Genomic DNA, 57,671 nt, shown 5'->3' on the forward strand with positions numbered 1-57,671 from the left:
AGAGCCAAATTTCGCTATCCCATGTCAGTGCCTGCTGCTCCAAATAGCTTAGCGCACTGAGTTTACCGCCTTGATCAATCACCCGTAGGTAGAAGTTCTCGACATCGGTTTTCAGGGCCTGCTGGCGTGCCGCAATTTCTTCATCCTGCAATAAAGCACTAAAGTTGGCGCTTTGCGTGTCTAATAGCGTGACTGGCGTATGTCGCGGCAGTGCCCGCACTAATTCGGCCAGCGTTTGTCGCTCGCTGGCGTTATCCAACGCAATGGCGGCGTGTGGCTTGATACTCGCAGCCTGATTAAACAGTGTTGGCACCTCACTGCGATTGGGATAATCGGCCGGTTGGTATTTCGGGTGCTGGCGTAAAAAGGCCGCCATATTGGCAATTAACAGGGAGCGCGATTGTTGCTGGCGGAATTTGGCCAGCAGCTCAACCAGCCGCTTTTGCACCTCTAATAAGCTGCTATGGTGCGAGCTTAGCTGGCTTTGCAGCTGGCTTACCAGCAACTTACGCAGATGGTTATTACCTTCAGATAGCTCAATTAACTCGGTAAAGTCGAGTAAATCCAAGCCATCCAGTAAGCGGCGTAATTGCTTTTGCGCCCGTTCGTTTTCCCGAATTTTATCATCCAGACTGCTAACAAAACCAAAGTCGCTGTTCAGGCGGTGCCAGAGGCTGTCGATGGCTTCTTCAAACTGGCCGCTTAAATCATGCACATGCTCGGTCAGGCGTTGCAGCTGTAGCTCGGCCACGCTGTAATCGCCCTTATACTGGGCATCACGATAGGCTTGTACCCGGTTACGAATTTGCTCCAGCTTTTCCGCCACGTCAGCGTTAATCTGCCGGCGGTTTTCATCGGCCACCATACTGGCAATCAGCTCGCTGACTAACGGGCGCAGCGCCAAAGGCTGTTGTTCGTCTGGGCGCCATAAAATACGGGCAGCAATCAGTTTTTTTAACGCCCCTTCGCTAAAGGCACTTTCATCAATAAAGCCATCTAAATAGCCTTGCATCAGCTGCTTATGGTGTTTACCTAATAACGCTAAGCGCTCGGCACCAATGCTAAACAGGTTAGAGGAGGTATTGGCAGAATCTAACGGTGCCATTAGAGCAGCGCCTCCTGCGTCGGGGTATCCTCAACCGGCAGATGCTCCTCATCGCGGATAAAGCGAATCACATCAATTAAATAATCAATTTTACCGGTAACGATGTAGTACTGGCGCTCGGCATGCGGTTGCAGCAAATAACCGTGCTCTTTTAAGCGGCGGAAAATTTGCTTCACTTGGCTATCGAGCTGCTCACTTTGGCTATTAAAAAAGCGATCGCTGGCCAGCTGGCTTAAGCGCTGGCGCAAGCTTTGGTTATCTTCGGTGCGTAGCACAAATTCTTGCAATTTAATGGTGTCGCCAGCGGTTAAGGCGCTATCGCGGCCCATGGTTTCTTGCACCAGTTGCAACCATTCCAGCAAGGGCAATAAGGATTGTACTGTTAGGGCAAACTGGCTACTAAGTTGCTCGCGGGCGTCTTTATTCAGTTCGTGATAACCCAAAAAATACACGCTATGATCATCATTACTGACTAAACGCCGATTCAGCGGCCTTAAGTAATGGTTAATATCCTGCTGGGTTTGCTCCAAACTTAAATGCCGGTAAGCATCTTCGTCGGTAATCTTACAAATAAAGTCACCGGCCAGCAGGCGCTCGAGTAAAGGTCCGTGTTGTAACATTAGCTTGCCTCCTGCTGTTTCTGGGCTAAGCGCTCGGCTAAGCGACTGACTTTAGGTTGAATGCGTTTGAGCTGGCGCTTGGTAGGATCTTGCTGGCTTGGCTCGATTAAATAGCGATGCTGGAACAGCATTAACACATCTGACTCTGGGTTCGGGAAGGCACCGACAATCACAATCTGATTGCTGCTACAGGCCGTAAACAGCTTTTCCACGTTGTGATAGGCGAGGGTGCCAATTTCATCGATGGGCCAGTGAATAGTCACCTTGGCGTCGCCACGCAGTAAGCGGGTAAAGGCCAGTAAGTACTTACATAAAATCAGGTAAGCCATACCGTGGCTGGACGATTCTAACAACTGGCGATCGTTTTTAATCACTAGCTCTGAGCCGCCTTCGCTTAAATGCAGCTCTAAGCGCAGCAGCGATTCAATAGTGTATTGCTCATCGGCGCGCAATAATTCGACCACATCGGCCAGCGCATTCAGGTATTGCTCTGAGGGCAGGGCTTTACCCGAAGCGCCCCAATCATCATACAGCTTGGCGAAATGCTTAAGCGGCTGCCAAAAGCCCAGCTCATCGATAGTGGATAAGATGCGTACTTCCGATTTGCTAATGCCTTCCAGCACTAAGTCGTCGGCCACCGCTTCACTTAAACGGCGGCTTTGCAGCGCAATACGGCGGTTAATATCGCTAAAGACCGTAAAGAATTTCTTCAGATCGCCGCCGATATTCTCGCCCATTTCCAGCAATTGCTGCTGGGCATCTTTTAAAATTTGCAGCAAGTTTTGCAAAATAGGCAGTTGCTGGCGTTTACCGGCATAGTCTGGCAATTTGCGTTTTTCGTGCTCTAACCGATCTAAAAACTCGGGGCCGGCATCTTTACTCAGCCCGCTTTCAAATTGCTCTAACGCCAGTTTGAGGGCGCTATCCAGTTTACTACGCTGCTCTAAGGCTTCGTTGGCACGCGATAGCCGTTCAATGCTATCGGCCGAGCTTTGCAAGGTGGCGGGGGCAACGCTGGCCAGATGCAGCTCCAGCAGTTTAGCGAGCACCGGTTTTAATTGCAGCAGCAATTGTTCGGCTTGGGTCATTAGCTCTTGCTGCTGACGTTTTTGCTCTTCCAGTTTTTTCTGCTGGTTGCTGTAATCGGTTTTTAATTGCTCCAGCGCCTGCTTAATGCTGCGTTGCTGTTGCTTCAGCTCGGTTTCCTGTGCCAGCAATTGTGGCCGCAGTTGTTGCCAGTCCAGCGAGATAAACTTCTGCCAGGCCGTCAGTTCGTCTTGGCGGTTTTCGGTGGCTTTAATCTCGGTTTTTAACTGATCTTGCTTCTGTTTTAACTCGGTTAGGCGCCGTGGATCAATGCCTTTGGCTGATAACTCTTCGTTAAAGGCTTGCTGTAGCTCTTTAATCTGGTTTTTATTGTCTTCGCGCTTATGCTCTAACTGCCGCTCCAGCTCGTCAATTTGCTCGTCAAAGACTTGCAGCTCGGCTTGCCAGTCGGTTTTAAGCTCAATTTTCTGGCTGTTATGATCATCTTTTAACGCCTGCAAATCTTGCTGTTGCTGCTGTTTAAGCTTTTCCAGTTGCTGTTGCTGGCTGCTCAGTTCACTGCGCACGCTGCTCTGGCGCTGTTTAATTAGCTCGCGTTGCTGTGCCTGTAAGCGGTTACGCGCATCGCGGGCATACTCAATATTTTGCTCTGACTGGGTAAATTGCCACTCGGCTTGTTCTACCTGCGCCCGAATCAGCTCGGCTTGTTCAAAACGCTCTTTTAACAGCTTTTCTGCTTGCGCTTTGTTGGTGGTTGCTTGCTGTAATTGTTGCTCGGCAGCATGAATACGATGGCGAATCGCCGCTTCATCTTGCGCATAGTCCGGTGTATCAATGGCGCTAAGCTCTAGCGTTAACCCATAGACACTGTTGGTCAGATCTAACAGCTGGGGATGTAAATCTTGCCGCTCTAGTAAGCGCTCGTCTAGCACCTTGCCCAGCTTTTGCTCCCAGCCATTGTAGTGCAGGCGTAAATAGTGCCGTAGACTGCCTTGCTCAGGCGTAAGCTGGCGATGTAATTGCTGTAACTGTTGTTCGGCACTGTGTAAGGCTTTGCGGCTTAGCTCTAACTGTTGGTCGGCTTGCTCGCGCGCTTGCCGCGCTTGTTGATACTGCTGCTGCAATTGTTGTAACTGCCGCGCTTGTTGCTGCGCTTGTTGCTGCGCTTGCTCTAAACGCAGCTCTGCCGCGCGCAGCTCGTCATGTTCGGCCTCTGTTAGCGGCGAGCTGGTGAGCTGACTTTGCAATACCGCAATAGCGCTGCTTAGTTGCGTCAGTTGCTCTGAAAATTGCTGCTGCGCTTGCTGCAGGCGGCTTTGAAAGGCTTGCTCTAATAACGCCAGTTTGCCGTCTTGCTGCTCGCGGGTGGCGTCTTTTTGTTGCTGTAATTGCCTTGCTTTGGCGCGGTGTTGCTCGCTTAAGCGGTTAAAGGCTTCGGCCAGTTTGGCTTTACGCTGCTCTAGCTGGCGCTCTAAATCGCCATGTTGCTCTACCATCAGTTGGTACTGTTCCAACACTTCCTGCAAGGTTTCACGCCATAGCGGCAAGGCGTCAGTATCGCGCTGCAGTTTCGGCATATCTTTGGCGTCATAGTCGTCAAAGCGTTGCTGCAGTTGATCTAAGCGCGCGCTGGTTTCGTGTAAATCGGCTTCGGCTTTACTGAGTTTGCCGTTTTGCTCTAATTGCTGGGCGTTATACTGCTCTTTTAACGCCAATAACTGACCACGTAAAGTATTGACCTGCTGTTCGGCATCGGCTTTTTTCAGCTTTTGACTGCTTTCATCTTGCTGCAGCAAGGGGAGTAAGGCGGCCAATTGTGCTTCAGCGCCATCTAATTGCAGGGCTAATTGCTTTAAACGCTCAAAATCTTGCTGCAATTTATCCAGCCGCATCGACTGGCGCATTTGCTGGATCCACTCCCGCGCCTTGGTGTTTTTCACTTTAGTGGTGGGCAAGGTAACGCCATCTTCTTCAAAAATGGCGGCCAGCATGGCTTTAAGGGTGTCCATTTTGCCTTCTTTGGCATGGACGGCACTGACTAGCTTTTCAATATGTCGTAGTTTATGGCCGCTGCTGACTAAACTAAAGGTTGCGGCTAAGCGGCGTAGTTTGACGCTATCGGCATTATTGCCACGAAGTGCGGCGGCATCGTTTTGAATAATACTACGGTATTCACTGGTGGCACTGACTTTGGCAGAAACTTGCACATCGGGGCGGGCACGCATTGCCGCAGCCCAATCGCTATAGCTTAGGGCTTTTACGCCTTCACTACTTTGCGTTAAGTAAAAATCGCTTTGATAAGGCGCCGCCACAAAGCGGTAATCCACGCCACCTTCGCTCTTGCGCGTCAGCACGACCTGACAGACGTCACCACCTTCGCGCTGGTATTCGTAAATGAGGTAGCTGTTGGAAAACGGCAGATAAAATTCATCGAATTTCTTACGCGTTTTCGGGACGACGCGGTTGGGCTGTTCGCCATAAAATACAGGCACTAAACGTTGTAAGGTGGTTTTGCCCGAGGCATTGGTACCACAAATATTGGTATGCTGATCCAGCTGTAATTCGACCACACCCGGTAGGTGGGTATGGATCAGCACAATACGGAGTAATTGAGACATAGCGCATCCTGTCGGCGGCGCTTAGGGTGGCGCCGCTATCTTCGATTTTCTGGGCTTATTATCCATGGAATGACTAAAAATGCCAGTTGCAAATGTGGCATGTGCAACTGGCATTATTGGTTAGTACGGCAGTTTATTGATTAGTATGCAGCCCCTTCGCCTGATCGGGCTCTGGGCGTTTACTTAATCGCCGCCATAGCCATTCCATCGGACCTTGTTGGAAATACCGGGTGTAGAGTTGACTAAATAGCAGTTGGGCGCCAATCATTATTATAGCTATGCTGAGCAGCTGCAACCTATCTAACGTTGCGAACCACTCCGTTTTAACGACTCGGAACAGCAGTACCATGACAAGAGTTTGGCTTAAGTATAAGGTCAGAGCCAAACGACCACAGGGTGCCAGCCATTGCTGTAGCCAAGGTGAGTGCCGGAATTTAATCAACAGACTGGCAAAGCTTAACGCCATCATCACCTCAGCGACATAAGCCCAAGGCAGTATGCCTGCTAGCCCTAAAATATAACCGCTATGATTATCCAACCATACTACTGAGCCACTTAACATTAATGCAGTGGCAAACAATCCCGCTGTGTGTTTTGTGGAAAATCCGATTGCAAACCAATCTGTTTTATACAGAGCAATTCCTAATAACATTAGCGCAGTACTGTACCAAAGCATAAAGGTGATAAAGGCGCCAAACATAATTAGGCTTAGCGCTAAGTTTTCTTGTACCTGAGGCCAGAAAGGGCCTGTCCAAAGTTCAATTTGCTTGGTAACGGTTTCTGCGTTAGCCAGTTCTACCGCGGTGGCGCCATCAACGAAGAGATAGGTTAGACTGACAATGGTAGGGAATATCATGCTGATGGCAAAAAAGAGGATGACTTTTCGCCATAGTGCTGCAATGGCTAAATGAAAATAGCCCTGATACAAAACAAACAGCCCGGTAAGTGCATACCAAAGCAAAATGTCACCAAACCAGATCAACCAACCGTGCACGAGCCCAAAGAAAAGTAACCAATTGAGACGACGCTTAAGATAAGCTTCACCGTACTTTTCTGCAATTAAATATAAGCCTACACCAAATAAGATACTAAACAGGCTGACAAAACGGCCTTTAATAAAAAGCGTTTGAATATTGTAAAGCAAGGTGTCGGTGCTGCTAGGCGCAATTTCTGTCCATTGCAGGCTGTGTGCATAATCGGGTGGGAAGGCAAAGGCGAAGATATTCATGAGCAATAATGCCAATACGGCTAGGCCACGGATCATATCCAGTTGTTGCATCCGCTGCATTTTTACTCCTTATCAAATAGTGAAATTTTGTTATTTTGCAGCAATATTAACACACAGTTAACGCAAGCCAAGTGCTTTATCAGCAGCGGCTTTGAATATTCGTGAGCGGCCTTGATCAGATCAGGTTAACGCTGCGTTTTGGGATAACAGCGTTGAGTCATATCTGCTTAAGACAGCCATGTTTAACGCTTAGCGAATGATGGTGTCTTTACACAACAGCCACTTCAATACTACCGCCGCTACTATTTTGCAGTTGCTGGATAAAGCGTTCACTGTTTTCTATTGGCAGCAACACACTGAGCATCACCGCTTGCTGATACGTCACCGCGACGAGCTCACCGGCATGTTGAGCCAGTAATTGGCGGATCCGCGCCTCCAGTGCAAAGTCCGCCTTAAGTTCTAATAAAATCTTCGGGCTTATGGTCGTCAGCTGTGCCAGCTGCGCGGCTTGTGATACTGCGGCCGAATAAGCCCGCACTAAGCCGCCTGCGCCTAGTTTTACCCCGCCAAAATAGCGCACAACTACAGCCAAGCTATTGCCCAGCTCACGTTCGGTTAGCACATGCAGCATAGGTTTTCCGGCAGTGCCATTTGGCTCGCCATCATCACTAAAAGCTTGAGTTTGCGGTTGCCGGGTATTGCCAATAATATAGGCCCAGCAAACATGGGCGGCATCTTTATAACGCTCGCGATAATGCTGCACCCAGTGCATCGCCTGTTCGCGATCCGTTACCGGCTGCAAAAAGGTTAAAAACTCACTGTTTTTTTCAGTCAGGCTATGCTCGATCGGTGCGGAAAGCACGGTGTAGGAACTCATACCAGCGCCACTTTACATAAAGGGCGCTTAGTATAGCGAAAAAGCGCTCTGGCTGTCTTGGTAGAGCGGTTAATTGCTTGATAGTGAGTTGTGTGGTTTTCTCTTAAGTTAGCATGCCGGTCAGTTTGGCTGGATCTAATAACTGCGCCAGTTCTTCTCGGCTAATATCGGTTTGCTCGACGGCCACTTCTAAAATAGGCCGTTGTTGCTGATAAGCCAGCTTGGCGATCGCAGTGGCTTTGTCATAACCAATGCGACTATTCAGTGCGGTAACTAAAATAGGGTTTTGCGCCAAGCTTTTGGCAATATTTTGCTCGTTTACCGTAAAGCTGTTAATGGCCTGATTCGCTAAAGCCAGACAGCTGCCACTGAGTAAGCTGATGGCTTGCAGCAGGTTATCGGCGACTAAGGGCAGCATCACATTTAGCTCAAAATTCCCCGATTGCGCTGCAATACTTATAGCGGTATCGCAGCCAAACACTTGAGCGCAAGCCATGGCAACGGCTTCCGGTATTACCGGATTCACCTTGCCCGGCATAATCGAAGAGCCGGGCTGGAGTGCAGCTAAGCTAATTTCCGCTAACCCCGATAAGGGGCCTGAGTTCATCCAACGTAAGTCGTTGGCAATTTTTAGTAAGGCCGCCGCAAGCGTTTTTAAACTACCCGAGAGGGCTAAAGCGCCATCTTGTGAGCTTAGATTAAAGAAAAAATCTTTGCTGGGGCTTAGCGTTAAACCGGTCTGAACACTAAGTTGGGTGGCAAAGCGTTTGGCAAATTCGGCATGGGCGTTAATACCCGTGCCCACCGCAGTGCCACCCTGCGCTAACTGGCTTAACAGTGGAATTTGCAGGGAAATTTGCGTTTGCGCATGAGTAATTTGGCTACACCAGCCGCCAAGCACCTGCGCAAAAGTGACTGGCATTGCGTCCATTAAATGGGTGCGACCGGTTTTTACAATATGACCGATTTCGGCAGATTTAGCGCTAAGCGCCTGTTGTAGCGCCGTTAGCGCAGGCAGGAGTTGCTGCTCTAGCGCCAGTAAGCTGCTTAATTGAATAGCGGTTGGGATAGTATCGTTACTGCTTTGGCCTAAATTAACATGATCATTGGGATGCACCTTATGCCCACTAAGTTGACTGGCCAAGGTCGCCAACACTTCATTCACATTCATATTACTGCTGGTGCCAGAACCGGTTTGGTACACACTGACCGGAAACTGGCTATGATCGGTGTGAGCGAGTAACTGCTCGGCTGCTTGTGTGATGGCGTGTGCTTCGGCTTCAGGCAATAGCTGTAAGCTGGCATTAGTTAACGCCGCAGCCTTTTTTATCTGTAATAAGGCCTGAATAAACCCTACTGGCATGGGCTTGCTGCTAATTTGAAAATTCTGCACTGCGCGCTGTGTTTGAGCCTGATACAGTGCCTCTGCTGGTACCTTTAGCTCACCCATGGAATCACGTTCTATACGATAGTGCATACTTACTCCTGGCAGTAAAAAATTTGATTAAGATAGGGCGTGTTGACGTTTGCTGGTTGTTTTTGCAGCTGGGTGGCTGGTATTTATACAAGGCAGAGCTTGTGATGTGTAGTTATTCTACATGAACAAGCGATAACGCAGTAGAAATGCCAGCCACACGCTGCCCGAAGGGTTCATCTGGCGGCGCTTTGCTCTTTGTCACTCGTCGTTTATTTAGAATAACTAAACTACACTCCTCGTTTCGCGATCAAAGCGCCGCCAGAAGAACAAAATCTAACCAGCAAACGTCAACACGCCCAAGCCTGTAACGCAAGTTGCTGTTTTTGGCCGTTGCGCTGCGCAGTATAAAGCTGGTTTAACGCCAGCATCGGGCGATAGAGTTGGTCCAAACAGCATTGATAAACCGATAGCTGTGTTTTATGAAACATGGCGGCGCGTGCTAAGTTAAACAAGCCCTGCCGCAAGCACCATTCTTGTAACAACAGATTCTGGTCTTGTTGCAGTTCCGCGGCGACACGACAGCAACTGGCGGTGTAGTCGGAGATCAGGCGGTGATAATGTTGTTTTGGATCGTAGGGGGCAAATAACTGCCTTTCTAAGCGAAACAGCGTATGCCAAAGCGATGTGGTCATATAACCTCCGGAACATTATGCTAATGATAATGGTTATCATTAGCATAATGTCAAGTGTTAAACGCAATAGCTTTAGTGCTGGTCGAACATACAAAATTAACCAGTGAAGAGATAAAAGGCCGCTGTAAATGCTGGTTATTAAAAACAGATACGGGAGCAGCGCCCCCGTATGTATGTGTCAAGATTTAGAGATACAGCGTTACTCTGCAGTAGGGATAATATAGCTAATATGCTGATAAAACCGCACTAGTAGATCTTGGCGATCGCCAGGAATTTCTAATTGGCGCGCAAAGCTACGCAGCGCCTCTTCCACCTGATTCATAAAGCGACCATAGCCAAACTCGGTATTGTCGTCTTTATCGGCCACGATAATAAAATGCGCGCTCTCAACCAGTTTGTCTGCTTGCCAAAAACTCAGCAGTTGTGGCTCGCTGCAATCTGGATTAAAGCTGACCTTTTGCAGTTCGCGGTTGTTTTCGACTTTATCCCATTTACTGTTACGGACTACCGGCGTTAATCCATTGGCCACTAATGCCAATTTATCCAGTTTTTTACCGGCACAGGCCGCAGTAAAACGTTGCTCTAATTGCTGATACAGTAGACTGAAATCGGTGGCTCCGGCGGTTAAAAAGTGCTGTTTCAAACTGCGGGTCAGTGGCAGTGTTACCGTTACATAGGTAATTTCACTGTGTTCATCGGGCAAGGCGCATTGCCGAGCTTTGTACCGCGGGTAAAGGCCGCGAAGTTTATAACCATAGCTTTCTTTATGCCCTTTGGTTTTGGCAAATAAATCATAGGAGAGTTGCTGATGATCACGGAGTTTAATGGCTGGCTTACCTGGTAACTGTTGTTGCCAAGTCGTCAATAACTGTACCACTTTGCCATGAAATGCTGCCGCTTGTGCACGTAGCTCTTCGCCAGTAGCTAAAAAGACGATCCGAAGTTTACGTGCCTGATAGTCTGGCGTAATAAAGACACCTTGCCCTTCGTGATACTTAGGATTGTAGAAGAACAGAATTTGTTTTTCAGTTTGCAGGCTATATGCTTCTTCGTGATAACGTACTACCGGTAATTTATCATTGGCAATCAATTGCACATTGCGTAGTTCAACCTGTTCCATCAAAGCAAAGAGCTGCTGCGCAAGCTGTTGGTAGCATGCTGCAGTAGAAGCGAATCCAGCATAAAATGCCTCGTCCGTTTTAATTTCAGCTAATAAGTACTGATTAGAGCGAGCATTAGTAGGAATATAAACACGATGTGGATTGTGGCTAGCCATAAAACCTCCGATACAATTAATTACGCGCAGTCTACTGATAACTGCGCGGTCGTTTATTGTTCTAGATTAAAGTTTTGACCGATCTGGAATGAGGCTAGGGTTCGTTTAGTTCTTGATGGTGTTTACCAAAAACTGGAATAGTAATATGCCATTTTATTGCGGCTAAACGCAGGATTAATAAGCCCAACATGCCTGCAATCATCGCATAAAATTGCGGCACATTAAGCGCCAGTAATCCGGTGTAAATAATGCCACCAAAAATACAGGTGACGGCGTAAAGCTCACCACGAAATACCATGGGGATTTCGCGACATAGCACGTCACGGATCATACCGCCGCACACACCGCTCATCGTACCAAGCATAATGGCCACCATACTGGATGTGCCATGATCTAACGCTTTTTGCGTACCCATTATTACAAAGAATGCCAAACCAATAGCATCAGCAATTTGCAGGGTATTGTTTGGAATGGTAAGCCGATTACGTACCAGCAGAATCGTCACAATCGCGGCGATAAAAATAGCGTAGAAATAGGTGTTGTTGTTCATCCAGATCACAGGCACATCTAAGATCAAGTCGCGCAAAGTACCGCCACCAATAGCCGTAACACTCGCCAATACAATGACGCCAAAACCATCCATATGATTACGCCATGCTGCTAAGGTACCCGAGATAGCAAATACGGCGATACCTGCCAAATCAAACCAATGAAAATATTCCGACATGGCTAAATGCTTCCATGAGCAAAGTTAAGGTTTCTAGTTAGAACAATACCATTTTACGCCAACACGGAACACTGTGACGACTGTTTTTCTAGTAATCCGGATCAGACAGAATATTTTAATTGCATTTGCAAATGATAGTAATTATCATTCGCGTAATTGTTCGGGGTAAATTGTTTGCTCGTCGCTGCAACAGGCTGTTGATCTCATCTTCATAAAACCATCGAGACTTGTTGTCATTTTAACTATAGGGAGTTTTCATGTATTTTCGTCGTGCCGTTTTAGCATCAGCAATAAGTGCTGCCGTTACCGTTACTAGCCCGGTTTTTGCTAATGTAGAGGCTGCTGCAGATAGCAATATGGAAGTTATTGTTGTTACTGCTGCGGGTTTTGAGCAGCGTTTAATTGAGGCACCTGCCAGTATTAGTGTGGTTACTGCGGCGGAACTACAGCAAAAAAGTTTTACCAATATCGCAGAAGCATTGTCATCAATCCCAGGTGTTGATGTTCGCAATGGCGTGGGAAAAACCGGTGGGCTAAACATTCAAATTCGTGGTTTGCCGTCTGACTATACTTTAATTTTAATCGATGGCCGTCGCCAGAACACCTCGGGTAGCATTGGCCCAAATGGCTTTAATGAGTTCTCAACCAGTTTTCTACCGCCGTTATCAGCCATTGAGCGTATTGAAGTCATTCGTGGCCCTATGTCAACTTTATATGGATCTGATGCCATGGGCGGCGTAGTCAATATTATTACAAAGGCCGTTGCCACCGAGTGGGGCGGCAATCTAAGTGTTGATCATGTTTGGCAAGAAAATCGTGATGCGGCTGATGCCTCAACGTTTAATCTTGGGGTGAGTGGGCCATTAGCCGAAGGTGTAGGTTTGCAGCTTCGGGGGCGTTTTTTTGATCGCGGAAACTCTGAGCGAATGAATCCTGCAGGTACGGGGCGTGATCCGCGTCCAGCAGAAGGTAACAATTATGCGCTAGGTGGTAAGGTAACTTATCAACTAAACGAACAGCACCGGATCTGGGTTGATCTTGACACCGCCCGGCAAAAGTACAGTAATGCCGACGGCCGCTTAGGCACTCTCGATACCTATCGCGCTGACGGCACGCCGAATCGGATCGCTGGCTACGAACACGAATTACGTTTTTATCGAGATCAGCAAGTGATTGGTCACCGTGCCTTTTTAGCTACAGGCACTTGGGATACGTCGTTAAGTCGCGTTGTTTCTGAGCAAGAAGGGCGTACCTTACCTGCCGGAAATGCGCCAGCGTTTGGTTACAGCGCTATTGGTGGAGAGCCACGTACATTACAAAATACCGATATTGTGTTCGATACCCGTTTTGTTATGCCATTGGCAAATCACTTATTGTCAGTGGGGTTTGAGGTTAAAGATGCTGAGGTGATTGATGGTGCTGCGGGGCAAGGCAATGCCTTTAAGCAAGACTCGCGTTCGCTTTATGCTGAAGATGAGTGGGCACTGCGGGACGATTTACGTTTTACCCTAGGCGGCCGCTACGAGGATCATAGTGCTTTTGGTGGGCATTTTACGCCACGCGCTTATATTGTTTGGAATACCACGGAGCAATGGACTTTAAAAACCGGCGTAAGCACGGGCTATAAAGTACCCACGCCAAATCAATTGCATGATGGTGTGACCGGATTTACAGCACAAGGGGCGTCGGTTACCTTGGGTTCTCCTACTTTGCAGCCGGAAGAAACCATTAACTACGAAGTAAGTGTTAATTATACTGACTTAGATAAGCTAACACTCACCGCCACCGTCTTTTTAAACGAATTTAAAAATAAACTCGCTACAGGGCCAAGTACGCCGAATTGCTTGTATTCCGACGCCACCACTCCGTTAAATCGCCCGGGGTGTATCACGGTAGGTAATTTTAGAACCCAAAGCGATTTTAGTCAGCAAATTAACTTAGATAAGGCGGAAAGCCGCGGAGTTGAATTCACTACAAATTATGCCATGAGTGACAGCGTAACGGCGAAGGCGACTTATACTTGGATGGATACGGAAGTAAAAAGCGGTGCTGACGTGGGCACCTATTTGGTCAATAATCCGAAAAATCAATTAACCGCCAGTACGACTTGGCAACTCACCGATAAATTTAGTACCTGGGTAGAAGCCGAATATAAAAGTGATCGCAAACGTTTCGAGCCTTACCCAACATCTGGGCAAAATTTAGCCATTGCCAATGCCACCGACAATCAATTAAAGGGCTATAGCGTGTTGAATTTGGGAGCCAGTTATCGCCTGCAAGATAATCTGCGGCTAAATGCGGTGGTATATAACTTACAAGACAAAGATTTTTCTCAGAGTCGTGCGTATGTTTGGAATGGTAATACAGAGTATGCGTATCTTTACTCGCATACGACCAGTGCGATTGGGGGGACCTACATAGATGGACGAAGACTTTGGATATCGCTCTCTTATGATTTTTAACGCCATGTTTTACAGTATGTACCCCACTGAACGTTTATTTTAGCGTAATCAAGTAAAGGCGCAGTGCCTTACCTAATAAAGATGCATTAGATCGTATCCCTCGACCAAAACCTGCACATAAAATTGCAGGTTTTTTTATTTCCTCAGGAACTGTTATGCTTATTGGCTTTCAGAGTGTTTACTCAGGTTATGTGTTGATAGGATCGCCTTGCAACGCATAATACTAAATTTTCTTATTTTTAGGTTTTGTATGCAAAAAAAATGGCTGTTAGGCGCCGTAGTTGGCGGCGTGCTTGCGATTACGGTAGGTGTTTACCAGTATGTGAATTATCGGGCAGCCGCCATCTTGGCTGAGCAAATCACAGTGATCAATGAGTCTTATGCTGTGATGGCAACACAAGGCTTAATGCCTGGCGTTGCCTTGAGTTATGAGAATATTAAGGCCAACTATTGGCGCAATGATTATCAAATAGCAGGCTTAGCCATTAATGTCGCGGGGTTAGGGGTGCTGGCAGAAGTGGCGAGTATCCAAGTTACTGGCTTTAAACCCGGTACTTTAGCTGAGACTGGGCGAGTAGAGATTAAAGACGTTAAACTGGCAAAAGGGATGCAATTACTGTTACCGCCGGCATTAGCAGAATTGAGCAATGAGATCGCACTCAGTACGCACTATAATTATCAGTATCACGCCGCAAAAGGCGAGTTATTGCTAGAACAGCATATTCAGCTGGGTGAACAATTTCACTTACACTATCAATTGACCTTACAGCAAATGCAGCCGCTATGGCAATTTGCTACCGATTTAACCAAAATGGATGCAGAAACGCAGCAAAACTACAGCCAATCACCAGCGTATACGGCTGCGTTGAATACCGCCTTAGAGCAAGGTCAATTGCAACAAGGCAGCGTGACCTTAACTAACCAAGGTTTCTTACAAAAATTGCAGCCGATCCTAGCGTCAACAGAGCAAACAGCACAGCTAAGCGGCATTAAAACGCAATTAGAACAATATTTAAGTACAGCCAATACCTTACCAGAAAGCATTAACATGGCATTGCTGGCGTTTATTGCTGATCCCAAAGTATTACAAATGCGTTTTCAATTATCTGAACCCGCAAGTTTTGCCCAGCTAAAAGACGAAGCCTTTTTAGCTGAGTTACAAACTGCTGAGCAGATCATTCACTTTATCAATTTGCAGCTTACGGTAAATCCGTAACACAGAGGTGCATACACTGCCTAAGTTACCAAAATGATCTGGTTTGGCGGCTAACTACACCAAGGTGCGAGATAAGGCACCTTGGAGAGTCTAGCCATACCTAAATTAGCCTAGCCACGGCATACTGGCTTTGCGTTGCTGCTCATACGCAGTGATCTGGGGTGTCAGTTGCTCACTGGAGCCGATAAAATCTAAGCCCAACAATAAGCGCTGTTTAATATCAGGATCGATATTAAATCCCATGGCGGCATTATTACCGAACATTATTTCCTGGCTTGCTAAATCAATTTGCCACTGTTGTGGCCCCTGTGCACAGCGGTTAAACAGCATTTCAATATTGGTTTTGCTTAGTTGAATTAATAGCATGCCGTTATTTACGCTGTTATTAAAGAAAATATCAGCAAAGCTTTCGGCAATAATGACCTGAAATCCGTATTGCTGTAAGGCCCAGGGCGCATGCTCACGGCTCGAGCCGCAGCCAAAATTAGCGCGAGTAAGTAAAATTGAAGCGCCTTGATACTGCGGAAAGTTCAGGACAAACTCCGGGTTAGGCGTGCCATTGGCTAAATAACGCCAATCGTAAAATAGCGCTTCAGCAAAGCCGTCGCGGCTCACCGAGGTTAAAAACTGTTTGGGGATGATTTGATCCGTATCCACATTGTTTTTATCCAGTGGGCATATTAACCCTGAGGTGAAAATCTTGCTCATGCCCAATCTCCTGAAGCGATATTTACAAACTTACCCGCGATGGCCGCTGCCGCCGCCATTGCAGGGCTAACTAAATGCGTACGAGCACCACGCCCCTGACGGCCTTCAAAATTACGATTACTGGTTGATGCACAGCGCTCTTCGGCTGCAACGCGGTCGTCATTCATGCCTAAACACATAGAGCAACCGGGTTCACGCCATTCAAAACCGGCGTTTTTAAAAATATCGGCTAAGCCTTCAGCTTCAGCCTGACGTTTCACAATACCAGAACCCGGCACCACTAAGGCTCTAACACCTGCTGCTACTTTTTTAGTGCCGACCACACTGGCCGCAGCGCGTAAATCTTCAATGCGGCTGTTGGTGCAGCTACCAATAAATACCACATCGACTTTGCAATCTGTCAGTTTTTGGCCTGCTGTTAAACCCATATATTGCAGGGCTCGCTCAGCCGCATGACGCTTGCTCTCGTCGCTAAAGCTTTCTGGAGCGGGCACTGGCGTATCCACCGCAATAACTTGTTCTGGATTGGTTCCCCAGGTGATTTGCGGGGCAATACTACTGGCATCAATGACTACGATTTTATCAAATGTCGCATCGCTGTCAGAATGCAAACTTTGCCAATAGCTTACCGCTGCCGTCCAGTGTTCGGCGCTTGGTGCATGCGCTTTGCCTTTTAAATACGCAAAGGTGGTTTCATCTGGGGCAATTAAGCCCGCTTTGGCACCCATTTCAATACTCATGTTGCACAGTGTCATGCGACTTTCCATGCTTAAGTCGCGAATCGTCTCACCACAAAACTCAGCCACATAGCCATTGCCGCCAGCCGTACCCAACTGCCCAATCACGGCTAAGATGACATCTTTCGCCGTCACATGCGGCGACAACTCACCATTTATTTCCACTTTTAGGGTTTTGGCTTGTTGTTGTGGCAAGGTTTGTGTTGCAAGCACGTGCTCTACTTCTGAGGTGCCAATCCCAAAAGCCAGCGCACCAAAGGCACCATGGGTAGACGTATGCGAATCGCCACACACAATAATCATCCCAGGTTGGGTTAAGCCTTGCTCTGGGCCAATCACATGCACGATGCCCTGATCTGGGTGCGTTAAATCTAAAATTGGGATTTGGCTCTCGGCGCAATTTTCGGCTAGCGCTTCTAACTGCTTGCGTGAGGTTTCGCCAGCCGCATCTAAGCTACGTCGCTGGGTAGACACGTTATGATCCATGGTCGCAAAGGTTAAGTCAGTACGGCGTACTTTCCGGCCTGCTAAGCGTAAACCAGAAAACGCCTGCGGTGAGGTCACTTCGTGAATTAAATGCCGATCTACATACAATAAATCGGTGCTGGGATTTAACTTACCCACCACATGACTTTGGTAAATTTTTTGGTATAAAGTTTGGCCCATTTACATACTCTCCTGGCGTAACGTTGCCACTATGGCGGCACCCACGGCGGCAGTGCCATAAGTTGATTTCGGATTAATATCGCGCGTCACAATATGCTGCTCTAAGCAATGTTGTACGGCCTGCTCAATGGCTTGTGCTGCATCTTCTTCGCCAAAACTATAGCGTAGCATTAAGGCCGCACTTAAAATCTGGGCAATCGGGTTGGCAATACCTTTGCCCGCGATATCTGGCGCACTACCACCGGCGGGTTCGTATAAACCAAAGCCACTGCCATTTAAGCTGGCTGAAGGCAGTAAACCCAAAGAGCCAGCAATAGCGGCGATTTCGTCTGATAAAATATCGCCAAATAAGTTATCGCATAATAGAACATCAAATTGCTGCGGGCTTCGAATTAGCTGCATGGCGGCGTTATCGATATACATATGCTCTAAAGTTACATCCGGAAATTCTTTGGCAATTTGTTCTACGGTTTCACGCCATAAAATACTGGTTTGTAGCACGTTGGCTTTATCAATAGAGGTCACTTTTTTACTGCGCTTTTGTGCGGCAGCAAAGGCCACGCGGGCAATACGGCTAATTTCGGCTACACTGTAACGCTGGGTATCAAAGGCATCATTGTCACTACGGCCTTTTTCACCAAAGTAAATACCACCCGTTAGTTCGCGTACGCACAGTACATCCATGCCTAAACTGCTCACTCGAGGATGCAAAGGCGATAAATCGGCAAACGCCGGATAAATATGCCCCGGGCGTAAATTACAAAATAAATCAAAGGTTTTACGAAGAGGTAATAACGAACCACGCTCAGGTTGTTTGTCGGGTGCTAAGCCCGTCCATTTCGGGCCGCCGACCGAACCAAATAAAATGGCATCGCTTTGTTTGCAAAGTGCTAAGGTGTCGGCCGGTAGCGGCTCCCCTGTCGCATCTATCGCTGCACCGCCGACTAATGCAGGCGTTAGGGTTAAACCAAACTGAAATTGATCAGCGACAACGTTAAGGACTTTAATGGCTTCTGCCATGACTTCTGGGCCTATGCCATCACCGGCCAACACGGCCACGTTATAATGCTTTGTCATTGTTCACCTGCTACTTTTTTAATGATGGTATCGCCTTGTTTGGCTTGTTTGTGGGCATGGATCCTGTGTGCGCGTTGTATCATATTTAACACATGCACATATGCCAGTACCGAGGCGCGCACAATGTCTGTGGCTAAACCGGCACCGTGAAAACGGCGGCCTTCGTACTCAGCAATAATATCAACTTGGCCTAAGGCATCTTCGCCGCTGCCTTTTGCGGTTAAGTTAAAATCAACCATTCGAATGGATAATTGACTAATGCGTTGTACGGCCTGAAATGCAGCCTCTACCGGGCCATTGCCCGTGCAGGCTTCGGTAACCACAGTACCATTGCAATTTAGGCCTACAGTGGCGCTAGCCACATGGCCGGTATGGGTGGTAGAGCTTAAAAACTCCAGCTTGTAGTATTCGTCTTGTTCTTGCAGGTTCTGGAAAAACACCAAGGCTTCTAAATCATAATCAAACACGCGGCCTTTTTGATCGGCCAGCGCCACAAAGCTTTTATACACGGCTTCTAAATCATAATCTTCTTTGGTGTAACCCAGTTCAGCTAAGCGATGTTGAATAACATGGCGGCCAGAGCGCGACGTTAGGTTTAATTCGTTTTGGCGGATCCCCACTTGCTCGGGCGACATAATTTCGTAGGTATTTTGTGCTTTTAATACGCCATCCTGATGAATGCCTGAACTATGCGCAAAGGCGTTTTCACCCACAATCGCTTTATTAGGTTGTATTGGCATATTACAAATTTGACTAACTAAATGACTGCTGCGGTAAATTTCGGTGGTTTTAATATCCGTGTACAGAGGGGCCAACACATCCTTGCGGGTGTTAATAATCATCGCCACCTCTTCCAGTGAGCAATTACCGGCACGCTCACCGATACCATTTACGGTACATTCAATTTGCCGTGCACCGGCTTGGATAGCGCTAATGCTATTGGCTACCGCTAAGCCTAAATCGTTATGGCAATGCACACTCAAACGGGCCTTATCGATATTTGGTACCTTATTTTTTAACGTGTGGATAATAGCGGCAAATTCGTTGGGAATGGTATAGCCCACCGTATCCGGAATATTAATGGTGGTAGCGCCGGCGGCAATAGCGCGCTCTACTATCCAGCATAAATCATCCAGTGGCGTTCGCCCGGCATCTTCACAGGAAAATTCGATATCGTCGGTGTAGCGGCTGGCCAATTTGATGGCAGCGACAGCTTGCTCAGTTGCTTGAGCTAAGGTTTTACGAAGTTTGTATTGTAAGTGCAGTGGCGAGGTAGCAATAAAGGTATGGATACGGCGACGTTCTGCATCTTTTAAGGCTTCCCCGCAGGCTTCAATATCTGCCGTTACTGCTCGCGCTAAGCCACAGATGATTGGGCCTTTTACTTCCCGAGCGATGCGTTGCACCGAATCAAAATCACCAGGACTGGATACCGGAAACCCGACCTCCATCACATCGACATTTAAGCGGGCAATAGCATGCGCCAGTTGAATTTTCTGCTTTTGGCTTAAACTCGCCCGCAGCGCTTGTTCGCCGTCTCGCAGGGTAGTATCGAAAATCCAGATTTTATTATCAGCACTCATTACGCGTTCCTTTAAGCATGATCTTTGACGTACTTTCTGCCGGGCTAAAAACGAAAAACCCCGGCCTTGGGCACGGGGTTTTAGGGTTTATCGGTAGTGAGGTTTCACCAATAAGCACAGCCCCGCGCAGCGCAGAGGAGCACGAGGAGGAGGCTATTGAAACGCACTATTACCGAAGAAATCATTTGCTGCCTGTAAATCATTTATCGCAATTCGTGTTTATTAATAGCATGGTTATTTTCTAAGCGCAACAGTATAGATGGCTAAATGGATAAAAAAGGGCAAAACCCACGTTGCTAACGCTAACCTGTAATTGTAGTCAAAGGGGGGAGACGTTTTTTCGGTACAAAATGATAAAGTGCCCTAAACAACGATTGCACCAAGTAACGGCTACAGCTAGATTAGTGCATCTATTTACTTAAGAACGCGTAAATCAAGGAACTGCTTTGTGAAAGCAAATCATATATTACCTACTATCACGCTACTGTCTGTTGCGTTTTTGCATGCGTGTAGCAAAGCGCCAGAGGATATCGGCGTACCTGTTACCGATTTAAACCCACTCGCTGAGCAATATGTTGGTTTAGTATTGGCACTGGGTGAACACGATAGCAGTTATGTCGATGCCTATTATGGTCCCCCTGCGTGGGCAGAAGCCGCCAAGCAATCAGGCAAAGCTACGGCAGATATCGTGACAATGGCGCAGGCACTGCAAGCGCAAGTACGTGAGTCTACATTATCTGATCCCACGTTACGGTTACGTCAGCATTATTTAGATAAACAGCTAACCGCATTAATTAGTCATGCTAATAGCCTTACTAATGATAGCCATGCGGGCTTTGAGCAACAAGCCGCTGAACTATATGATACGGTGCCACCGCAGCGAGAATTAGCGACTTTTGAGCCAATCTTACAGCAACTTGAGCAACTGGTGCCAGGCGAAGGATCGCTTACGGAACGTGTTGTTGCCTATCGAAAACAGTTTGTGATCCCAGAAGACAAATTAGCGGCAGTGTTTGAGCAGGCCATACAAGAATGTAAAGCGCGTAGCGCCAAGTACTTAACGTTACCTGCGCACGAAAGTTTTACACTAGAGTTTGTAAAAGACAAACCCTGGAGTGGCTACAACTGGTTTAAGGGAAACGCCTTTAGTTTGATTCAAATTAATACCGAGCGGCCTATTGATATCTCACGTGCAGTCGATTTGGGGTGTCACGAAGGGTATCCAGGTCATCATGCCTACAATGCTTTGCTCGAGCAGCATTTAAGTAATGATCTGGGGTGGGTGGAGTTTCAGGTATATCCCTTGTTTAGCCCGCAATCGTTAATTGCCGAAGGAACGGCCAATTATGGTATTGAAATGGCGTTTCCAGGCGAACAAAAGCTACAATATGAAAGCGATGTGTTATATCCGTTAGCTGGGTTAGATGCCAGTAAAGCGGCAGAATACGATCGGTTTTTGAAACTGCTGGCACAATTAAGTTATGCCGGAAATGAAACCGCCAGATTGTATTTAAATAAAGACATAGATGCCGAGCAGTTTGTTGCGCTTCAGCAGCAGTATTTACTACAAAGCGAAGCCGAAGCACGCCAGCGCTTACGTTTTGTTGAAGCATATGGTGCTTATGTGATTAATTACAACTGGGGTAAAGATCTGGTAAAAGCTTACATTGAGCAGGCCACAACGGAAGAAATACGTTGGCAACGCTTTAAAACCTTATTGACTAGTCCGCGGTTACCTTCGTCGCTGGATTGGTAATTAACGAGACGTGCGTGTTAATGGCGGGGCGTGCTTGTCGATGCGAGCCAGCGTATAATGGGTGTTGATAAACTTGCGCTTTGCGCGTATTCAGAGAGTAGGAAAAAGAAATGGAACGTATTTTTGAGCGCTTGATGTATGCCACACGGTGGATTATGGCGCCAATTTATCTGGGGCTAAGTTTATGTTTACTGGCTCTAGGGGTTAAGTTTTTTCAAGAAGTCATCACCTTTATTCCACGTCTTTTTAGTATGAAAGAGGTTGAGCTGATCCTTGTTACGCTTAGCTTAATTGATATTGCGTTAGTGGGGGGCTTAATTGTGATGGTGATGTTCTCGGGTTACGAGAACTTTGTGTCCCGTTTAGATTTGCATGGGCATGATGATAAGTTAGGTTGGTTAGGGAAGTTGGACTCTAATTCGTTAAAAAATAAGGTCGCCGCGTCTATTGTAGCCATCTCTTCGATTCATTTATTAAAAGTGTTTATGAATACCGAGTCGATCCCTAATGACAAAATTATGTGGTATTTACTTATTCATATTACCTTTGTGGTATCAGCCTTTGCGATGGGGTTGTTAGATAAAATCTTACGCGATAAAGCTGCAGATAAGGCCATATCTGAGACCAGTTTAAAAGATAGCTTATAGAATAGTTTAAAATAGCATTCTAAAACTCCTTCCACTCAGTATTCAGCATTTAGCGTATTAATCGATACAGCTTAATGCTGATGCTCATATAACACTTACTACCTCCTCGGCTAATTTCCTCGTAGCACCTGTCAATCAAGACACTTTTTTTTGTTCTTTTTGTAATCGGCTACGTCAAATTTAATGCTATCAAAGGATGAATTATTCTCAGAGCAACAGTAGCTGTAACGTTTAAGTTTTTATTATAATGCGCAAAATAGGACATTAACTGAGTGTTTTTTGCTCGAAAAGCGATAGCCTGCACAAAAATTTACCTTTTGCTACTACCTTACGGACTATAGTCCGTGGCTTATTGGTGACTAAATTTTCATAGTGCGCTTCCAGCTACGAGGGAGTGTAATGATCGAAATTTCCATTGTTATTGGTGCAAAAATACGCGAAAAGCGACACTTAGCAAAAATAAGCCAAGATAATCTGGCGCTACACGCTGATGTCGATCGTAGTTATCTAGGGCGAATAGAGAGAGGAGAAGCAAATATCACGGTATCCATGTTATATCGTATTGCGATGGTACTGGATTGTGATGCTAAAGAGTTGCTACCCTAACATAGAGAAAATGCTAGTAAAATGACCGTGTTAGGCTAAAAAATGTGCGAAGAGTCAGTTTATTGCAATAAGGTGTTATAAATTACTTGCAATAACGCCATAGCTTTAATATCATGCGCGCCGTTCTGCTAATACTTTTACACATTCGATGCCCGGGTGGTGAAATCGGTAGACACAAGGGATTTAAAATCCCTCGGGGGAAACCCCGTGCCGGTTCAAGTCCGGCCCCGGGCACCATTTAAACTAGGTTTGCTGTAAACGATTCAACCAGAACACACCAGACGCAAGTAATTGCAAATGCGAGTTTAGCTCAGCTGGTAGAGCGCGACCTTGCCAAGGTCGAGGTCACGAGTTCGAACCTCGTAACTCGCTCCAGATTAAAAAAAAGCCGCTTTTAAAGCGGCTTTTTTACATCTTTGGTATCGCTTTTAGCATAGTCTTACTTACTAGGTTCTGAAGCACTTTCACGTTATTCAGTTCTATCTTAGAATCTAACATCTCATACTTACCCATAGTAGGTTGGAACGATTAGCTTAAACCGCAGTGCTTCAATCTACTTTAGGTGCTGAGCCTGACGATACGAGTAATTGACGTTGTAGTTGATAATGAAAAACCGGCGCATCAGCTGCACATTCTGCGGGCCCTGTTTTGTTACAAAGCGTGGTGCGGTTAAGGAGTAGAACACCTCGAGTATCGGGTTGAGGCGTAAAGCCGGCAATCATCTCCTGAAATTCTGCGCCATCAAGCAGCATACAATCTTGGCTCTGATCAGCTTGGCAAGGCGCTTGTGAGTAATGCACTGCTATTAACCGCGTGTCGCCAGCTACCGCAGGGATTAGATGCTCGGGATAGCTTAGCCCTGCTATGACACAACGCTTGCCAAGGCCAGGTGTGATCTTAGATAAAGACTTATCAATACGAGGCTCTCCCCCCGAGGCTAAGCAGCTACCCTCAAAGCTATTTTTGCTACTGTGATTCTCATCTAAGGCTCTATTGGGCCCAAAAACCATTATGATTAAAAGCAGCAAACTGGATAAGATGGTTAGTGGGTGCTTTTTTAGTCGTTTGTGAAGGAACGTCAATAGGTCGCCTAGTATTTTTGCGGTGACAGTCCTGAGACTTGGTCTAAAGCGATACTGCGCGATCAGTTCAAAGTCGTCGATATCAGCAGTATAGTCAGGTAATACCACAGCAAACTGATCACGCAGAGTGATATGTGCATTACGGAAAATAAGATTAGGTGGCTCGGTGTCAGAAGATGACCAGAGTGTTTTAAAAACGACTAGGTTGCCAATTAATCCTTCAACATAGCGATGAAAGGGGTAAAGCATTATCGGTGTGTTAGGTAACTTTTGTGCTTGGTAAGTAAGGTACTCGTAAACCTCGATTCTGTTTATGTCGATTTCTTTATCGCTGACATGTATAGCCGTAATGTGGCTATCAACCGCAAATGCTTCTGCGCGGGTCAGTTGGCGAATTTCTTCTGTATAGCATCCAAAGCGTAGCAGCTTAAGCTCACCGTGTTCAGCCACGGCAACAAAATCACTCTCTTCATCATCACTATATGAGGAAAGTACTTGAGTGTTAAACATTTGGCTAAGAAATATCGCCTCATGCAAGATTTCTCTGTAAATTTGAAAAGAGTCAAATTTGTTGGGGTGTTCAGCTAAAAATGCTTCAAATTCTGGGCAAATAATGTCGGGTATTTTGATAAGGCTATCATAATGCGCGCCGAGACTGGGTGGTGCGCCTTCAGGTGCGAAGGCATCAAGAAACCATGCGGATTTATCTTTTACATGGTACAAACGCCAGCTTGTTGTACTCATTTCCCGCAGCAAGCTTATCTCGGGTTTATCTTTAAAAACCGTTAGGCGTTGTCGCCACATGGCGGTTACTCCAGTTCGCGGAATATTTCAGGCTAATTGGTTAAAAGTAGAGAGTTAGCCAGAATTCGTCAATCTGTACACAGAGCAATTTATGCTCTGTGCTACCTTGGTTCTGCGCATCAGAATGGATTTATAATCCCTCGGGGGAAACCCCGTGCCGGTTCAAGTCCGGCCCCGGGAACCATTTAGTTGATTTTAAATATGTTTTTTAATCACTAAAACGCAGAATAACGAACTACAAAAAGTCATGTGTAATTCGTGTGTAACACAACATGCTAGTTTAGCTCAGCTGGTAGAGCGCGACCTTGCCAAGGTCGAGGTCACGAGTTCGAACCTCGTAACTCGCTCCAAATTCCGAAAAAGCCACTTATCTAAGCGGCTTTTTTTATGCGTGTTTCTTGCTAGCATTACACCGCTTGACTCTCACATGCCACACAGTCACTGTGACAGGTTAACGGCTATTAATACCTATGAATAGCCTTTGTTGTGACTGCAATTAAATGCTCACTGTTTTACGTTAGTGATAACAGTTGTAGCACTGATCCGCCGTAGACTTACAAAAAATATCACTGATAACAGGGTGGTGAATAATGCGGCCCAAAACCACTTAGCAGGGCTGCCATTGTATAAAACAAAGTACGCCAATTGTCCGATGTTTAACACGGCAATACCACGTAACATCCATTCTTTGTTGACCCGGCTAAGGATGTACGCGCCAAACGGTGCCATCATTAATACTACCGGATAAGCACAAAGCCAGGTTTGATATTGATAGGGTGTCAAGGCGTTATCAACCAGTGCGCGATACGTAAAACCACCGATACTAATGGCTGCCATCAACATAATCGCCATATGGGTTGCCACTTTTTCGTGCATACGAAAGCGGGTCACTAGGAGGGTGTATAAAATAATATCGGCCCCCGTTCCAAACAAACTGGCGCACATCCCGCCCAAAAGCAATATAACTAATACCATCGCCCATTCGGTCTGCTTGGGGGAGCGCATTGCGGTGTGGTGGCCGCGATGCTCAGACAAGCTGTATACCACTGCAAAGGCGGTGATTAAGCTTAAAAACAGGGCTTGAATAAGATAGATTGGTAAGCCTTGTAAATAATGCATACCGAGAATAAAGCCGGCAAAACACAGTGGGATCATCCAGAGTAACGGTATAAAAACCCTCTTGTTCGTGCTTTGGCTAAGGATATAAATACTGGCACTTGTCATACCAATACTTTGAATCATTAAACTAAAATCACGCGCCATTTCGCGGTCAATCTGCAGAAAAATATTCAACACCGGAAAAGCAACTGCCCCCCCGCCTTCGGGGGTAAGCCCCGCAACAAAGGCGCCAACTACCATAATAGCGGGGTAATACCAATGGTCTGCTAAGAAGTGCAAATCTGAACGTGTAAAAAAAAGGAAGAACCAAGTGCCTAATGCGACGAAAAACCAGAGACGAAAAACCGGTAAAGCAAACATGTTATACCTTACTTAACAAAAGCACGTTCAAAATATTCATTATTGTTTTTACACTTTACCTGAGTTACCGATCAGCGCATAGATGGCTGTAGCACTGATGCGTAAAAATAGTGTGTGTCAGTTTATCGTTTGAGACAAAATATTATTGAGGTGTCGCAAGCCCAATAATACTCCTGCAATAAACAAGATGGCTTCAGCCAGCGTGCAGACGAAGAGTATTGACGTTAAATGTTCATTTTGTAGAAATAAGGCGGGTTGTAATAGTTGCCCAAAAGGGGCATCACGAAACTCACTGGCAAGTTGCATTAAGCTTCCCGCGAGTAAGTTTCCTCCTGTTAAATAAATGCCGCCGCCTGCGAGCAGTCCTGGCCAAACGAGATGCAAAAATGCAGTGGATTTTCTATGTTTGCTGGCTATTACACCAAGAGCCGTAGCACCGCCGATGATAGCGCCTTCGGGGGCACCCGTTAGATGCGAAGGGCTGCCAGCAAAAAATAGCGTTAACATCTCACTAAACAGCAAATTAGCAAAGCCGCCGATAACTAAACCGCCTACCATGCCGGCGAAAACTATCGGGTAAGGTTGATTAGGAAAGTGTATTCGGACGGCGCTTATTGCCGCTGTTATCGCGGCTCCGGCTAACATCGCAAGCAATAAAGTAATACAAGTAGTGACTAAACACAGTGAGAGTGTTTGTGTGTTAACAGAGGGCGCTAATAACATAGCCAGCATGCCGTATAGTATACCGCCTAGCACGCCCGCACAGATTGCTCCACCTATCCCAGAACCAAGGTATTGCCAAAATAAGCTTTGGGATATTACAGTATTTTTATTGGTAATTAACGGTGTGTCGGTCTCTGGCGTTAACGACGATGTGATCATTGCGACAGGGGCAATAAACCGATAACCATGTTTAGGCACGGTTTCAATAAAGTGTGGCTTAGTTGCGCTATCATTGAGTAAGCGACGTAGCGTTCGAATACACTGCGTTAATGCTTCGTCGCTAACCACAATTCCTGGCCACACCTGATCGAAAAATTGTTGTTTAGTAACTAATTTACCTGCGTGTTGCAGCATAAGCAGCAAGGCGTCAAAGTAACGGCTATTTAGCTCCACAAGTTGCCGCGACTGAAAAAGTTGTCGTTGTTCAGGTGCCAGTTCAAAATGCTCAAATTTAAAACGTAGTCTATCCACGTAAGCTACTCAGCAACTGCTTCGATAAGTAATAATAGTCATTTTTTAGTTCGTTATGCTACTTGGAACGCTGATAGCCTGTCGTAATAGGCCGGCGGCTAACAGCCAACATAACGTAAATGCGGCTGTTAAGAAAGGGGCGGCACCAAGATCATTATATTGAATTATTACTTCGATACCGACTTGAACTGCAGCTGTAAAACATAAAACATGGTGTGCGCTAAATACGTTAAATCGGGTGAGTAATGTACCTAATATCAGGGTAATTATGATAATAAAATAGAGTAAATTAGTGGGGTTATTTTCGTTTCCAATAATTCCCACTGCTAAATTTATCCAAATTAATAATAGGGAGGATAGCGCAGCAATACTCCAGCCAACGCGTCGTGCAACAGTATTCTGTTTTCGGAAGGCGAGTTCCAGAAGTAGTGCGGTACCGCCCAATAATGCTGTGGCTGCTACAAAGTCGAAGCCGGTCCAATGCACCTCAACTGTAAATTGCATCGCAAGTAAGGGGAGGAGCAATAACGCTATTACAGTACCCCACAACACAATACGCCATGGCGTTATCCACGTGAATTGCAAAAGCCTATTTTTTTTCATGATGACCACCCGTTGATAAAATGTTCTTTATTGTGGCGATATGATTTAAAAAAACATGAGAAAAAAATGAGGAAGAGTAATTTTGTTATGTAAAGCGGTTATTTACAAGATAAGCTAGTGATCAAGAGAGGGTATAGTTGAATACATGAGCACAAGATAATACTAGTGCCCATGATACGTTACAATGTATATTTTTGTTAAAATATCGCACGAAGACCGATGGTTAAGGCTCTACCAGGCAGTGGAGCATCTTCCTTGATGAAGGAGCTGTGTACGAAAGCCAGTTCATTGGTTAAATTGGTGCCACGTATAAATGCAGTCATATCCACTTTTGCGAGATTAAAGTCATAGTTCAGACTTGCATCTAACAAGGTATAGCGTGCTGTTGGGCTTTCATAAAACGCAACTTTGTCTTGTTTAGCATAGTGTGTCAGGCCAACATCGGCACGCCAATTGAAACCGCTGTATTGGTAACCTAAGCCAAATTTATACGGCGGGATGCGCGGTAAATAATCACCATCTTTTAATTTCGCTCTCACAGCATCAAAAAAAACATTGAGAGAATTGGCAGCATTCAGTTGATAGCGCGCCTCAAATTCCATTCCGTATAATGTCGCATCCCGTTGTTGGTATTGATATAACGGGAAACCTTCTTCAGCATGCCCTTCGTGCTCATGGGCTTCTTCTGCGTGCTCAGCATGCTCGCTATGCTCGGAGTGCAGATCATCCATTGATAAGCCGGTATTGGCTAAATACAAATAATCATGGACGTTATTTAAAAAGAAATTATAGGTAAAGGTTAAATCACCTTGAAAGTGTCTAAACGTAAGATCAAGATTATTGGCAATTTCTTTTTTAGCACGACGGTCTGAACGTTCTAACTCACCATCATGCAACTCATAAGCGAGTCCTAATTCATAACTGCGTGTAGCGATATGTGCACCATTCGAATACAGCTCAGCGGCACTGGGTGCACGTTCTGAGTGGCTTACTGCCACTGCCCAAGAGAAGCCTGGTACAAATTCCCAAACTAAACCGGCTGATGCACTTAACGCCGTAAAGGTGTCTTTAAGCGAATGTTCTACTTCAAGCTCATGGCCAAGGGAAATAAGGCCCGCATCGTGTCGGGTATTTTCAACACGACCACCGAGTTGCGCCGTTACATTACCAAATTGTTTTTCTTCAAGCACAAAGATAGCTTGTGATAGCGTTACGCTATCAGGCGTAAAGGCTTCTTCACCAAATGCTTGATAATCAGAGCGTTGCAAATGATAGCCGACTAAACCATGCCAACCATTAAATGTTTCATGCTCAAGGGTAACTCGGCTCTCTAGCGCTTTATTTTTAAAAGTGGTTCCCGGCTCACCATCTTCAATTTCTTGGTGTTGATAATCAGTGTAGGCAGCAACAAATGACAGCGTTTCTATGCCTGAGAACGGTGTATAGAGTTCACCTGCCAAACTCACCCGATTTTGTTTTAGTTTAGCAAAGACGCTTTCTTCTTCATGAGCGTCTTCTTCATGTTCATCTTCTTCACTGTGCTCATCCCCATGTTCATGACCATGTTCGTGGTGTCCAGGAATACCGTAATCAGTATCTAATCGACCCACACTTACGCCGAATAAACCGCGTTCGTTGATCAGGCTGATCCCCGCATTTAAGGCATTACTGCGTGTCCAAGAGTTTTCAAGTGTGTTACTGGTTTCCCCTTCGTCGTTAGTAAAAGTGGGAATATCATAGTTGTTGGTATCACGATTAAATCCGTCAAAATGCCATGCCACATTGTTCTGGCTTCCCTCGTGATTGAGGGCAACGATCTTTTCATCAGAAACATCAACGTAACGCGTTTCTAATTTTGTTTCATTAATAGCCCTTAATTGGCGGGGAATACGATTGTCTACTACGTTTACAACCCCACCTATAGCCCCACTTCCATAAAGTAATGTAGCTGGGCCGCGTAGCACCTCTATTTGCTCAGCGGAAAGTGCATCAGCGGTTATGGCATGGTCAGGTCCAATGCGCGAGACATCGCCTGTATCCAAGCCATTATTCATTATTTTTACTCTAGGACCATCCAAGCCACGGATGATTGGGCTAGAGGCAACCGGTCCATAATAGTTAGCATGCACACCGGGTTCGTACTTTAAGGTTTCACCTAATGTAGGTTCAGTTCGTCTTGACAGTTCTTCAGCACTCAGCACTGAAACGGGCGTGGCCATTTCTAAATTGTATTTGTGAATACCCGATGCCGCGACCACAATACGTTCCATTCGCCCTTCGGTTAAGCGCACAGTTAATTGAGGTTGATCTGGTGTTGTAACAATAAAGGTATCGCCAAACCCGCTAGCAGAAATATGCAATTCAGCATTAACCGGTGCTTGAATACTAAACTTACCTTCAGCATCGGCATAGATATATTGCTGGCGGCCATGAAGATGAACCCGTGCATTTTTTATGGGTTGGCCTTGTTGATCAATCACAACACCCGTAAAACGTTGTGATCCGGTTTGTGTTTGGGCATTTACGCTAAAACTTAAACTGATTAGTGCGGCTAAAACGCTATAACGTTTTAAGGTACGAGAGTGATGCATAATGGGTCCTAAATGAGCACTATTTTGGTGATGTTATAACATTATACAGATTTGCTTCAAACGAACAAGCAAAAGTACACCGCTGCAATTTGCACACTTTAACGTTTTTACCAAAACTGTGCGTAATGCCCCGCCCTTTTAGGGCGGGGGTGGATAGCGCATGACGCAAAGCGGCATAAGGTTGACAACAGCAATGATGCTGTATAAATTAACAGTGTGAAAGCAATCAAAACACTCCAAGTTCGTGTGCGTGATAAGCACGCTAAAGCCCTGTCAGCGCAAGCTCGACAGGTGAACTTTGTATGGAATTATGTCAATGAATTAAGTGCGCGGAATATTCGTGAGCATGGCCGCTTTTTATCCGACTTCGACATTCAGAAATATACTAACGGTTGCGCTAAAGACTTAGGTTTGCACAGCCAAACCGTTCAGGAAGTATCTAAAGAGTACGTGACACGCCGAAAGCAATTTAAGAAAGCTAAGCTTCGCTGGCGCAAGTCAGGTGGCGCTAAACGCTCGCTAGGCTGGATCCCCATTAAATCTGGCGCTGCCTGCTTCAAAAGCGGTCAAGTCTACTTTAACAGGCAATATTATAAGGTATGGGATAGCTATGGACTGTCTGGCTATGCGTTTAAATCTGCCTCATTTACAGAAGATACCAGAGGCCGCTGGTATTTTAATGTTGTCGTTGAAGTTGACACAACGCAATCAACGGGTACTGCCAGTGTCGGTATCGACTTAGGCTGTAAGGCTGCTGCTACCGACTCTAACGGTGTAAGTGTCCCAAGCCGTGACTACCGCACGTTAGAAGCTAAATTAGGACTGGCGCAACGCGCCAGCAAGAAACGCCGTGTAAAGGCGATACACGCGAAAATAAAAAACCGCCGCAAAGACAAATTACACAAATACAGCCGTAAGCTCGTGAATGAAAATGCGGCCATATTCATAGGTGATGTATCAAGCACTAAACTCACTAAAACCAAGATGGCAAAATCGGTTTTAGATGCAGGATGGGGCTTGCTGAGGACTATGCTGGCATACAAATGCGCTCACGCAGGCATTGTCTATCAGAGCATCAACGAAGCCTATACTACCCAATCCTGTTCGCGCTGTGGCTCACGCCACAGCAGTCTGAAAGGTAGACCAGGACTTGGAATAAGAGAATGGACTTGTTATGACTGCGGTACTCATCATGACCGCGACATTAACGCAGCAAAGAACATTCTCGCGCTGGGGCATCAGCGTCTCGCAGGAGGAATCCCCGTCCTTTAGGGCGGGGAGGATGTCAATTTTTGAAGTTTTTTAGGCTACAGATGTAAAAACCTTTAACGGTAGCAGAGTAACCATGCTAATCTAAATGCGTTATTTTATTGTTGTAGTTAATATGCTGCGAAAAACGATTATCTTTTTTTTTCTTATTGCACTTAGCTTTCAAACGCTGGGCGCTAGTTTTTTGCATAAAAATAATCATCTTATCCAATCGTTTTCACATGACGCTTTACATTTTTGGGGAAAGCCACACACCCATGATGAGAAAGATCCTCAAAACATCCAATTGGAATTTTCTGCAGAGGCGAGAAAACACATTTCTTGTGATGTGTCCGCCACACAACCTGCGTTGCTTCAGCCCAGCATGTTAAAATGCCAAGCCGTTTTATCACGCCCAAATAAACACTTACTTCAGGTTCATCCTGATCCCTTCCTGCACCATACTACACCGCCCCCCAAAGCCTGATTTTTGTTGTTTAACATTATTAGTCTCCGCTGACACGTCGCGGAGTAATTGATTACGCACTCCTTTCAGGATTAATTATGGTTTTTCGATATTACACGCTATTTAGTGTAGCTACCGCTATGTCTGTTCTTTTTACTTTTTTGCTGTTTGGCGTATTTCTTCAAAGTCATGCTGTATATGCTGCGCCAGGTGCACATGGCCCTGATGGTGAACATTTAGCAACAGATACGCATACTCAGGTATCACTAAACCCCCGCTTTGAAACATTTAGTGATGTATTTGAACTGGTGGGTGAATTACAACACGATACTATCGTCTTATATTTGCATGATTTTGCAACAAACCAATTTATTGCTGATGCGCAAATAGAACTTGAGAGCGGTGAGCTGGCAACTACAGCTGATTTTGTAGCAGCGGAACATCATTACATTATCAAGAACCCCGAGCTGGTGCAGCGTTTGCAGCAAGCCAGCCGTCATGAATTAATCCTAACTATTATCAGTGTAAACCAGGCGGATTTGTTAACTGCCAGTCTGGATAACAGCGAGCATCTCACTCACGTTAATGATGTCCCAGAACACCATCACCATCATGTTCCTTGGTGGCTGCTGGTAACCGGTTTTTTCATCTTGGGTGCAGGTTTCTGGTTAGGTCGCCGCGGAGTCACAACATGAACGGATTGAAATATTTTTTTATCAAACATGTTTGGTTAAGTTGCCTGATACTGGCAAGTGCCTCAAGTGTAATGGCAGCACCTGGGGCGCATGGTCCTAATGGTGAACACTTGGCAGACGGGCCTACTACATCGATGCATCAGTTAGGCCGACAAGCTGATGGATCAGTATTAATGCCAATGGCAACGCAGCGTCAATTACAGATTTTAACGCAGTTTGTGCAGATCAGTATGACGGCTGAGTATGTGCAATTAGATGGTATCGTTCGTGCACATCCTTCAGGCCAAGCGGTGGTGCAATCTAGCAGTAATGGTCGTCTGGATGCAGGTGCTAAGGGTATTCCTCTCACTGGGCAGGTTGTTAAAGCAGGGGACGTGCTTGGCTATATTCGTTATCAGGATACTGCGTTTGAGCTCGCCAGCCAAACCAGTGAACTTATCGCAGTGCGTACCGAAGCAGAGCAAGTAGTACGCGATATTCAACGGCTGCAACAACTTGGCGATTTAGCTGTTGCACAGCAATTAGAGCAGCTCAAAACCACATTACAACGCCTTAATTTGCAAGAGCAAGTATTACAACAGGGGTTAGAACAACCAGAGGTTTTGCTGGCGCCACTTACGGGTATTGTGCATGCCGAAAACATCAGTCGTGGTCAGTGGGTACAGGCTGGTGAAACCTTGTTTGAAATAGTGGACCCCACAAAACTGATGATTGAAGCGCGTACGGTCGATCCTCATTTGTTAACAACGATAGAGAGTGCCACTGTTGAGCACGATCCCAGAATTATACTTCAGCTGATTGGCCATGCCGCACGACTTAAGCAGGGGCAAATTCCCTTGTATTTTGAACCACTAGCGCCTGCTGAACTAAATGCCACGCCATTGATTATTGAGCAGCCGCTGAGGCTGCGTGCAAAGCTAAAGCAGCAGCAACAGGGCATTGTGCTGCCAACACAAGCTGTGGTGAGGAACTCGGCTAATTTACCTGTAGTGTGGATTAAACTCTCTGCCGAACGCTTTTTACCGCAGCAGGTGCAATATCAGGTTTTGGCGCCAGATCAGGTACTTATTACTGATGGGTTAGGTGAAGATAACCGTGTCGTGGTGCAAGGCGCCTCGTTACTTAACCAGATACGCTAAGGAGCGATCAGTATGTTTACCACGTTAGTTCGTGCGAGCTTACGGCATCGTCTGTTTGTTATTGTCGCTGCCTTGATAATGTTAATCTATGGTTTATGGCAGGTGCCAAAGCTACCCGTTGATGTGTTTCCCGATCTGAATAAACCGATTATTACCGTGCTGACAGAAGCCGGAGGTATGGCGCCAGAAGAGGTTGAACAACTCGTCACTTTTCCTTTAGAAAATCTCTTAAATGGTGTGACTGGCGTTACGCGGATCCGCTCAACCTCCGGTATTGGTTTATCCATTTTATATATTGAATTCGATTGGGATACCGATATCTATCGCAACAGGCAATTGGTTGCAGAGCGTCTCTCTCTAGCCGGCGCTCAGTTGCCCGCAAATATCGTCCCAACGATGGGACCGGTTTCTTCCATCATGGGTGAAATTATGTTGTTGGCTTTGCCCCTGTCCGCTGATGCCAAGGCAACCCCAATGGAAGCCAGAGAATATGCTGATTTTGTGCTAAGGCCACGTTTATTAGCTCTACCCGGTATTTCCCAAGTGATTACTATGGGAGGGGAGGTGCGACAACTCAGGGTAGAGCCGGACACGGCGAGATTGCGTCACTATGAGGTCAGTTTGCAACAGCTCCAACAGACGCTAACCGATTTTGCCGCAAATATGGGAGGGGGCTTTATTGATCTGGGGAATCGGGAGTATTTAATCCGCCATGTGGGGCGTACTCAAGGTTTAGACGATGTTCGTCAACTCGCGGTAAGCATGCGCGATGGCTTACCAATCAGATTAGATCAAGTTGCCACGGTGAGCTACAGCGCGGCAGTAAAGCGCGGAGATGCTGGCTTTAACGGCATGCCGGCAGTGATTATCAATGTTCAAAAGCAGCCTGGTGCTGATACCGTACAACTCACACGAGCGGTTGAACACGCATTGCGTGAGATGCAACCAGGTCTACCGCAGGGACTTGCTGCACCGCAAGTACTGTTTAGACAGGCCGATTTTATTACCGCCTCGGTAGATAATGTGACTGAAGCACTTCGCGATGGCACTGTCATGGTAGTGCTGATCCTCTTTGTGTTCCTGCTGTCTGTACGTACTACGATTATATCTTTGCTGGCAATTCCCCTCTCATTAGCGATAACAATATTGGTATTTAAGTGGTTAGGTTTATCTATCAACGTTATGACCTTAGGTGGGTTGGCTATCGCTATTGGTGAGCTTGTTGATGATTCGGTAGTGGATGTCGAGAATATTCTGCGCCGTTTAAAGCAAAACGTACAACGTGTAACGCCAGATCCGGTACTGAAAGTGATTTGGCAAGCCAGTGTTGAGGTCAGGTCTGGCATCGTTTATGCCACGGCTATTGTTATTTTAGTTTTCCTGCCCCTTTTTGCGTTACCTGGTATTGAGGGGAGATTATTTGCCCCGCTTGGCGTAGCCTACATTGTAGCGATTCTCGCATCCTTGTTGATATCGATGACGCTTACGCCAGTGCTTTGCTTTTATTTACTTCCCAAAATGAAACAACTCCATCGTGGAGACAGCGCTTTACTAAGCGTGTTAAAACGCGCACAACAACATTGGCTTGATTGGGCGCTACCCAAATCTAAGCGATTGATCGCAATAGCCAGTGCGACAATGCTGGTAATTGCGTTTACGGTAATGGCGTTGCCCCGTGCTTTTTTGCCTACTTTTAACGAGGGCTCTCTGGTGCTGGGGGTGTTGTTTCAACCCGGCACAGCGTTAAATGAAGCTAACCAAATGGGTCAGCTGGCTGAAAGCTTGTTAATGTCAGTTCCAGAGGTACATCAAGTAGGACGACGAACAGGGCGCGCTGAATTAGATGAGCACGCTGAGGGAGTGCACTCGTCAGAAATTGATGTAGATTTAATCAGCTCCGACCGAACTCGGGATGAGGTTTTGGCTGAGATCAGACAAAAACTGGCGGTGTTGCCCGCGCAAGTGGCCATAGGCCAACCCATTTCGCATCGACTGGATCATCTTTTGTCTGGCGTGCGCGCGCAGCTGGCGGTTAAGGTGTTTGGAGATGATTTAAATAGCCTGCGGATCAGTGCTGAACACCTGCGACAGCAATTAGCGCAAGTGCCAGGGTTAGTCGATGTGACTGTCGAAAAGCAAGTTCTGATCCCGCAATTGGTTGTTAGACTCGATCACGCCAAATTGGCACAATATGGTCTGTCGCCTGGCGACGCGCTAAGGCAGCTGGCAATGTTAACGGATGGCACCCGTATTACTGATATTATTGATGGTGTTAAACGTATTGAGCTGATTTTACGCTTACCTGAAGTACGCAGAACGCCTGATGAGCTGGCAAAGGTATTACTCAACACCCCAATGGGCAGCATACCGGTTTCTGCTGTGGCGCAAATAGCACTGCTTGATGGACCCAATCAGATCAATCGGGAGAACGGACAGCGCCGCATTGTTATTTATGCAAATAGTGAGAACGCGGATGTTAGCAAGCTTTTAGCCGCAGTGCGTAAGATTGTGGGTGAAACGTCGCTTCCTACAGATAGCTTTGTCAGTATTGAAGGCCAATTTCTCGCACAAGAACAGGCGATGAAACTGTTAGTGTTATTGTCCATTCTCTCTTTTAGCCTCATTTTTTTAGTGTTGTATGTGCGTTATCAATCACTCATTTTCGCCAGTATTATCATGTGTAGTTTGCCGATGGCGTTAACAGGGGCACTTGTGGCTATGTGGTTAACCCAAACGCCGCTCTCGGTTGCTTCCGTGGTTGGTTTTATCACTCTAACTGGCATTGCGGCACGCAATGGCATTTTAAAAGTGAGTCACTATTTGAATTTGTGTCGCCACGAAGGAGAAGTGTTTAGTTCTGGCTTAATTATACGGGGGGCACAAGAGCGTTTGGCGCCTGTACTAATGACCTCCATGGTGACCGCTTTTGCCTTAGTGCCATTGCTGCTGGCAGCAGATCAGCCGGGTAAAGAAATTCTACATCCTGTTGCTGTTGTTATTTTTTCTGGGCTACTAAGTTCAACTTTGCTAGACACTTTGTTAACACCGTTGCTGTTTTGGTTGTTTGGCGAAAAACCAACGCTGACTTGGCTTAACCATGCTTCTGACGAGATGATGTAAGATTGTTGTATTTGATTATTAACAGGTTTTATGACAACACCTGATGCAAGTTTGTCGGTTATAAAAGGTAAAAAAATCATGTTAAGAACATTCGCTACTATGATGATAATTGTGGGTAGCCTGGTCCTGGTTTCGCCGGCTGTGCTAAGTCATACGGATGTGAAACCTCAGTATGGAGGCGTGGTTTACACTAAGTATGATCTTAGTTTTGAACTGGTACGTGAGAAAGAAGGTGTTAGTCTCTATGTTGGCGATCATGGTGAGCCGTTTGCGACAGAATCACTCACAGGGCAAGTAGTGATACTTGCCGCGGGTAAAAAATCAGAGGTGATGTTGCGTTCAATTGGCGCAGGCAAAATGCATGTGCCAGAACTACAGATACCAGATGGCGCAAAAGTGGTTATTACGTTAACAGATAAAAATAAAAAAATGATGACGATACGATACAGTTTTTGATGTTACGCCGACAATCAATTAATAGTATCACCCACAAAAATCAACCAAGCGATGAACAAAGCGATGAACTAAGCATATGTACAAATGGCGGTTCAAGTAAGTTTAAATGCTGGTAATTAAAAGTTAAAACTGAAGGGTGTTCTAGTTGGCTAACAAGAACATCTGCTTAGCAAAGCGTTTATAGTGTTTCATTTGGCGTGTTTTTAAATAACACGTCATCAATAAACGCAGGTTTGGCAAAGAGGTAACCTTGACCAAAATCACACCCCAGTTGTAACAATAATTGTCGTTGCTGCTCGGTTTCTACGCCCTCAGCAATGACTTCTAATTTTACAGCCTGGGCAATTGCTAGAATGGCTGAAATAAGTTGTTGACCGACTTCATCGCTTAAATCGTCGATAAAGCTTTTATCAATTTTTATGGCATCTACTGCCAATTTTCTAATATAGCTTAGGGAAGAATAACCTGTGCCAAAGTCATCGATAGCGATTTTTACTCCTTGCTGCCTCAGGTTGAACAGGTTTTGCTGTACTTGGGCATTCATTTCTAACAATACGCCTTCAGTTACTTCAAGCGCAATATAGGTTAAAGGCACCTGATGCTCGCGTGATAACGAAAAAATATAGTCGAGTAACGACGGATCGCCAAAGTGTGACGACGTGATATTTACAGCAATCGGCAATACGGTAATATTTTCATCAAGACAGCGGCGAATTCGCAGAAAAACCGTTTTTAACACATAGCGATCTATCATGGTGGCCAGCAACATTTGCTCTGCGACCTTAATAAATTCAATTGGTGAGACAAAACCGAGTATGGGATCGTTCCAGCGCAATAAGGCTTCATAGCCCACAACTTGCTGCGAAGATAAATGGGTTTTAGGCTGTAAAAAGACCTGTAATAGATGATGTTCGATGGCAAGACGTAAACGTTGTTCTACATCCAATTGCCGTTGTAGCGATCCATGTGCAACAGGATCATAAAACGCAATATTGTTTTGGCTAAGTTTAGCTCGCGCTAATACCGATTCCGCTTGCCTAATCACATGCGTTACCGCGTTGGCATCATCTGGGAAAATCGACACACCGATTTTTACACTTACCCTAATTTCGTTTTCCGCAACATGATAGGGTTTGCTTAATGCGTCTAAAACCGATTCAGCAATCATCAAGGCATCATTAACGTCATAAATACCCACTGCGATAATAAACTCATCTGCACCAGGGCGACAAAACATCGCAGGTTGTTTCATGCATATTTTTAAACGCCGAGAGGATTCAATCAGCATAATATCGCCAACATCAAAACCAAAGCGATTATTAATAAGGCCAAAGTGGTTACAATCGGTATATAAAATGGCATATCGCTGCCCTGTCATCCATCCAGGTAAGGCAGCCGTAAAGGTATCAATATTAAGTAACCCAGTTAAGGGATCATGATTTTTCAAAAAGGCGGCTTCGCGTAATGCTTCCTCTTTTTCGGAGATATCAATACCAAAACCTTGAATTTGATCAACGCCATTCTCATTGGCTAATTTAGTAAACCACCACTCAATATTAAATTTGCCACTTTTACGCAGCATCAATGTTTTAAAATGCAATTGGGTGTCGATATCGCTAAACGCGATCTCATGTAATATTTGCTGCATCTCATGCTTATCACCAGGGATAAAATTAATAAAATGCATGCCGATCACTTCATGTTCCGAGCATTCAAAAATGCGCTGGAAAGACTTATTGGCAAAAGTTAATTTGTATTGGGCATCAAGCCGACATATTATTTGTCCTTGGCACTCCACAATACTTTTATAACGCTGCTCTGCTTGTGCTAATTCAATTAAAGCATTTTGGTAATCGGTAAGATCGTGACACACGCCAATGTAAAACTTACCCCCATCAGTTTTCGCTTTCCCAACCGACAAACGCATGGGAAAAATGCTGCCATCTTTGCGTAGGCCAGGCACATCTCGGCCAATGCCAATGATTTGAACTTTACCCCCTTGGGTGTAATTCGTTAAATAACCATCATGGGATTCGCGATAAGGCGAAGGCATTAAGCATTTAACATTTTGACCTATTATTTCCTGTTTTTGATAGCCAAATAGCTGCTCTGCTGCGCGATTAAAGCTGGTAATACTACCCTGTTCGTTGATCGTAATAATGCCATCAACAGCCGCATCAAATAGCGCATTTTGCAGTGATTCAATGTTGAGCTTTTCGGAGAGCGTTTTTTTGTATTCTGATAGATCATGGCAGATACCGATGTAGCAAGCGCGGTCTTTTATTCGCGCTTTACCCACCGATAAATGCATTGGAAAGTGTGCGCCACTTTTTTTACGGCCAGTAACATCGCGGCCAATACCAATAATTTTAGCGTTGCCCGTTTGATGGTAGTTCTGCAGATACTTATCATGCGCTGAGTGATAGGGCTCTGGCATCAGCATATTGACATTTTTGCCTTGGCATTCAAGCGCAGTATATTCAAATAGCAATTCAGCTGAGCGAGAAAAATGTAAAATAAGGCCGTTATCGTCAATTACAATAATGGCATCGGCCGCTGAGTCCATCAACGCCCGATACAGTAACCCCAAATCCTCTAACATTTCATGCATAAGTTATCTCTTAAAGCGCACCACCAATTCGTGTAAATCGTCAGCAATTTTATTTAAGTAGGTAATAGTTGAGGAGAGTTGAACAGAACTTTCGGTACTAGCATCAGCCAAGGTAGAAATATTGACAATTTGTCGATTAATATCTTCGGCAACATGCGCTTGCTCTTCAACAGCCGCGGCCATTTGCGTTGACATATTAGCAATTTGATTTACCGACTCAGAAATACCCGAGAGCATTTTACCGCTGTCGATAACATGCAATAAGCCTTCTTCCGCATCTGTAGCACCTGCTTCGGCTACTTTAACAGCGTCACTGGCACGTTGAGTCAAAGTAGAGACGATAGCGTAAATTTCTTTAGTCGATTCTTGAGTACGGCGCGCTAAATTACGAACTTCATCTGCCACCACGGCAAAACCGCGGCCCTGTTCACCCGCTCTTGCCGCCTCAATAGCAGCATTTAAAGCCAATAAATTGGTTTGATCAGCAATTTGTTCAATCATTTGTGCAGCTTGGGCAATGCGACTGGTTTCGTCTGAAACACCGCGTACCGAATTACCAATTTCTTGCACAGTTTCTTTTAATTTTTGAATAGAGTGATGGGTGATTTTGGCAACATCAGTGCCTTTTTTGGCCAGTGCGTTGGCGGTATCGGCATGCTCCGCGGTATGGCTAACATGATGTGATACTTCGGCAATGGTTGTCGTCATTTCATTCATGGCGGTTGCCACTTGAATAGTTTCCGCTTGCTGACTTTCAATATCGGTTCGGGTTTGTATGGTTAATTTCGCGCCTTTTTCAGATTCTCTTGCCACCGTTAAGGCCGCATTTTCGATTCGCGTGATCACGGTACCTAAATGGGCCATTTGACTCAATATGGCGACTTTTAACTTACCCAGTTCACCTACGTCATTGGTATAACTTTGTACGGCCAGCTCGTCTGAAAACGCATGGCTTAACATGTCATTCAGTGAGGCTAAGGTTTGTTTGCGCTTGATGGACACCCAGCCAGCAAAAATAATTACACCAACAAGTAACAGGCCTTCGGAAAGTTCTTTATAACCGAAAAAAAACAGCAGCAAACATAAGGCAATCAATGCACCCAAAAACAGGTTTTCATAGGCGAGTGCCAGCCGGTTAGCTTGATATTTGCCGTTTTTAATCTTGGCATACAGCGCGGTGGCGCGCGCTACATCTTCACGAGCGGGGCATGAGCGTACCGATTCATAGCCCACCATTCTGCCATTTTGGCTTACGGGTGTTACATAAGCGTCTACCCAGTAATAATCACCATTTTTACAGCGGTTTTTAACCAGGCCCATCCAAGGCTTGCCGGCTTTTAAATGGTCCCACATCGCTTTAAACGCTTCGGTGGGCATATCTGGATGGCGAACCATATTATGTGGCTGACCAATGAGCTCTTCTTTGGCAAAACCACTAACCTCAACAAAGGCGTCGTTACATTCTTGAATATTGCCATGGATATCGGTAACAGAAATAAGTTTGGTGGTGGAACTAAACGTTTTTTCTCGATCCGTGATGGGTAAGTTGTTGCGCATAGCGTCTCCAATTGACGGCAATATAATATGAGTAAATGGCCAAGCTGAGGTTGAATGCAAAAAATAATATTTTAAAATTAGCATAATACAATGATTAAGCAAATTTTAGTCTTGGGCTAAAAAGTACGTAGATTGAGTATCTTAATGCATTAATCTTGATTATGAGGTCTGTTCAGAGGAAATCGTATCTTAGGTTAACCTGTCTATCACAGCAAGCAAGGGCTATGGGATAAACATGAATCTTGTGGCGAATAAATTCTACAATACCCGTTTTTAATGGGATTTAATCGCTGTAAATTAAGCGGATGATTCATTAATACACATCATCCGCAGACTATTGTTTAGCGCTTGTTAATAATATTTCAAGCCATCTGCTTTACCACGGAATGCATAGTAAGCCACCGCGGTATAAGCTGCGATAATTGGAATAACTATTACTGCACCAAAGAAGATAATTGTTAAAGATTCTTGCGAGCTGGCAGCTTCGTATAACGTCAGTTGATTCGGCACAACGAAGGGATAAAAACTCAGGGCCAAGCCTACAAAGCTACAGATAAAGATCACTTTGCAGATAAAAAACGGTAACCAAGCACCACGATCATCAGGCAGTGGCAACCGTTTTAAGGCTACATAACCAAGGGCAAACATGGCAAAACACAGCAAGGGAATAGCAGAGAAAAAATAGGCTAAAGGCGGTTGTGTCCATACTTGGTATACATTGGCGTTTACCAGAGGATTGATGGCGCTAACCGCTAAAATACCTGCTAGTGTCCATACGCCCGCCAGTTTACATTGGCGAATAGCCCGGCGTTGCAAGTCGCCGGTGGTTTTCCCAATCAGCCAGGCATTACCAATCATGGCGTAGGCTGCCGTCACACAGAGTCCGCTGAAACAAGCAAATATGATACTGCCTGTCCGGTATTCTAAGCCCATTACATAGATCCCCAGCATAAAACCTTGGCTAAAAGTGGCCAGAAATGAACCAAATTTAAAGGTCCAATCCCAGTTGCGTTTCCGTTCAGGTTTCACTTTTGCTCGAAAATCAAAGGCAACACCGCGTAAAATTAAGCCAATCAATAACAAGGCGGCGGGTAAATACAGGGCATGCAAAATGGCACTGTGGGCGGCTGGAAAGGCCACCAACAGTAAGCCAACCGCCAGCACTAACCATGTTTCGTTCGCGTCCCAAAAGGGGCCAATAGAGGCGATAGCCGTATCACGCCATGCTTCTTCGTGCATGGGCAACGTAATGCCTACCCCTAAATCATACCCATCTAAAATAGCGTACAGTAATACCGATAGCGCGGTGAGAGCACCGAAAACCAGCGCTAAGTTTTCTGCGGTTAGCCAACTCATTGTTCTGCTCCTGTCGTGGCCAAGGGCGTTTTACGCTCAGGTAAGCCCGGTAACGAAAGATCATACTCTTCTACATCAATGGCGCGTTTTGCTAGCCAGAAAATCGTTCTTACGTAGGCAATCAGTAATACCACATACAACACCAAGTACATGATCAAGGTCAGTGCTACTTGCTCACCGGCTACTGTAGTTACAGCATCTCGGGTTTTTAATACGCCATGTATCAGGTAAGGCTGTCTACCAATTTCGGTAACATACCAACCGGCTAGCGTGGCGATCCAACCAGAGAAAGACATGCCAATTAGGACTTTATATTGTAATTGTGATAGCTCGCCATGACGATACAAGCGCAGGCTACACCACCACGCTACAGCAAGCATGAGTAAGCCAATCCCGACCATGACACGGAAGCTATAAAACACTGGGGCAACTGGCGGGTGCGCATCCGGAAATTCATTAATGCCTTTCAGTTCGCCATTAAAGTCGTGCGTTAAGATAAAGCTCGCTAATTTAGGAATTTCAATGGCAAAGCGGTTTTGTTGTGTTTCAGCATCAGGAATGGCAAACAACACCAAAGGCGCACCTTGTTCGGTATGCCAAATACCTTCCATAGCCGCAATTTTGGCCGGTTGGTGTTCAAGGGTGTTTAAGCCGTGTAAATCGCCAATAAAGGCTTGTAATGGCGCCAAAAGCGCGGCACTAAACAGTGCGGTTTTCAGGGTAATGCGTGGCGCTTTTTTATTATCGCCACGATACAAACGATAAGCAGAAATTCCCGCGACTAAAAAGCATACGGTAAGCGCAGAAGCCATCATCATATGGGTAAAGCGATAGGGGAAAGAAGGATTAAAAATAATGGCAAACCAATCGGTGGCATGGGCAACACCGTCGCGCATTTCAAAACCCACAGGGGTTTGCATCCACGAATTTAATACTAAAATCCAGAAAGCCGACATGGTAGTGCCCACTGCAACCAGCAAGGTTGCCAGGGTGTGTAGCCAGCGTGGTACTTTGTTAAAGCCAAACAGCATAATACCCAGCATGGTCGCTTCTAAGAAAAAAGCGGTTAAAATTTCATACGCCAGTAACGGGCCGGCAATATTACCTACGGTTTCCATAAAGCCGGGCCAATTGGTACCAAACTGGAATGACATCGTGATGCCGCTCACCACGCCAAGTGCGAAGGTTAGCGCAAATACCTTTACCCAAAAACGATAAGCGCGCATCCACACGGGATGCTGTGATAGATCAAAACGGATTTTGAAGTACACCAATAGCCATCCTAAGGCAATGGTAATGGTGGGGAACAAGATATGAAAACTAATATTAGCAGCAAACTGGATGCGCGAGAGTATTAGCGTATCTAACATGGCAACCTCACTACAACAATGTTAATGTCAAATTAAAAAACGGGTCATGCCTGTTTGGGTTACGCCTGTTTTGGCGGCGTTTTCTTGCCCAATACTTTGTCGGTAAAATCCAACACTTTGCCTACCCCAGAGCCAAGCTTCATTAGGGTATTCAGTTTTTCAGGTGATAATGATTGTAAGCTCTGTGTCCACTCGGTTATGTTTTCGAGTAAATCGTGAATTTCAGCAATGCGTTTTTGCGCATAAACCTCATCGGGGTTAGCGGCTTCGTCCATCATAATGTCGCGTAGTAGGCTTAGTGTCGGATCCATCTCACGCTTCCGCCGCTCTTCAAAAACGCGGTTGGCCATATCCCAGATACTGCCGCGATTATGATAAAACTCGCGGCGCTCACCAGGCTTATGGCTCACTTGCACTAGCTGCCAGCTACCGAGTTCTTTTAATCCCATGCTGACATTGCCACGAGAGATACCTAATAAATCTCCAATCTCATTGGCACATAGCGGTGCTTCGCTGATCACTAATAACGCGTAGATTTGGCCAACCGTGCGGTTAAATCCCCAACGGCTGCCCATCTCACCAAAGTGATAAACAAAAGATTCGATCATCGGCGTCATGTGCATCAGTTTTTTCCTTTTATGAACTTTCAGAACTTTCTGAAAGAATAATACGCGTAATGACTGTGCCAGATCAATGTTTATTGGTATTTATTGTGCGTTATTGCCCTTGTCCTAAGGCAAACCCGATTTCACCGTTAAAGGTGCACAGGTTTTCGGTTTTAATCACATCAATGCCGCAATCGGTTAGCTTCACCAGTAACTGCATAATATCTTTGTGGCTAACACTCTGTTGCTCGGGATGGGTAAAGCGACAACGCCAATGATCGGTACAAAAGGTCTCAGGAAAGCCCTCTGGCCAGACTTTAACGCCGCGATTTGTGATCATTTCTAATACTAATGCCGGCGTACTAAGGGCGGTTAGACGGCTCGCCAGTTGTTGTGGGCTTAAATAATGTTGATGAATAAAAATATCTACCCCAACCATTTTTTTCACCAGTGGCGTGATATTACGTATGGCATCTGCTCTTGGCGCTTGGTAGGCCACGTTGGGTGCAGGATTGTGATACAGGACGGGCGTAAAGGTTTTTGGCGTTTGCCCTAAGCGCGCGATGACTGCTTCCGCGAACGCAGCAGTGCCCACGATTTGTTGGCTTTGGCTACCTTGCAAGTCGCTGGTATGAATACCTTCTTCAATCGTGGTTAACCACGCATTGTGGATCTGTGTGGCAATATCGGCTTGGCGCAGATGGATCAACATCATCACCGCACTGAGTATCATGCCACTGGGATTGGCTATGCCTTGCTCTGCAATATCAGGGGCACTGCCATGAATGGCTTCAAACATGGCAACATGATCGCCAATATTAGCGCTACCCGCTAATCCCACACTGCCGGTCATTTCAGCCGCAATATCACTAATAATATCGCCGTATAAATTCAAGGTGACAATAACATCAAACTGCGCTGGGCGAGTCGCCAGTTTGGCACTACCAATATCAATAATAAACCGCTCGGTTTTTATATCAGGATAATCCGGAGCGATTTCTTGAAATACTTTGTAAAACAACCCATCAGTCATTTTCATGATGTTGTCTTTTACCATACAGGTGACTTTTTGGCGACCATGGCTGCGCGCATACTCAAAGGCGTAGCGAATAATCTTTTCGCAGCCTGGGCGGGTGATCAGTTTTAAACACTGATATACCTCATCGGTTTGGCGATGCTCAATACCTGCATATAAATCTTCTTCATTTTCTCGAATAATGACCACATCCATACTGGGGTGTAGGGTGCTGACAAAAGGCGCATAGCTAATGCACGGACGTACATTGGCATACAGCCCTAACGATTTACGAATGGTGACATTTAAGCTTTTATACCCACTGCCCGAAGGGGTCGTAATAGGGCCTTTTAAAAATACTTTGTTACGTCTTAAGGTGTCCCATGCAGCAGGATGAATACCCGAGCTATGGCCCGCTAAATAAACACGTTCGCCAATATCAATAAATTCAGGCGTAATACGGGCGCCGGCGGCAGCTAAAATACTTAAGGTGGCTTGGGTAATTTCTGGGCCAATACCATCACCTAAGGCCACGGTAATGGTGATATTCTCAGCGGTCTCTGATTGTGAAGCAGATGATTGCGTTGTATGTGTTTGCATGCTGCGTACCCCTTGCTAGTTAAGTGGCGCAACTTTAGCGGAAAAATTATATTGATTATAATATTTAGTTTTAATCAAACCTATAGCTTATAATCTATGAATTGGCGTTCAACAATAAGGTTTTTCCTGCACTATGCCTGCCACAACGTTAGCGCGTTTTCAGCGTATTACCCCACAGCAATTGCGTGCTTTTGAAGCGACTGCGCGTTTATTATCGGTAACGGCAGCGGCAAAGTCGCTTTATGTCAGTCAGCCTACGGTTTCAGTGCAATTACGCGAATTAGCCGAGACCATTGGCGAGCCGCTATTTGAACCTACTGGCCGTAAAATTCGGCTGACCCAAGCCGGTGAGGTGTTGTATAAAACGGTGCGTGAATTAGCCGGATGCTGGCAACGTTTTGAAGCCAATTTAGCCGCGATTAATGGCTTAGAATCGGGGCGATTGCGTATCGCAGCAGTCACCACGGCCGAGTATTTTGTGCCCGATTTACTGGGGCCTTTTGTCACGGCACACCCGGGTATTGAAATTGAATTAGCCATTGAAAACCGCGATCGCATTGTGCAACGCTTGCAACAAGGCATGGACGATCTTACGGTGATGATGATGCCACCGAATGATCCGGCATTGGAGCGTATGGTCTTTCAACAAAATCCGCTTATTGTGATTGCCGCACAGGCACATCCACAACAAGGTAAAGCCATTACGCTGGCGGATTTAGCCAACGAACGTTGGTTAATGCGCGAAGCGGGCAGTGGTACCCGAATGGCGGTGGAAGAACATTTTCAACGGCTGCAGTTTACACCTAACGTGGTGATGAGTTTGGGCAGTAATGAGGCCATAAAGCATGCGGTAGCAGCGGGGTTAGGCATAGGAGTGCTCTCAGAAGTTGCGGTTTGCCCACCGCCATTACATCTTGAGCCGCATAGTACTCAGCATAGTACTGAGCATAGTACTCAACAGAGCACTACAGCACCGAGAGCACCGGGCATTGCAGTGTTAACGGTTGAGCATTTTCCGTGTGTGCGCCAGTGGTCAGCGGTATGGCATAAAACCAATCCGCTAAGTGTGGCAGCAAGAACCTTTATTGCTTATCTACAAAACCGTTAATCTTGTTATAATATTTATAGGAACATGGATACGAACATGAATACTACTGCTGCCTTACTTACCAAGCATGAAAAATACGCTCTTATTGCGCCGGCGTTAGCGCAAGCGGGTATTGCTTTGGTTGTAACGGATCAGTTCGATACCGACACCTTGGGAACGTTTGCCGGTGAAATCCCTCGTCAGCTTAGCCCATTGGACTGTGCCCGAGAAAAAGCGCGGCTGGCACTATCGCTAACGGGGCTACCAATCGGTATTGGCAGTGAGGGAACCTTTGGTGGCGGGCCTTTGCCGGGCATGATGAATTGGGACACCGAATTATTGGTTTTGTTAGATCATACTACAGGTCAAGAAATTGTGGCTCAGGCTGCAGGGCCTATTGCATTATCGGCGTTGGAAAGTGCCGATCTGGCGGCGATTGAGGCACATATCTTACGTCATGATCCAGCGCAAGGTTGGATGCTACGCATAGGGGAGACCGTACAAAAAGGCTTAATAGGGTTTTCTGCTATTACGAAGCGCTTAACCGCTGCGGGCTGTGTCACCGCGACAACACAATTAACTGAACCCGTCTTGTTGCAACCTGATTATCGAGCGCACTTATGCCCCGCGCGGCAACACTATATTCGACAGGCGGCGGAGCAACTCGCTGCACGTTATGTCGCGCAATGTCCTCAGTGTCAAACGCCTAATTTTTGGCGTGGCCAAGCGGTGGCGGGATTGCCCTGTGAAACGTGCGCTTATCCCACATCAGCGGTACACTATTATCATAAATGTTGCCAGCAATGCGGCTACACCGAACAAGAACCGGCAGCCACGGCCACCGCCTCAGCTGCCCATTGCCCGTTATGCAATCCATAAGCAGGGTCTCAAGGAGTCTGTGTTGATTAACACCTTAAGGCTAGATGCTGCAATAGCAGCCGATGTTGCCACCGCCGCCGATTTGTTACTACAAGGCCATTTAGTCGCTGTACCCACCGAAACGGTCTATGGTTTAGCCGCCGATGCCACAAATCCCACGGCGGTAAGCCGCATTTTCGTGGCTAAAGGGCGCCCAGCGGATCATCCACTGATTGTGCATATTGAAGATGCCAGTGTACTCAGCAACTGGGCCAAAGCGATACCGCCCGCAGCTTACACACTGGCCGAGGCATTTTGGCCTGGACCACTCACCTTGTTGTTACCTAAAGCGGATCATGTTAGTCCTGTGGTTACCGGTGGTTTAGACAGCATTGGCTTACGCGTGCCAGCGCATCCAGTATTACTGCAGGTATTACGGCAACAGCATTTAGCCGTAGCCGCGCCTTCGGCAAATCGGTATAAAAAACTGAGCCCAACCAGCGCTACGCAAGTGTTACATGGGTTAGACGGTCGCATTGAAGCGGTATTAGATGGCGGCGATTGCCAATTTGGTTTGGAATCAACTATTGTGAGCTTGGTGAGCGATAAAATAGAAATTTTACGTGCTGGCCCGATTAGCCAAGCGGATTTAGAGGCCGTGTTAGGGCTGCCCGTGCACCATCCTAAAGCGCATCAGATTAAAGTGGCAGGTAATGTTAAAGCGCATTATCAGCCTAATACCCCGTTTCGTTGTTTAGCCTATCCCGACCTGATAGCAGAGGTTGGCCACAGCTCCGCCAAGATTGCGGTGTTACATCAACAGGCGTTACCTGCAACACTACAACCGTTTTATTCCAAAGTCATGCCAACGGATCCTGTGGCGTATGGCCAAGCTTTATACCGTGAATTGTTTGCCGCCGATCAGGCGGGCGCCGCACAGATCTTGTTAGAAATGCCGCCACAAACAGCCGAGTGGGCTGCTATTCAAGAGCGGTTAGCTCGGGCTGTGCATGAGCCGGTACTGAGCGCGTAGATCAGGTCACTTTCGGTAAATCGCCCCAATGTGTTGTGTATTGGGGCGATAACATACCGCGCTTCATTGACCACGTTTGTTGCATGCCTTGGCTCGCAAACCATACTTTACCTTTGCCCGAGCGATTTAACTGATCAATAACCGACATCAAATTATCAGCGCGTGGTAGCGCGGGTGCGTGATCAAATAAACAGGCTTGATACACGCCTTCATCATAAAAATCAGACAGCATAACGCCCGCTTTGGCATAGCGATACCCGTCACACCAAATACGATCTAACAAGGTCTGCGCTAAACTTAAAAAATCACGGGTATCGGCACTCGGTTGCGCAAGGGCTTGGCTAATGTTGTTGGCATAGAAAGGATCGCGCTGTTTATCACTAAACGGGCTAGTGCGTAAAAACACCGACAATTGCTTAGCCTGTTGCCTTTCTTTACGCAGTTTTTGGCAGGCGCGCGCGACATACTCGCTAATGGCTTCTTGCATTTGTTGTTTACAGGTAATGCGTTCACCAAAAGAGCGCGAGCTAACAATTTCTTTTTTGGGTGGCGCCACGTGTTCAAGTGCCAAGCACGATTCGCCATTTAACTCTTGCACAATACGCGAGACAACCACTGAAAACTGCTGGCGAATAAATGCCGGATTGGCATCGGCTAAATCCAGTGCGGTTTCAATACCCAACTTAATCAGCTTAACGCTGAGTTTGCTGCCAATGCCCCATACCTCGCTAACCGGTAATAAGGCTAGGAGTTTTCGCTGACGTTCTCGGCAAGATAAATCCACCACGCCTGCGGTTTTTTGCCATTTTTTGGCCGCATGGTTAGCCAGTTTGGCCAGTGTTTTTGAGGGGGCAATACCCACGCAAACGCTGATCCCTTGCCATTGCTGAATGGTTTGACGAATATGCTGGCCATAGGCATTAAGATCCTGAGTCGCGCCTAGCCCACTTAAGTCCAGAAAGGCTTCGTCAATCGAATACACTTCTACCGCGGGTGCTAATTGTTCTAGTGTGGTCATTACTCGTGCCGACATATCAGCGTATAACGCATAGTTCGACGAAAACGCTAATACCTTGCCTTGCTCTAACTGCTCACGAATTTGAAACGCGGGCACGCCCATTTTTATGCCTAGCGTTTTGGCTTCTTTCGAGCGCGCCACCACGCATCCGTCATTGTTCGATAGCACCACCACAGGCTTATGCTTTAGATCGGGCCGAAATAATTTTTCGCAGCTGGCATAAAAATTATTACAATCGACCAAGGCAAAACAACGTGCTTTACTCATGGTCGCGGAATATTCCGTATCACACTGGTAACTACCCCAAATACCTCAAACTCGTCGGTGTCGCGGATCGGCAATACGGGATAATCGGGATTATGTGGGCACAATTGCAACTGTGGCTTTAGGTGTAACTCCTTTACCGTAAATTCCTGATTAATGAATGCCACCACAATATCGCCATGCCGAGCATGCAGGGCGCGATCTACCACTAAGATATCTTCATGATAAATACCGGCGTTTTTCATTGAGTCACCACTGACTTTTACAAAAAAGGTTGCCGTGGGATGCCGAATACATAGCTCGTTTAAATCCAGTGTGCGTTCCACATAATCTTGTGCGGGCGAAGGAAATCCCGCCGAAATGTGATGGCTAAATAAGGGTAAAGCGATGCTCTTACCCAACGCTGCTTGGCCAAGTAATGATGCCGTCATGATTCACCTCCTTTAACTGTATTTATATACAGTATAAGATCGAAATGCGATCAAGGGTAGTGCTTACGGTAATTATTCCGGGGCAAAGGGCAACGAGAGTGCGCAAGACGTTGCGGTAGGCGCTGCACTGGCTTGGGCCGTGGTAATACGCTGCTGGCTACTTAATAAGGTGCTATTGTCGGGTGCCAGTTGTAAAGCACGTTGCAATAGTGCGCTGGCACTTTGATGACACGCTAATTGGCTAAGTAACACCGCATAGTTATTTAAATAGGCAATCTCGTGCTGAGCGACATCCCAGCCCTGCGCAAACCAGTGCGCAGCGAGCAAAGGCTCAGTGGTAAGGTAATGATTGGCGAGTAAAAAATACGGTAACCAATAATCGGGCCACTGTTGGGTTGCCGTTGTTAACGCGGCAATCCCCGCCGTAATTTGTTGGGTATTTAGGAGATCTTGACAGGCTTTAGTATACAGAAAAGGTTCTAAATGCTTGCTGGCTTGACTACTAGGGAGCATGGCGAGCATCCAATAATTGCCACGTTGCCAGGTGCGCTCAAAGGTGGCGATATTCAAACGATGTTCAGGCGTCACCCCCGTATGTAAAATCACTTCTTGTGTGACCAAATCATAGCCAATAACAACCGCATAATGCCATTGTGGCAGCCAGCTAATCGAATTATTTTGCAGCACAATGATCGGGATATCTTCGGCAATCAAGCTTAATAGCTGCGATAGCGTGCCACGTTGCTCATAAGCCACTAAGCCTAATTGCCTAGTTGCAGCAGCCATTTCGATCTGTAAGGTGCCTTGCAAGCCAGGTGTAAAGGTATTCGGGGCAATAATGTCGGGTGTAGTATTTAGGCCATAAAAATTGGCCACTTCGGCTAGGGTGGTTGGCCCACAAAAAAAATCTTGTTGTGGATAAAAAGGTACCTGCGCAATCTGATGTTGTTTGGCAATGGCGGGCGGGTTAGTAAATAGTTGCTGCGTTTGCGGAGGCGTTTGGCAGGCACTTAGTAGCAGCAGTAAGCATAAAATAAGCAAACGCGCGGCGACGCGCGTTTGCTGAAAGCGGGGGTACACAGAGTTCAATTAAATCTTCAATTAAGCGTACAATTAAAAGTACAACTACGCGTACAATTAAATGGGGCGGATAAACGGATAAACGTCAGTAATACCCATTAAATCCAGCACGGCAACCACTACCAGCACCGTCAGAATAGTGCCAACAACACCCCCTGCAGGCATCTCATTGAGTTGGGTGTTTAATGCAGTTAATTCCGCTGCCGTCATATTGGCGATCCGATTTTTGGCATCGGCCGGGTTTACACCAAGTTCAATCAGCTTACGTTGAACCTGAGTGTCGTCTACAAACGACAATACCTGTTGTTTATTATAGTGATGCTGTTGCTCGGCAATCACGTGATCAGATGCAAATACACTGGCATTGGCCTGGCTTATGCCACAAAGCAGCATAGCACTTAATACACTGGCTTTTAATACGGTATTTATCATGAAGGTATCCTTGTTATGTTAGGCGGCGTAATTGGCGTTAGCTAATTACACCTTGCTAAGTCGTCAGTCGTCAGCTTTTTAAAACTTATCAGCGTTTTCACAGCGTTAGCCGTTTCAGAGTAGTGCAATAATGCTAAGGTTGCAACAACAGGTTCGAGAATAAGGTATTCGCTAGCAGAATCACTACGTTAACCTCGCAAAGCTAAAATCACCGTATTAGTTAAGCGCCTTAGCACAATTAATTACCATACCTTGTTCTTGTAATGCTAATCCTAAGCGCCCTAACACCGCGCCATCTTGCTTAGGTTGGCAGAGTAAATGGGCGGTAAAAGAGAGTTTCTGTGTCGGAATTAATCCCAGCTGTGCTGCGGTAAATTGCCCATGGATTAAGGTGTCTGGCGATAACGCACTTAGGTGCTGCGCAAGGCGCTCTAGCCATTGGGTATATGTTGCGGCGTCACTGTAGCCAGGAAAGGCAAGCTGCGGTTGGGCTTTTAGGTATTGCGCCCAATAAAATTCCACAAAAGGGATCGCGGGCTTAGGTTTTTGCCATACCCCGCCGCGTAAAAAGAACATCGCCGCCCGAAATGGATCATTAGCTAAGTGTTTTCGACCCAGTTGAGTAGGTAATGCCTGATAACTGATCGCTTGACCCTGTTCATCAAATAGCCAAGTATGGGCATTGGCTTGCATGTGTTGCCAAAACTCAGCGAGAGAAATATCGTGATAAACCTGTTGTAGCCTTACGGTAACGAGTAACTCCGAGCCGCCTTCTGGCATATCCATAAAGGTAGAAAACGTGTGATGGCCATCGATTAGGTATAATTGCTGATCAGGGCCTAATACGACTGGGTTAATCTTGGTGGCATAAGCAGGTTGCGGGCGTGCATGTTCACATTGATAACTGTGCTCCTGCTTTGGCTGCGACTGTGCTGAAAACGCCCGTAATTTGCCTCGACCTGCGCTGGCGCATAACTCGGTAAACAAGGCGTCTTTATCTATTCGATAGCGTGCTAAATTGGCGGCAATTTGATCATGTGCTACTGCGGGCTGCGTTGGTCTTAACGTGTGAAGAGGAACGTGGATAATCTCGCCCGATTGCCATACTGCGGGCTGACTGCAGCCCAGTAAACCAAGTAATAAATAACTCAAAAAGCCCATTGTGCCGAACCGCTTTAGCCAGAGTCCAGAAAGAAGGTGGAGAAATTTTTTATCTGTAGGCATGGTGGTTTTCGCCTTTACTGAGTGATTATTCGGATGCAACAATAGCTAATCGAAGATGTTGGCACTGTGCCTGTGCAAGTACAGTTACACCCTAGGACTTTTGTTATCGCCCCGCAATCAGATTATGTACCTAGAGTAGGTGACAAGCCTGGGTTTTTCACTTATCTTCATGTCCAAATAAGTGTTAATGGAAAACAGTATAATGCGATACGGTGCTCTTTTGGCAATAATTGCGGCAATAATTGCAGCTTTTGTCTACGCAGCAAGTGATAAAAGGCAACCCGTCAGTGCCCAAGACTTTGTTAATTTACAACAGGGTGATGTAATACAGCAAGGCTTCCGTCGTGCACATGCCAACGGATTCTGTGTGAGTGGTGAGTTTATCGCCTCGGGTGCTTTGGCGGAATATTCCAGCGCCACCGTGTTTCAAACCGGACGGCATCCGTTTATTGGCCGTTTTTCAGTTGCTGGCAACAACCCAACTGCGCCAGATGTTAAAGCACCGGTACGTAGTTTAGCGTTAACGCTGTTACCCGATAGCGCGGCTCAATGGCGCACTGCGATGAATACGCCCCCGGTGCTGCCCGTTGGTACACCAGAAAAGTTTTATCAGCAACTACAAGCGATTAAAAACAATACGATTGCCGAATTTTTTGCTGCACATCCTGAAAGTGCCGCCTTCTTACAATGGCGAGCCAGTTATCAACCCACGCAAAGTTATGCGACCGAGCAATATCATAGTATTAATGCGTTTTACCTAATTAACAACGCAGGGCAACAGCAAGCTGTACGCTGGGCCGCAGTACCCTCTGCGGCATCAGAGACGCTATCGAGTGATTCTCAACACGATTCCCAACAGGAACCTGCGGTAACCGATTCGTTACAACAAGAGTTATTTACGCGTTTAGCGCAAGGCCCCGTCACCTTTGATTTGGTCTTTACTTTAGCAACGGCTAACGATAATGCCAGTGACGCGACGGTGCTTTGGCCTGCTACTAATCCACAACGCATCGCAGGGCAATTAGTGATTACCGCCGCTAATGAGCAAAAAGGGCATCAATGTGACGCACTTAATTTTGATCCCTTAGTGTTGCCCGCTGGCATACAACCGTCTGAGGATCCTATTTTACGGGCTCGCGCAGCCGCCTATGCCGAGTCGCATCGGCGACGTGCCCGCGAAGTATTACTTGAATCATTAACCGGCAATAATTCAGCAAAAGGAGCGGGCGATGAATAAGCCACAGGTTTACCCTATTGCAATGCGTCTTGTGCATTGGTTAATGGCCGCCTTAATTTTGTCATTATTGTTTGTGGGGTTAAGCATGGTGTCCAGTTTGGGGCCTTGGCAATACACCTTATTACAGTGGCATAAAATTGCGGGTGTGGTAGCGTTATTCGCGGTGTTGTTGCGCGTGGCGCTGCGTTTGTCGTCACGCACCCCAGCGCTTCCCAATGCTATCCCTAAGTGGCAACAAGCCATCGCTAAGCTGACGCATCTGGCGTTTTATGCACTCTTACTGCTTATGCCGCTTTCGGGGTATTTGATGCAAAACGCCGCAGGGCGGCCGTTAAGTGTGTTTGGCGTGTCGTTACCCAGTATTATTGCAACCGATTTAGCCTGGTATGGTGCTTTTAGAGAGCTGCATGCATGGTTAAGTATTGCGCTAATTTTACTGATTATTCTGCATATCTCTGCCGCGCTCTATCATGGCCTGATCCGGCGCGATGGTGTCTTACGCAGTATGATTAAGCACTGAAACCAGTAAGAATAAAGTGTGCAGTAAGTTTAAACAGTAAGAAAAGTAGGGCCATAACATGTTTATCATCCTGACGTTTTGCAGTATAGGTGCGATTTGTTGGTGGTGTTATCGGTTTTATCGTAACCAGAAAATCGAGCAAGATATTGAGCAAGATATGGCGCAGCATGCCCATAAACCGCTTAGTTATACGGCCTTACAAAATGCGTTAGCCGAGGCCGATCAGTGCGGCTTGGGGGCAGAGTTTCGCGATTATGTGCATGGCATTACCAAACATACTGGGCAACCACAGATCAAAGTAGGGCATTTATTGTGGATTTTTGATCAGCTGGAAGCTGGTGAGCGTTTTTCGGCAGATATGGTGATCCCTGAGTTTGGCCTATAGCCGGTATTATCAAGACAGATAACACCGGCGCCACTGTTACTTACAGCGTAAATTGATAATGGTAACGTGCTATGGGTGTTTGTGTGCCGGTTTGATAAGTTTCTACCTCAACACGGCCATCCTTATGTACATGGAACACTCGGTACATCGCAGTATGCTGGCTTTCATCGGGAATTTTGGTGCGTTCTAACGCGGGTATGTGCAAATAATGCACGCCATTTAAGGTTAACGAATGGTTCACGCGTGGCATATCCATGTGTAAATCGCCTGAAATAACGGCGCGCACATTTGGCTGGCTTACCACATCGGTGACAAACCCAGGATGGCTAATCCCTTTTTCAGCATTTTCCTTGTATACACCTTGTTGCGCACCATGCACTACCAGCATAACCGGTTTTGGCGCTAAGCGGCGCACTTCGTTGGTTAACCAAGCTATGCCATCATCGTTAAAATCGCGACTAAAATCAGGTGAGGCCAACACAATAGCCACTTGCGGAAATTCTAACGTATAGCGAATGGCGTCAATGCGGGTTTTATCTGCGTTCCACAGATTGGCAAATTGTAAAAACCGTTCAACCGTGCTGCCATACTCTTCGTTACCCATAATAGGATAAAACGGCAGCGTTAACGCTTGTAAAACCGGTGTGGCTTGCTCGTATTGCAGCAAGGTACCTTTGTGGGCAATGTCCCCTACACCCAGTACAAATTGTAAATTCAGCGCAGGCGTTAATTGGTTAATATCGGCCACGGCTTGTGCCATATGCGGAAACTCTGCCTTGGGTTTTGGTTCGGCGTCGCCTAGCACGGCAAAACTTAACGTGGCGGGAGCTGTTGTGTCAGCATATACCGGCGCGCTGGACACAAATAGCAGCATTGCAATACAAAAAATAAGACGCGTAAAAAATGTCATGATGTTTCCTTGAAACCTGGCATCATAGCCAAGCATAACGGTTAGTAAGAAAGTGCTTTAACGCTGCTGGGCAACATGCCTGTCCAACGTTTAAAAGCACGGCGAAAATTGTGTTCGTCTGAGTAACCCAGCTGTT

General features: G+C 46.2%; 48 protein-coding genes and 3 tRNA genes (2 of these 51 only partly in view). 20 read left to right on the forward strand and 31 right to left on the reverse strand.

What is annotated here, in order from left to right; genetic code table 11:
* The 9 genes from IE070_RS08555 to IE070_RS08595 form a co-directional block, all read right to left on the reverse strand.
* A protein-coding gene (locus IE070_RS08555) for a hypothetical protein (RefSeq protein ID WP_189482463.1) crosses the window boundary here: on the reverse strand, positions 1 to 1,105 show its 5' portion. It extends 140 nt beyond the left edge of the window; only the first 1,105 of its 1,245 coding nucleotides appear in the window; it begins with the start codon at positions 1,103 to 1,105; the stop codon falls past the left edge of the window.
* Positions 1,105 to 1,725, reverse strand: coding sequence for a condensin complex protein MksE (locus tag IE070_RS08560; protein WP_189482464.1), 621 nt, complete (start codon positions 1,723 to 1,725; stop codon positions 1,105 to 1,107). Before IE070_RS08560 ends, IE070_RS08555 begins: the two co-directional genes overlap by 1 nt.
* Positions 1,725 to 5,390: an ATP-binding protein gene (locus IE070_RS08565; protein ID WP_189482466.1), complete on the reverse strand. Its 3,666-nt coding sequence runs from the start codon at positions 5,388 to 5,390 to the stop codon at positions 1,725 to 1,727. The genes IE070_RS08560 and IE070_RS08565 overlap by 1 nt, the downstream gene beginning before the upstream one ends.
* Before the next feature lie 133 nt (positions 5,391 to 5,523).
* Positions 5,524 to 6,678: a DUF418 domain-containing protein gene (locus tag IE070_RS08570; protein ID WP_189482468.1), complete on the reverse strand. Its 1,155-nt coding sequence runs from the start codon at positions 6,676 to 6,678 to the stop codon at positions 5,524 to 5,526.
* Positions 6,679 to 6,886: 208 nt separating this feature from the next.
* Entirely contained in the window at positions 6,887 to 7,495 is a 609-nt protein-coding gene (locus IE070_RS08575; protein WP_189482470.1) for a YigZ family protein, read from the reverse strand.
* Between the two features lie 103 nt (positions 7,496 to 7,598).
* A complete protein-coding gene (locus tag IE070_RS08580) occupies positions 7,599 to 8,972 on the reverse strand; it encodes a class II fumarate hydratase (protein ID WP_189482472.1) in 1,374 nt (457 codons plus the stop codon).
* 287 nt (positions 8,973 to 9,259) lie between these two features.
* A complete protein-coding gene (locus IE070_RS08585; RefSeq protein WP_189482474.1) occupies positions 9,260 to 9,604 on the reverse strand; it encodes a hypothetical protein in 345 nt (114 codons plus the stop codon).
* A 199-nt stretch (positions 9,605 to 9,803) separates the two neighbouring features.
* On the reverse strand, positions 9,804 to 10,880 hold the full coding sequence (locus IE070_RS08590) for a DUF3083 family protein (protein ID WP_189482476.1): 1,077 nt from the start codon (positions 10,878 to 10,880) through the stop codon (positions 9,804 to 9,806).
* Positions 10,881 to 10,974: 94 nt separating this feature from the next.
* A complete protein-coding gene (locus IE070_RS08595; RefSeq protein WP_189482478.1) occupies positions 10,975 to 11,607 on the reverse strand; it encodes a trimeric intracellular cation channel family protein in 633 nt (210 codons plus the stop codon).
* 257 nt (positions 11,608 to 11,864) lie between these two features.
* Here IE070_RS08595 and IE070_RS08600 point away from each other — a divergent pair, with 257 nt between their 5' ends.
* Positions 11,865 to 14,069: a TonB-dependent receptor domain-containing protein gene (locus tag IE070_RS08600; protein ID WP_189482480.1), complete on the forward strand. Its 2,205-nt coding sequence runs from the start codon at positions 11,865 to 11,867 to the stop codon at positions 14,067 to 14,069.
* Positions 14,070 to 14,319: 250 nt separating this feature from the next.
* Positions 14,320 to 15,285 carry an aq_1923 C-terminal domain gene (locus tag IE070_RS08605; protein WP_189482482.1) on the forward strand — a complete coding sequence of 322 codons (966 nt, stop codon included), beginning with the start codon at positions 14,320 to 14,322 and terminating at the stop codon, positions 15,283 to 15,285.
* A 105-nt stretch (positions 15,286 to 15,390) separates the two neighbouring features.
* Here IE070_RS08605 and leuD read toward each other — a convergent pair whose 3' ends face one another.
* From leuD to leuA, 4 genes are read right to left on the reverse strand one after another with little or no spacing between them, the layout of a single operon-like run.
* Positions 15,391 to 15,993, reverse strand: coding sequence for a 3-isopropylmalate dehydratase small subunit (gene leuD / locus IE070_RS08610; RefSeq protein WP_189482483.1), 603 nt, complete (start codon positions 15,991 to 15,993; stop codon positions 15,391 to 15,393).
* The gene (gene leuC, locus IE070_RS08615; RefSeq protein ID WP_189482485.1) at positions 15,990 to 17,396 is read right to left on the reverse strand and encodes a 3-isopropylmalate dehydratase large subunit; all 1,407 of its coding nucleotides are present in this window, start codon (positions 17,394 to 17,396) and stop codon (positions 15,990 to 15,992) included. Before leuC ends, leuD begins: the two co-directional genes overlap by 4 nt.
* Positions 17,397 to 18,473: a 3-isopropylmalate dehydrogenase gene (leuB, locus tag IE070_RS08620; protein ID WP_189482487.1), complete on the reverse strand. Its 1,077-nt coding sequence runs from the start codon at positions 18,471 to 18,473 to the stop codon at positions 17,397 to 17,399.
* Positions 18,470 to 20,056, reverse strand: coding sequence for a 2-isopropylmalate synthase (leuA, locus tag IE070_RS08625; RefSeq protein ID WP_189482489.1), 1,587 nt, complete (start codon positions 20,054 to 20,056; stop codon positions 18,470 to 18,472). The genes leuB and leuA overlap by 4 nt, the downstream gene beginning before the upstream one ends.
* 448 nt (positions 20,057 to 20,504) lie before the next feature.
* Between leuA and IE070_RS08630 the strand changes: the two genes are divergently transcribed.
* The 5 genes from IE070_RS08630 to IE070_RS08650 all read left to right on the forward strand — a co-directional run bounded on the left by IE070_RS08630 (position 20,505) and on the right by IE070_RS08650 (position 23,440).
* Positions 20,505 to 21,812, forward strand: a complete 1,308-nt coding sequence (locus IE070_RS08630) for a hypothetical protein (RefSeq protein ID WP_229796992.1) — start codon at positions 20,505 to 20,507, stop codon at positions 21,810 to 21,812.
* Positions 21,813 to 21,922: 110 nt separating this feature from the next.
* Positions 21,923 to 22,459 (forward strand): TIGR00645 family protein, encoded by a 537-nt coding sequence (locus IE070_RS08635; RefSeq protein ID WP_189482491.1) that lies wholly within the window; start codon positions 21,923 to 21,925, stop codon positions 22,457 to 22,459.
* A 399-nt stretch (positions 22,460 to 22,858) separates the two neighbouring features.
* Positions 22,859 to 23,065, forward strand: coding sequence for a helix-turn-helix domain-containing protein (locus IE070_RS08640; RefSeq protein WP_189482493.1), 207 nt, complete (start codon positions 22,859 to 22,861; stop codon positions 23,063 to 23,065).
* 150 nt (positions 23,066 to 23,215) lie between these two features.
* A tRNA-Leu gene (locus tag IE070_RS08645) sits at positions 23,216 to 23,302 on the forward strand.
* Positions 23,303 to 23,364: 62 nt separating this feature from the next.
* Positions 23,365 to 23,440 (forward strand) — tRNA-Gly (locus tag IE070_RS08650).
* A gap of 173 nt (positions 23,441 to 23,613) precedes the next feature.
* On the opposite strand, the gene IE070_RS08655 is transcribed toward IE070_RS08650, so the two are convergent.
* Positions 23,614 to 24,951 carry a hypothetical protein gene (locus tag IE070_RS08655; RefSeq protein ID WP_189482495.1) on the reverse strand — a complete coding sequence of 446 codons (1,338 nt, stop codon included), beginning with the start codon at positions 24,949 to 24,951 and terminating at the stop codon, positions 23,614 to 23,616.
* Positions 24,952 to 25,225: 274 nt separating this feature from the next.
* Here IE070_RS08655 and IE070_RS08660 point away from each other — a divergent pair.
* Positions 25,226 to 25,301, forward strand: a tRNA-Gly gene (locus IE070_RS08660).
* A gap of 154 nt (positions 25,302 to 25,455) precedes the next feature.
* On the opposite strand, the gene IE070_RS08665 is transcribed toward IE070_RS08660, so the two are convergent.
* From IE070_RS08665 to IE070_RS08680, 4 genes are all read right to left on the reverse strand, one after another.
* A complete protein-coding gene (locus tag IE070_RS08665) occupies positions 25,456 to 26,430 on the reverse strand; it encodes a sulfite exporter TauE/SafE family protein (RefSeq protein WP_189482497.1) in 975 nt (324 codons plus the stop codon).
* Between the two features lie 117 nt (positions 26,431 to 26,547).
* On the reverse strand, positions 26,548 to 27,624 hold the full coding sequence (locus IE070_RS08670; protein ID WP_189482499.1) for a winged helix-turn-helix domain-containing protein: 1,077 nt from the start codon (positions 27,622 to 27,624) through the stop codon (positions 26,548 to 26,550).
* A 45-nt stretch (positions 27,625 to 27,669) separates the two neighbouring features.
* Positions 27,670 to 28,227 (reverse strand): hypothetical protein, encoded by a 558-nt coding sequence (locus IE070_RS08675; RefSeq protein ID WP_189482501.1) that lies wholly within the window; start codon positions 28,225 to 28,227, stop codon positions 27,670 to 27,672.
* Positions 28,228 to 28,424: 197 nt separating this feature from the next.
* Positions 28,425 to 30,818 carry a TonB-dependent receptor gene (locus IE070_RS08680; protein ID WP_229796993.1) on the reverse strand — a complete coding sequence of 798 codons (2,394 nt, stop codon included), beginning with the start codon at positions 30,816 to 30,818 and terminating at the stop codon, positions 28,425 to 28,427.
* 216 nt (positions 30,819 to 31,034) lie between these two features.
* Here IE070_RS08680 and IE070_RS08685 point away from each other — a divergent pair, with 216 nt between their 5' ends.
* The 6 genes from IE070_RS08685 to IE070_RS08710 all read left to right on the forward strand — a co-directional run bounded on the left by IE070_RS08685 (position 31,035) and on the right by IE070_RS08710 (position 37,942).
* Entirely contained in the window at positions 31,035 to 32,090 is a 1,056-nt protein-coding gene (locus tag IE070_RS08685) for an RNA-guided endonuclease InsQ/TnpB family protein (protein WP_189482503.1), read from the forward strand.
* 85 nt (positions 32,091 to 32,175) lie between these two features.
* Entirely contained in the window at positions 32,176 to 32,553 is a 378-nt protein-coding gene (locus tag IE070_RS08690) for a hypothetical protein (RefSeq protein WP_229796994.1), read from the forward strand.
* 77 nt (positions 32,554 to 32,630) lie between these two features.
* Complete coding sequence (locus tag IE070_RS08695; RefSeq protein WP_189482505.1) at positions 32,631 to 33,227, forward strand: hypothetical protein; 597 nt, start codon at positions 32,631 to 32,633, stop codon at positions 33,225 to 33,227.
* Positions 33,224 to 34,366, forward strand: a complete 1,143-nt coding sequence (locus IE070_RS08700; RefSeq protein WP_189482507.1) for an efflux RND transporter periplasmic adaptor subunit — start codon at positions 33,224 to 33,226, stop codon at positions 34,364 to 34,366. Before IE070_RS08695 ends, IE070_RS08700 begins: the two co-directional genes overlap by 4 nt.
* Positions 34,367 to 34,378: 12 nt before the next feature.
* Positions 34,379 to 37,486, forward strand: a complete 3,108-nt coding sequence (locus tag IE070_RS08705) for an efflux RND transporter permease subunit (RefSeq protein ID WP_189482509.1) — start codon at positions 34,379 to 34,381, stop codon at positions 37,484 to 37,486.
* A 78-nt stretch (positions 37,487 to 37,564) separates the two neighbouring features.
* Entirely contained in the window at positions 37,565 to 37,942 is a 378-nt protein-coding gene (locus tag IE070_RS08710) for a hypothetical protein (protein ID WP_189482511.1), read from the forward strand.
* 178 nt (positions 37,943 to 38,120) lie between these two features.
* Here the strand turns inward: IE070_RS08710 and IE070_RS08715 are convergent, their stop codons facing one another.
* The 6 genes from IE070_RS08715 to IE070_RS08740 all read right to left on the reverse strand — a co-directional run bounded on the left by IE070_RS08715 (position 38,121) and on the right by IE070_RS08740 (position 47,056).
* The gene (locus IE070_RS08715; protein WP_189482513.1) at positions 38,121 to 40,553 is read right to left on the reverse strand and encodes an EAL domain-containing protein; all 2,433 of its coding nucleotides are present in this window, start codon (positions 40,551 to 40,553) and stop codon (positions 38,121 to 38,123) included.
* A 3-nt stretch (positions 40,554 to 40,556) separates the two neighbouring features.
* Complete coding sequence (locus tag IE070_RS08720) at positions 40,557 to 42,110, reverse strand: methyl-accepting chemotaxis protein (protein ID WP_189482515.1); 1,554 nt, start codon at positions 42,108 to 42,110, stop codon at positions 40,557 to 40,559.
* 351 nt (positions 42,111 to 42,461) lie between these two features.
* Entirely contained in the window at positions 42,462 to 43,466 is a 1,005-nt protein-coding gene (cydB, locus tag IE070_RS08725; RefSeq protein WP_189482518.1) for a cytochrome d ubiquinol oxidase subunit II, read from the reverse strand.
* Complete coding sequence (locus IE070_RS08730) at positions 43,463 to 44,836, reverse strand: cytochrome ubiquinol oxidase subunit I (protein ID WP_189482519.1); 1,374 nt, start codon at positions 44,834 to 44,836, stop codon at positions 43,463 to 43,465. Before IE070_RS08730 ends, cydB begins: the two co-directional genes overlap by 4 nt.
* A 59-nt stretch (positions 44,837 to 44,895) precedes the next feature.
* Positions 44,896 to 45,459, reverse strand: coding sequence for a GbsR/MarR family transcriptional regulator (locus tag IE070_RS08735; RefSeq protein ID WP_189482521.1), 564 nt, complete (start codon positions 45,457 to 45,459; stop codon positions 44,896 to 44,898).
* A 94-nt stretch (positions 45,460 to 45,553) separates the two neighbouring features.
* Complete coding sequence (locus tag IE070_RS08740) at positions 45,554 to 47,056, reverse strand: NADP-dependent isocitrate dehydrogenase (protein WP_189482523.1); 1,503 nt, start codon at positions 47,054 to 47,056, stop codon at positions 45,554 to 45,556.
* Between the two features lie 133 nt (positions 47,057 to 47,189).
* Here IE070_RS08740 and IE070_RS08745 point away from each other — a divergent pair, with 133 nt between their 5' ends.
* The 3 genes from IE070_RS08745 to IE070_RS08750 are packed head-to-tail and all read left to right on the forward strand — an operon-like array spanning position 47,190 to position 50,034.
* Positions 47,190 to 48,164 carry a LysR family transcriptional regulator gene (locus tag IE070_RS08745; protein WP_189482525.1) on the forward strand — a complete coding sequence of 325 codons (975 nt, stop codon included), beginning with the start codon at positions 47,190 to 47,192 and terminating at the stop codon, positions 48,162 to 48,164.
* Between the two features lie 36 nt (positions 48,165 to 48,200).
* Positions 48,201 to 49,022 (forward strand): DUF6671 family protein, encoded by an 822-nt coding sequence (locus IE070_RS16625; protein WP_229796995.1) that lies wholly within the window; start codon positions 48,201 to 48,203, stop codon positions 49,020 to 49,022.
* Between the two features lie 19 nt (positions 49,023 to 49,041).
* Positions 49,042 to 50,034: an L-threonylcarbamoyladenylate synthase gene (locus IE070_RS08750; RefSeq protein ID WP_444541861.1), complete on the forward strand. Its 993-nt coding sequence runs from the start codon at positions 49,042 to 49,044 to the stop codon at positions 50,032 to 50,034.
* 1 nt (position 50,035) lies between these two features.
* Here the strand turns inward: IE070_RS08750 and umuC are convergent, their stop codons facing one another.
* The 5 genes from umuC to IE070_RS08775 form a co-directional block, all read right to left on the reverse strand.
* Positions 50,036 to 51,319, reverse strand: coding sequence for a translesion error-prone DNA polymerase V subunit UmuC (umuC, locus tag IE070_RS08755; RefSeq protein ID WP_189482534.1), 1,284 nt, complete (start codon positions 51,317 to 51,319; stop codon positions 50,036 to 50,038).
* On the reverse strand, positions 51,316 to 51,747 hold the full coding sequence (umuD, locus tag IE070_RS08760; RefSeq protein ID WP_189482536.1) for a translesion error-prone DNA polymerase V autoproteolytic subunit: 432 nt from the start codon (positions 51,745 to 51,747) through the stop codon (positions 51,316 to 51,318). Before umuD ends, umuC begins: the two co-directional genes overlap by 4 nt.
* A gap of 72 nt (positions 51,748 to 51,819) precedes the next feature.
* Positions 51,820 to 52,836 carry a PA2778 family cysteine peptidase gene (locus tag IE070_RS08765; protein WP_229796997.1) on the reverse strand — a complete coding sequence of 339 codons (1,017 nt, stop codon included), beginning with the start codon at positions 52,834 to 52,836 and terminating at the stop codon, positions 51,820 to 51,822.
* 48 nt (positions 52,837 to 52,884) lie between these two features.
* The gene (locus tag IE070_RS08770) at positions 52,885 to 53,259 is read right to left on the reverse strand and encodes a PA2779 family protein (protein ID WP_189482539.1); all 375 of its coding nucleotides are present in this window, start codon (positions 53,257 to 53,259) and stop codon (positions 52,885 to 52,887) included.
* A 216-nt stretch (positions 53,260 to 53,475) separates the two neighbouring features.
* Positions 53,476 to 54,411 (reverse strand): ParB/Srx family N-terminal domain-containing protein, encoded by a 936-nt coding sequence (locus IE070_RS08775; protein WP_189482541.1) that lies wholly within the window; start codon positions 54,409 to 54,411, stop codon positions 53,476 to 53,478.
* Positions 54,412 to 54,685: 274 nt separating this feature from the next.
* Here IE070_RS08775 and IE070_RS08780 point away from each other — a divergent pair, with 274 nt between their 5' ends.
* Genes IE070_RS08780 through IE070_RS08790 form a run of 3 tightly spaced genes read left to right on the forward strand, consistent with a single transcriptional unit; the run spans position 54,686 to position 56,625 of the window.
* Positions 54,686 to 55,720 (forward strand): catalase family peroxidase, encoded by a 1,035-nt coding sequence (locus IE070_RS08780; RefSeq protein ID WP_189482543.1) that lies wholly within the window; start codon positions 54,686 to 54,688, stop codon positions 55,718 to 55,720.
* Positions 55,713 to 56,240 (forward strand): cytochrome b, encoded by a 528-nt coding sequence (locus IE070_RS08785; protein WP_189482545.1) that lies wholly within the window; start codon positions 55,713 to 55,715, stop codon positions 56,238 to 56,240. Before IE070_RS08780 ends, IE070_RS08785 begins: the two co-directional genes overlap by 8 nt.
* Positions 56,241 to 56,298: 58 nt before the next feature.
* Positions 56,299 to 56,625 carry a hypothetical protein gene (locus IE070_RS08790; RefSeq protein WP_189482547.1) on the forward strand — a complete coding sequence of 109 codons (327 nt, stop codon included), beginning with the start codon at positions 56,299 to 56,301 and terminating at the stop codon, positions 56,623 to 56,625.
* 40 nt (positions 56,626 to 56,665) lie between these two features.
* On the opposite strand, the gene IE070_RS08795 is transcribed toward IE070_RS08790, so the two are convergent.
* Positions 56,666 to 57,535 (reverse strand): metallophosphoesterase family protein, encoded by an 870-nt coding sequence (locus tag IE070_RS08795; RefSeq protein ID WP_189482548.1) that lies wholly within the window; start codon positions 57,533 to 57,535, stop codon positions 56,666 to 56,668.
* Between the two features lie 41 nt (positions 57,536 to 57,576).
* Positions 57,577 to 57,671, reverse strand: the 3' end of a protein-coding gene (locus tag IE070_RS08800; protein WP_189482550.1) for a helix-turn-helix domain-containing protein. It continues 928 nt past the right edge of the window; 95 of the gene's 1,023 nt are visible here — the last part of the coding sequence; the start codon falls outside the window, past its right edge; its stop codon occupies positions 57,577 to 57,579.

Origin of the sequence: Alishewanella tabrizica (assembly GCF_014652375.1) — a bacterium.
GTDB lineage: Bacteria > Pseudomonadota > Gammaproteobacteria > Enterobacterales > Alteromonadaceae > Alishewanella > Alishewanella tabrizica.

Excerpts from the sequence above, each read along its gene's own strand:
- IE070_RS08560 (WP_189482464.1), bottom strand. The coding sequence starts at position 1,725 with ATGTTACAACACGGACCTTTACTCGAGCGCCTGCTGGCCGGTGACTTT.
- IE070_RS08565 (WP_189482466.1), bottom strand. The coding sequence starts at position 5,390 with ATGTCTCAATTACTCCGTATTGTGCTGATCCATACCCACCTACCGGGT.
- IE070_RS08570 (WP_189482468.1), bottom strand. The coding sequence starts at position 6,678 with ATGCAGCGGATGCAACAACTGGATATGATCCGTGGCCTAGCCGTATTG.
- IE070_RS08575 (WP_189482470.1), bottom strand. The coding sequence starts at position 7,495 with ATGAGTTCCTACACCGTGCTTTCCGCACCGATCGAGCATAGCCTGACT.
- IE070_RS08580 (WP_189482472.1), bottom strand. The coding sequence starts at position 8,972 with ATGCACTATCGTATAGAACGTGATTCCATGGGTGAGCTAAAGGTACCA.
- IE070_RS08585 (WP_189482474.1), bottom strand. The coding sequence starts at position 9,604 with ATGACCACATCGCTTTGGCATACGCTGTTTCGCTTAGAAAGGCAGTTA.
- IE070_RS08590 (WP_189482476.1), bottom strand. The coding sequence starts at position 10,880 with ATGGCTAGCCACAATCCACATCGTGTTTATATTCCTACTAATGCTCGC.
- IE070_RS08595 (WP_189482478.1), bottom strand. The coding sequence starts at position 11,607 with ATGTCGGAATATTTTCATTGGTTTGATTTGGCAGGTATCGCCGTATTT.
- IE070_RS08600 (WP_189482480.1), top strand. The coding sequence starts at position 11,865 with ATGTATTTTCGTCGTGCCGTTTTAGCATCAGCAATAAGTGCTGCCGTT.
- IE070_RS08605 (WP_189482482.1), top strand. The coding sequence starts at position 14,320 with ATGCAAAAAAAATGGCTGTTAGGCGCCGTAGTTGGCGGCGTGCTTGCG.
- leuD (WP_189482483.1), bottom strand. The coding sequence starts at position 15,993 with ATGAGCAAGATTTTCACCTCAGGGTTAATATGCCCACTGGATAAAAAC.
- leuC (WP_189482485.1), bottom strand. The coding sequence starts at position 17,396 with ATGGGCCAAACTTTATACCAAAAAATTTACCAAAGTCATGTGGTGGGT.
- leuB (WP_189482487.1), bottom strand. The coding sequence starts at position 18,473 with ATGACAAAGCATTATAACGTGGCCGTGTTGGCCGGTGATGGCATAGGC.
- leuA (WP_189482489.1), bottom strand. The coding sequence starts at position 20,056 with ATGAGTGCTGATAATAAAATCTGGATTTTCGATACTACCCTGCGAGAC.
- IE070_RS08635 (WP_189482491.1), top strand. The coding sequence starts at position 21,923 with ATGGAACGTATTTTTGAGCGCTTGATGTATGCCACACGGTGGATTATG.
- IE070_RS08640 (WP_189482493.1), top strand. The coding sequence starts at position 22,859 with ATGATCGAAATTTCCATTGTTATTGGTGCAAAAATACGCGAAAAGCGA.
- IE070_RS08655 (WP_189482495.1), bottom strand. The coding sequence starts at position 24,951 with ATGTGGCGACAACGCCTAACGGTTTTTAAAGATAAACCCGAGATAAGC.
- IE070_RS08665 (WP_189482497.1), bottom strand. The coding sequence starts at position 26,430 with ATGTTTGCTTTACCGGTTTTTCGTCTCTGGTTTTTCGTCGCATTAGGC.
- IE070_RS08675 (WP_189482501.1), bottom strand. The coding sequence starts at position 28,227 with ATGAAAAAAAATAGGCTTTTGCAATTCACGTGGATAACGCCATGGCGT.
- IE070_RS08680 (WP_229796993.1), bottom strand. The coding sequence starts at position 30,818 with ATGCATCACTCTCGTACCTTAAAACGTTATAGCGTTTTAGCCGCACTA.
- IE070_RS08690 (WP_229796994.1), top strand. The coding sequence starts at position 32,176 with ATGCGTTATTTTATTGTTGTAGTTAATATGCTGCGAAAAACGATTATC.
- IE070_RS08695 (WP_189482505.1), top strand. The coding sequence starts at position 32,631 with ATGGTTTTTCGATATTACACGCTATTTAGTGTAGCTACCGCTATGTCT.
- IE070_RS08700 (WP_189482507.1), top strand. The coding sequence starts at position 33,224 with ATGAACGGATTGAAATATTTTTTTATCAAACATGTTTGGTTAAGTTGC.
- IE070_RS08705 (WP_189482509.1), top strand. The coding sequence starts at position 34,379 with ATGTTTACCACGTTAGTTCGTGCGAGCTTACGGCATCGTCTGTTTGTT.
- IE070_RS08710 (WP_189482511.1), top strand. The coding sequence starts at position 37,565 with ATGTTAAGAACATTCGCTACTATGATGATAATTGTGGGTAGCCTGGTC.
- IE070_RS08715 (WP_189482513.1), bottom strand. The coding sequence starts at position 40,553 with ATGCATGAAATGTTAGAGGATTTGGGGTTACTGTATCGGGCGTTGATG.
- IE070_RS08720 (WP_189482515.1), bottom strand. The coding sequence starts at position 42,110 with ATGCGCAACAACTTACCCATCACGGATCGAGAAAAAACGTTTAGTTCC.
- cydB (WP_189482518.1), bottom strand. The coding sequence starts at position 43,466 with ATGAGTTGGCTAACCGCAGAAAACTTAGCGCTGGTTTTCGGTGCTCTC.
- IE070_RS08730 (WP_189482519.1), bottom strand. The coding sequence starts at position 44,836 with ATGTTAGATACGCTAATACTCTCGCGCATCCAGTTTGCTGCTAATATT.
- IE070_RS08735 (WP_189482521.1), bottom strand. The coding sequence starts at position 45,459 with ATGCACATGACGCCGATGATCGAATCTTTTGTTTATCACTTTGGTGAG.
- IE070_RS08740 (WP_189482523.1), bottom strand. The coding sequence starts at position 47,056 with ATGCAAACACATACAACGCAATCATCTGCTTCACAATCAGAGACCGCT.
- IE070_RS08745 (WP_189482525.1), top strand. The coding sequence starts at position 47,190 with ATGCCTGCCACAACGTTAGCGCGTTTTCAGCGTATTACCCCACAGCAA.
- IE070_RS16625 (WP_229796995.1), top strand. The coding sequence starts at position 48,201 with ATGAATACTACTGCTGCCTTACTTACCAAGCATGAAAAATACGCTCTT.
- umuC (WP_189482534.1), bottom strand. The coding sequence starts at position 51,319 with ATGAGTAAAGCACGTTGTTTTGCCTTGGTCGATTGTAATAATTTTTAT.
- umuD (WP_189482536.1), bottom strand. The coding sequence starts at position 51,747 with ATGACGGCATCATTACTTGGCCAAGCAGCGTTGGGTAAGAGCATCGCT.
- IE070_RS08770 (WP_189482539.1), bottom strand. The coding sequence starts at position 53,259 with ATGATAAATACCGTATTAAAAGCCAGTGTATTAAGTGCTATGCTGCTT.
- IE070_RS08780 (WP_189482543.1), top strand. The coding sequence starts at position 54,686 with ATGCGATACGGTGCTCTTTTGGCAATAATTGCGGCAATAATTGCAGCT.
- IE070_RS08785 (WP_189482545.1), top strand. The coding sequence starts at position 55,713 with ATGAATAAGCCACAGGTTTACCCTATTGCAATGCGTCTTGTGCATTGG.
- IE070_RS08790 (WP_189482547.1), top strand. The coding sequence starts at position 56,299 with ATGTTTATCATCCTGACGTTTTGCAGTATAGGTGCGATTTGTTGGTGG.
- IE070_RS08795 (WP_189482548.1), bottom strand. The coding sequence starts at position 57,535 with ATGACATTTTTTACGCGTCTTATTTTTTGTATTGCAATGCTGCTATTT.